Below are 56875 nucleotides of genomic sequence, written 5' to 3'. Positions count from 1 at the left end.
TCCCCCGCCTCCTCGCGTACCTGGACCCTGCGCACCAGTTCGGCGGCGTCCAACTGCTCGGTCTTCTCGGGGGCGCCCTCGACGACAACGGTGATCTCACCGCGTACGCCCTCGGCGGCCCAGGTGGCGAGCTCGCCCAGCGGGCCGCGCTTGACTTCCTCGTACGTCTTCGTCAGCTCGCGGCAGACGGCGGCCCGGCGCCCGGTGCCGAAGACCTCGGCCATCGCGGCGAGGGTGTCGTCCAGGCGGTGCGGTGCCTCGAAATAGACCAACGTCCGGCGCTCGTCGGCGACTTCGCGCAGCCGGGACAGCCGTTCGCCCGCCTTCCGCGGCAGGAAGCCCTCGAAGCAGAAGCGGTCGACGGGCAGCCCCGACAGCGCGAGCGCGGTGAGCACGGCGGACGGGCCCGGTACGGCGGTGACCTTGATGTCCTTCTCGACGGCGGCCGCGACCAGCCGGTAGCCGGGGTCCGACACGGACGGCATCCCGGCGTCGGTCACCAGCACCACCCGCGCCCCGCCGACCAGCGCCTCGACCAGCTCGGGCGTCCGGGCCGCTTCGTTGCCCTCGAAGTACGAGACCACGCGCCCGCCGACCTGTATGCCCAGCGCCTGGGTGAGCCGCCGCAGCCGCCGGGTGTCCTCGGCGGCGACGACATCGGCCCCGGCCAGCTCCTGGGCGAGCCGGGGCGGCGCGTCCGAGATGTCGCCGATGGGGGTGCCTGCCAACACGAGGATTCCTGTCACGGCCCCATCCTCGCAGGGCACCGGCGGGAGAACCTCATCCGGCCGGAAGGGCCCGGGCGCGGGACTCCCACAGAAGGGTTCCCTACGATGGCGCGGTGACCAGTACCGCGTCCTCCACGGACACCCGACAGGGCCAGGCCGCCGAAGACCAGCGGCCGTCGTGGCAGCAGCGGCTGCGCCGCTTCGGATACACGGCAGGGCCGACCATCGACGTACGCGACCGGCTGGTGCCGCCGTACGCCGAGCCCAGCCCCCGTATCTGGGCCACGATCGGGCTGCGCCACGAGCTCGCCGAGCGCCTCACGCGCTGGTCGGCGTGGGTGGGACCGCTCCTGGTGACGCTGGTCGCCGGGCTGATGCGGTTCTGGAACCTGGGCAGTCCCAGGGCGGTGATATTCGACGAGACGTACTACGCCAAGGACGCCTGGGCGCTGTTCAACCGCGGCTTCGAGGTCAACTGGGCCAAGGACGCCAACACCCTGATCCTCCAGGGCGACGGCAACGTCCGGATCCCGACCGACGCCGCCTATGTCGTGCACCCGCCGGTCGGCAAGTACGTCATCGGGCTCGGCGAATGGATGTTCGGGTTCAACCCCTTCGGCTGGCGCTTCATGACGGCGGTGCTCGGCACGCTGTCGGTGCTGCTGCTGTGCCGGATCGGGCGCCGCCTGTTCCGCTCGACCTTCCTCGGCTGTCTGGCCGGCACGCTGATGGCGGTCGACGGCCTGCACTTCGTGATGAGCCGCACCGCGCTGCTCGACGGCGTGCTCATGTTCTTCATCCTCGCCGCCTTCGGCTGCCTGGTCGTCGACCGCGACAGGTCCCGCGCCCGACTGGCGGCCGCGCTCCCGCCGGACGAGGACGGTTTCGTACGCCCCGACGCGTATGTCGCCGAGACCACCCGTCTCGGCTGGCGCCCCTGGCGCTGGGCGGCCGGCCTCATGCTGGGGCTGGCCCTCGGCACCAAGTGGAACGCCCTCTACTTCCTGGCCGCGTTCCTCGTGATGGCTCTCCTCTGGGACGTCGCCGCGCGCCGCGTCGCCGGTGCCCGCCACCCGTACATCGCGGTCCTGAAGCACGACACGGGCATCACGTTCCTGGCGACGGTCCCCGTCGTGATCGCCACGTACCTGGTCTCCTGGACCGGCTGGATCCTCTCCCCGGACAACGGCAAGGGCGGCTACTTCCGCAACTGGGCGGTGACCGACGGCAAGGGCGGCAACTTCACCTGGCTGCCCGACTGGCTGCGCAGCCTGTGGCACTACGAGAACCAGGTGTACGAGTTCCACGTCGGCCTCTCGTCCCCGCACCCCTACCAGTCGAACCCGTGGAGCTGGATCGTCCTGGGCCGCCCGGTCTCCTACTTCTACGAGTCCCCGGCCCCCGGCCAGGACGGCTGTCCCACGGACGCGGGCGAGAAGTGCGCCCGCGAGGTGCTGGCGCTGGGCACCCCGCTCCTGTGGTGGGCGGCCTGCTTCGCGATCCTCTACATCCTGTGGCGCTGGGCCTTCCGCCGTGACTGGCGCGCGGGAGCAGTCGCCTGCGCCATCGCGGCCGGCTACCTCCCCTGGTTCATGTACCAGGAGCGCACGATCTTCTTCTTCTACGCCGTCGTCTTCGTGCCCTTCCTCTGCCTGGCCGTCGCCATGATGATCGGCGCCATCATCGGCCCACCTGGCTCCACCGAACGCCGCCGCGTCATCGGCGCCACAGCCGCGGGCGTCCTGGTCCTGCTGATCGCCTGGAACTTCATCTACTTCTGGCCGATCTACACGGGCCAGGCCATCCCCATCGACCAGTGGCGGTCGCGGATGTGGCTGGATACCTGGGTCTAGCTGCACGAACGCACGACGGATGGCGCGGCGGACCGCCGCGCCATCCGTCGTTCAGGTTCAGGCGGACTGCAGGGTCTGGGACGGCACCTCGCCGAACCGGGCCCGGTAGCGCTGTGCGAACCGGCCCAGGTGTGCGAACCCCCACTGGTAGGCCACGTCCGTGACGGTCACCGTCCCGGGGACGGCGAGGAGCAGTTGCTCGTGTACTCGCTGAAGCCTGACCTCGTGGACGTAGTTCATCGGGGACATGCCAAGGTTTTTGCGGAACGCCTCCTGAAGGGTGCGCACACTGACCTGGGCGATGGCGGCGAGCCTGGCCGCGTCGTAGGGCTCGGCGGGCCGCTCGCGTACGGCGTCCATCACCCGCTTGACCGCCGCGGGCCGCATGGACGGCGGTGGTGCCTCCAGCGCTTCGCGGTACCGGTGGTCGCTCGACAGCAACAGGCCCTCCAGCAGGGCCTGTTCGATCCGGCCGGCGAACATCGGCTGGCGCAGCAGGCCCTGGGGCACGTCCCTTTCGAGCAGGCACCACGACACCAGGTTCAGCCAGCTGCGCCCAGGACCTTGGCTGACGTCGAAGGACGGCGCGAGGACCGGGCGGCGGTGCACCGGACGGCCCAGCAATGTCTCCAACTGCCTTACCAGCAGCGCCTTGTCGATCCTCACGTTGAACATCTCGCAGTCGGGCGACCAGTCGTCGACGAGGTTGTCGCCCGCCGGGTCGCGGACCACCGCGCTGCCGGGGTCGGCATAGGCGACCGGCGCCCGGCCCTGCCGCGTGGAGAAGAAGCCGGTGATCGGCACCGCCACGTTGTAGCAACCCACTTCACTGGTCCGCCCCTTGATCTGCGTGCCGTAGGTCACCCTGCCGACCGTCAGCGCGCCCAGATCGACGAACGAGAGCTTCGCGACAAAGTCACCGGCGTCTCCCCGTACGTCGAGCCACGCATCGGCGAACGACATGCCAAGCGCCGTCCGGAGCTCGTCGACGTCGCGCGTGACCAAGCTGCCGAGCACCACGGTCCGGGCCTGTTGCACCTCCATGTGAGCCCCCTCGTCCACACCAGGATGGCCCCGCCGAAGTGTCCCCCGCACGCGTTACGACGGTTGTCGCGTCCACCGATGCCCGAGCCGCCTGACGCGCCTCGCGTTCGGGTATGCGGCTCTGCACCCGGGGCTAACAATCGTGGAAACTTCACCCCCTCATGTCACTCCCCCCGCATAGAGTGCGAAGAGACGACCCTTTCTGAACGCGTTCAGAAGTTCGGGGAGGGGTCCACGGGGAGGGGATCGCGCGATGCGCAAGGGGGCAAAGGCCGCCATCGTCAGCAGTGTGTTCGCGGTGATGGTGGGGGGCGCCGGATACGGCGCGTACAACGTGGTGACCGCGATCAGCGGGGACGCGGGGACCAGCGGGTCGTCCGGGCCCGCGCCGGTGAAGACCGGGCCGCCGAGCGCCGACGAGGCCAAGGACGCGTCGGCCAAGTTCTTCGCGGCCTGGGAAAAGGGCGACGCGGTCACGGCGGCGGCGCTGACGAACAACGACGCGGACGCGGAGCCGGTGCTGGACAGCTACGGCGCCGCCGGACACATCACCGAGGTGCAGATCACGCCGGGCACACCGTCCGGTGCGTCCGTGCCGTTCTCGGTGAAGGCGACGGTGTCGTTCGACGGGAAGAGCAAGCCGCTCTCGTACGACTCGGAACTGACCGTCGTACGCGGGCTCACCACCGGGAAGGCGCTGGTCGACTGGCAGCCGTCGGTCATCCACCCCGAGCTGGAGAAGGGCGACACGTTCGTCACGGGCGAGGCGGCGGATCCGCCGATCGAGGCCGTGGACCGGAACAACGTTGTCCTGACCGCGGAGAAGTACCCGTCGCTGGGTCCGGTCCTGGACGAACTGCGCGGCAAGTACGGCGAGTCGGCGGGCGGCACGGCAGGCGTCGAGCTGGCGATCCGGCACGCGGACGAGAGCGCGGGCGACACGACGCTCCTGACCCTCGCCAAGGGCGAGCCGGGCAAGCTGCGGACGACGCTCAGCGCGAACGCGCAGGCGGCGGCCGAGAAGGCGGTCAAGGGGTACGACAACTCGTCCGTGGTCGCCGTGAAGCCGAGCACCGGTGAGGTGCTCGCGGTCGCCAACAACCGCGAGGACGGCTTCAACGCCGCGTTCCTCGGCAAGGTGGCGCCCGGCTCCACGATGAAGATCATCACCGCGGCGATGTTCATCGACAACGGCGTGACCTCGATGAACGGCCCGGCGCCCTGTACGTCGACCGCCGTCTGGCAGAGCCAGACCTTCAAGAACCTCACGGGCATGGCGCCCAACGAGAACGCCAGCCTCGCCAACAGCTTTATGCGGTCCTGCAACACCGCCTTCATCAATCTCATCGACGGCACCGACGCGAACCCGCTGACCGACGAGTCGCTGACGACCGAGGCGCAGACCCGGTTCGGTCTGGGCCAGGACAACTGGAAGACCGGCATCGCGTCCTTCGACGGCGGCGTCCCCGCCTCCGGCGGCCCGGACCGCGCGGCGAACGCGATCGGCCAGGGCGAGGTCCAGCTGAACCCGCTGAACCTCGCCTCGGTGACGGCGACCGCCATCACCGGCACCTTCCGGCAGCCGGTCGTGGTGTCCCCCGAGCTCGACGGCCGCCAACTGGCCACCGCCAAGGGACTGCCGTCGAACACGGTGTCGCAGCTCCGCTCTATGATGAACGCCACCGCGGTCAGCGGCACCGCCGCCAAGGCCATGGCGGGACTCGGCGGCAGCATCGGCGCCAAGACCGGCTCCGCCGAGATCGACGGCAAGGCCGTCTCCGACAGCTGGTTCACCGGCTACCGGAACGACGTCTCGGCCGCCGCGCTGGTCCAGGGAGGCGGCCACGGAGGCGACGCGGCCGGCCCGATCGTCGCAGCTGTGCTACGAAGCGGTGGCTGAAGTCACTCCTCACAGGGCGGGACCCTAGGGTGGTGCCTCTCGTTGAGGAGCATGTGGGCACGGGGGCACCAGGGGATCCAGCGGAGGACATTTAGCTGTGGGCAACAGAAGACGCGTCGCCGAGGGCACGAGCAAGAAGAAGACGAAGCCGGCCGTCCTCGGCGGGGTGATCGCCGTGGTCGTCGCGGGCGGGGCTTTCGGCGCCTACACCCTGTACGGCGGTGACGCGGCGGCCGAGGACAGGGCGTCGTCGACGACCACCGACGAGAAGGCGGTCAAGACCGGCCCGCTGTCCGCCACCGAGGTGACCACCGCGGCCACCAAGTTCCTCACCGCCTGGCAGAGCGGTGACGTCACGACGGCGTCCGCCGCCACCGACGACTCGGCGGCCGCGAAGACCCTGCTGACCGGCTACACCAAGGACGCGCACATCACGGGCGTGACACTGACGAGCGGCACCCGGTCGGGAGCCGTCGTCCCGTTCTCCGTCAAGGGCACCGTCACGTACGAGGACACGAGTAAGCCGCTCTCGTACGAGTCGAAGCTGACGGTCGTGCGACGGGCCAAGGACGGTGTTCCGCTGGTGAGTTGGCAGCCGTCCGTCGTGCACCCGGACCTCCAGGACGGCGACCGGCTGGTCACCGGCGAGTCCGGTACGCCCCCGATCAAGGCCCTCGACAAGCACGGCGGCGAGCTGACCACGGCCAAGTACCCGTCTCTGGGCACAGTGCTCGACGGGCTGCGCGAGAAGTATGGCAAGACGGCCGGCGGCAAGGCGGGCGTCGAGCTCCAGGTGATCCGCAAGGCGGCGGCGAAGGGCGAGGAGAAGACGCCCGACAAGTCGCTGCTGACGCTCAGCGAGGGCACGCCGGGGACCGTGAAGACGACCCTCAGCCCCACCCTCCAGGCGGCCGCCGAGGAGGAAGTGGCCAAGAAGGCCAAATCGTCGGTGGTCCTGCTGAGCGCCTCGACGGGCGAGATCCTCGCGGTCGCGAACCAGAGCCACGGCTTCAACACCGCCTTCCAGGGCTCCCTCGCCCCCGGCTCCACGATGAAGGTCATCACGGCGTCGCTGCTCATCGACGAGGGCCTCGCCTCGGCGGACGAACCACACCCGTGCCCCAAGACCTTCACGTACGGCAACTGGAAGTTCCACAACGACGACGACTTCGAGATCAAGAACGGCACGTTCAAGGCGAGCTTCGCGCGCTCCTGCAACACCGCCTTCATCAGCCAGGCCCCCGAGCTGGAGAACGACAGCCTCACCAAGCAGGCCCAGCAGGCGTTCGGCCTCGGCATGGACAACTGGGCCATCGGCGTCCCGTCCTTCGACGGCGCGGTGCCCGTGCAGTCGGAGGCGCAGATGGCGGCCTCGCTGATCGGCCAGGGCGGCGTCCGCATGAACCCGCTGAACATGGCGTCGGTCGCCGCCACGGTCAAGACGGGCACCTTCCACCAGCCGTACCTGGTGGCCCCGACCGTGGACAAGCGCAAGCTCGCCACTGCCTCCCGCACCCTGTCCGCGGACACCCTCTCCCAGCTCCGGGAACTCATGCAGTACACCGCCTCGTCCGGCACCGCCGCCGAGGCGATGTCCGGCCTCGGCCCCGACTACGGCGCGAAGACCGGCTCCGCCGAGGTCGACGGCCAGGACAAGCCGAACGGCTGGTTCACCGCGTACAAGGGCGACCTGGCGGCCGCGGGCGTCGTCCAGCAGGGCGGCCACGGGGGCGACACGGCGGGACCGATCGTGGCGGCGCTGCTGAAGGCGGGAAGCTAGCCACTCCCGCGCGGCGGGCGTGTGCAGCCCACCCGTCCACGCCTAGCTGCGGGCATGCGTGCCGCTAGGGGCGGCACGGGTGGGCGCAGCGGCACCCTGCAAGCGCCGGCAAGCGCACCCACCCCGACGCCGGCACCACCCGGGCCCACCCGCCCCCGACGTGAGCACCACCCCCGGGCCCACCCACCGGAACTCGTTCGCATGCCCCGTACACCCACCGCTACGGTGCCCGTCATGACCGCAGCAGAAGAAAACGCCGCCAACCCCCGTTTCGCCGAGGCCCTGCGCGAGCTGGGTCTCGGCGACCTGATCCCCCAGGTCCGGCGCTTCCCGGACGCGACCCGCACCGCCGCCGAGGCCGCCGCAGCGATCGGCTGTGAGCTGAGCCAGATCTGCAAGTCGCTGATCTTCGCGGCGGACGGGGTACCTGTACTCGTCCTCATGGACGGCGCGTCCCGGGTCGATGTCGAGCTCGTACGGCGGGAGTTGGGCGCCGAGAAGGTGACCCGGGCGAAGGCGGACCTCGTGCGGGAGACGACGGGGTACGCCATCGGCGGCGTACCGCCCTTCGGGCACCGCACCAAGACCCGTGTCCTGGCGGACCGTTCGCTGCTCGACCACGAGACGGTGTGGGCCGCCGCGGGCACCCCGTACGCCGTCTTCCCGATGGACCCCAAGGCCCTGATCGCCCACGCGGGCGGCACCCTGGTGGACGTGCGCGAGCAGACCCCGTGACCCCCCTGGTCACCGCGGCCGTCCTGCTCGCCGCGGTCACCCACGCCTGCTGGAACGCGATCGCCCACCGCATCACCGACAAGCTGGCCGGCTTCACGCTGATAGCGGGTGGCGGCATGCTGATCGGGCTGGCCATGGTGCCGTTCACACCGGTGCCCGCGTCCGGGGCGTGGCCGTATCTGATCGCGTCGGGCGTGATCCACATCGCGTACTACGTCCTGCTGATGCGCTCCTTCCGGCTCGGCGACTTCGGCCAGGCCTATCCCATCGCCCGGGGCACCGCTCCCCTCCTCGTCACCGCGCTCGCGGCGGTCTTCGCGCACGAGGTGCCCAACGGGTGGGCGGCGGCCGGGATCGCGCTGTCCTGCGCCGGGCTGACCGGCGTCGCGCTGTGGGGGCTGCGGGGGCGCCGCCCCAACTGGGCTGCGATCGGCGCGGCGTTGGCGACGGGGGTGACGATCGCCGCGTACACCGTCGTGGACGGCCTGGGCGTACGCGCCTCCGGCTCCTCGCTCGGGTACATCGCCTATCTGATGGCCATCGAGGGCTTCGTGATCCCGGTGTACGCGGCGTACCACTGGCGCGGCGAACTCATCACCGTCCTACGCCCGTTCGCCGCCCTCGGCCTGCTCGGCGCGGCCCTCTCCGTCACGGCGTACGGACTGGTCCTCTGGGCCCAGACCCGAGCCGAACTGGCGCCCATCGCCGCGCTGCGCGAGTCCTCGATCATCGTCGGCGCGGCCATCGGCGCGGTCTTCTTCAAGGAACAGTTCGGGGCGCCCCGGATCGCGGCGGCGGGGCTCCTGGTGGTGGGGATCGGGCTGATGCTGCACACGGGGTGAGCGGTTGGCCGGGGTTGAGGACCGGCACCCATGGCCTCTGCCACGCAGGTGATGCGCAGGGCGACAGACGGCGACAGGAGGACTGCGCGGGACCCGTCCCGACAGAGCAGACTGCGCGGAACCGGTCGCTACGAAGGTTCGGTCCTAGACTCGGGCCATGGACAGGACCGACCGCGCCAGCCGGGTGATCGCCGCATCACAGGCGACCGTCTACGGCGCCCTCCTCGACCGGGAGTCCCTGGAAACCTGGTTGCCGCCGGACGGCATGCGCGGGCGGATCGAGCGGTGGGATCCCCGGCCCGGCGGCGGGTTCCGGATGGTCCTCACCTACCTTGACCCGGCCGGGAGCCCCGGCAAGTCCTCGGACGCGACGGATGTCGTCGAGGTCGGGTTCGCCGAGCTGGTGGCGCCGGAGCGCGTGGTGCAGCGGGCGGTGTTCGAGGCCGACGACCCGGCGTACGCGGGCACCATGACGATGACCTGGCAGCTCGCCGCCGCCGGTGACGGGACCGAGGTGACCGTCACCGCGACGGATGTGCCACCCGGCATCGACCGGGCGGCCCACGAGGCCGGGATCGCCTCCTCGCTCGCCAACCTGGCGTCGTACGTCGAAGGGACCGGCTGACACCACCGGTCCCGTCGTACGTCGACGGGGCATGGCTGACCCAGGTCGGCTGTGACCCGGACCGGCACCGGTGAGCGCACCGACGAATCTCAGCTCCAACCGCGGGTACCGCCGGTCAGGCGTCCAGGCGCGCCACAGCCCCCCGCACCGCCCCCACCAACGCCTGCGCCCGCGCATCCGCCGTCACGCTCTTGCGGAAGCCATTCGTGACGTACCCGAAGGCGATCCCCGACTCGGGGTCGGCGAAGCCGAGTGCGCCGCCTCGGCCGGGGTGTCCGAAGGAACCGGGAGACAGCAGGGGGGACGCGGTGCCGTGGAGCATGTAGCCGAGCCCGAAGCGGGTGTTGACGACGAGGACGCGGTCCGGTCCGGCGGACTGTTCCGCGCGGGCCGCCGAGACGGTGGCCGGGGAGAACAGCCGCACGCCGTCCACCTCCCCGATCAGCGAGGCATAGAAGCGGGCGAGTCCCTCCGCCGTGGCGATCCCGTTGGAGGCGGGCAGGACGGCCGCCCGGTACGCGGCATCGTTCTCGTCCGCCGGCGGGGTGATCGCGGCAAACGCGCGGCGCGTCAGCGACGCGGAATCCGCGTACGCCTCGGAGACCGACCGCTTGGGCCGGGTGTGCAGACCGCCCGCCGCCGGCGGTCCCTCGACCTGCCCGACCCGGCCGACCCGCGCCGCCACCGCGTCCGGCAGCCCGACCCACAGGTCCAGTCCCAGCGGTCCGGCGATCTCGTCGGCGATCCAGTCACCGATCGAGCGCCCGGTCACCCGCCGTACCACTTCGCCGGTCAGCCAGCTGTACGTGTGTGCGTGGTATCCGTGGTCGGTGCCCGGCTCCCACAGGGGTGTCTGCGCGGCCACCGCCGCGGCCCCGAGATCGGGATCCGCCGCCTCGGCGGGTGTGAGGGGGCGGTCGAGGACGGGCACACCGGCCCGGTGCGCGAGGACATGCCGGACGAGCGTCCGTTCCTTGCCCCGCGCCTTGAACTCCGGCCAGTACGTGCCGACCGGAGCGTCGAGGTCCAGCTGCCCGCGTTCGGCCAGCATGAGCAGTACGGCGGCGGTGACGCCCTTCGTCGCGGAGCGCACGATCTGCGCGGTGCCGTGCGCCCAGGGCACGGCGGTGTCGTCGACGTCCCGCGTGCCGCCCCACAGGTCGACGACCTTGTGCCCGTCGCGGTACACAGCGACGGCGGCGCCCCGGTCCCCGAGCGCGTCGAAGTTCGCCGCGAACACCTCCCTGACCGGCTCGAAGCCCTCGGCCACTGTGCCGTTCACGTCCACGTCCGCACTCCCTGTCGCCACCCGACTGCCAACACTGCGTGCAACACACATGCAGAGCCCGCGATTCCTAGCCGAGCAGGATCGTGACCTCGATGTTGCCGCGGGTGGCGTTGGAGTACGGGCAGACGTCGTGGGCCTCGTCGACGAGCTTGGCCGCGAGGTCCTGGTCGACGACGGGGAGCGAGACGCTGAGGGCGACCGCGAGGCCGTACCCCCGCTGCTTGTTGGGGCCGATGCCGACCTTCGCGGCGACCGTGGAGCCGGAGAGGTCGAAGCCGGCGCGGCGGCCCACCATGACCAGCGCACTGTGGAAGCACGAGCAGTAGCCGGCCGCGAACAGTTGCTCCGGGTTCGTGCCGTTGCCGTCCCCGCCGAGCGCCGGCGGCATCGCGACCTTCAGTTCGAGCTGGCCGTCCTGGCTGGTCACATAGCCGTCCCGGCCGCCGTGCGCGGTGGCCTCCGCGACGTACATGATCTTCGTCGGGCGGGCGTTGACAGTGGTGCCGTCGATCATGGCGGGACCTCCCCCGGGGCGGGCGGCGCAGGAGCGGGCGATTGCATCGTGCACACGTTATCGAGGGGCACGGGCACCTTGTTACCGGGGGTAGCAAGGTGGAGGCAGCCACGGCTCAACGGGGTTTCGCGACCTTGTCCTCGGTCAGGCGCGGGTCGAAGCCGAAGGGCAGCTCCAGACGGTGGGTGCGCATCAGCTCGTCGTCGGCGAGCAGTTCGCCGGTCCGTCCATCGGCCGCGATCACGCCGTCGCTGAGGACGAGGGCACGCGGGCACAGTTCGAGGGCGTACGGCAGGTCGTGCGTGACCATGAGGACGGTGACGTCCAACGACCGCAGGATGTCGGCGAGTTCGCGCCGTGAGGCGGGGTCGAGGTTGGAGGACGGCTCGTCGAGGACGAGGATCTCCGGCTCCATCGCGAGGACAGTGGCGACGGCGACCCGGCGCCGCTGGCCGAAGGAGAGGTGGTGCGGCGGGCGCTCGGCGAAGTCCGCCATGCCGACCTGCTCCAGGGCCGTGCGGACACGCTGCTCCAGCTCGGCGCCCTTCATCCCGGCCGCGGCCGGCCCGAAGGCGACGTCCTCGCGCACGCTCGGCATGAACAACTGGTCGTCCGGGTCCTGGAAGACGATGCCGACCTTGCGCCGGATCTCGGCCATGTGCCGCTTGCCGACGGGGAGTCCGGCCACCGTCACGGTCCCGGCACCGCCGCTCAGGATGCCGTTGAGGTGCAGTACGAGGGTGGTCTTGCCGGCGCCGTTCGGCCCGAGCAGCGCGACGCGCTCACCGCGCGCGACGGTGAAGTCGACGCCGAAGAGGGCCTGGTGCCCGTCGGGGTAGGCGAAGGCCAGTCCGGCGACTTCAAGAGAAGGGGTCGTCACAGGGTCCATCCCAAAAGACATACGACGAGCGCGGCGAACGGGAGGGCGAAAGCGTACGACCACTGCGCCCGGGACGCGGTCACCTCGTCGATGACCGGCATCGAACCGGCGTACCCCCGGCTCACCATGGCGAGGTGCACGCGCTCCCCGCGCTCGTAGGAGCGGATGAACAGGGCGCCCGCGGACTTGGCGAGGACCCCCCAGTGCTTGACGCCGCTCGCCTCGAAGCCGCGCGACTCCCGCGCGATCCGCATCCGCCGCATCTCGTCCGCGATGACATCGCCGTACCGGATCATGAAGGACGCGATCTGCACGAGCAGCGGCGGGAGCTTCAGGCGTTGCAGGCCGAGGAGCAGTTCGCGCAGTTCGGTGGTGGAGGCGAGGAGTACGGAGGCGGCGACGCCCAGGGTTCCCTTGGCGAGGACGTTCCAGGCGCCCCACAGCCCGTTGACGCTCAGCGACATGCCGAGGACGTCGACCCGCTCGCCCTCCGCGACGAACGGCATGAGCACCGCGAAGGCGACGAACGGGACCTCGATGAGCAGCCGCTTCAGCAGGAAGGGGGCGGGCACCCGGGCCTGGTACGCGACCACCGCGAGGAGGACGGCGTACAACGCGAACGCCCACATCGCCTCGCGCGGGGTGGAGACGACCACGATCACGAAGGCGAAGGTGGCCGCGAGTTTGGTGTGCGGGGGTAGGCCGTGCACGGGCGAGTGGCCGCGCCGGTAGAGCTTGTGGGCGTGACCGGCGCCCATGTCAGGCGACCTGCGAGGGGGACACTTCGGTCGTACGGCGCCTGCGGACCGCCCAGAAGACGCCGGTGCCCGCGACGACGGTGACGCCGACGCCGATGACACCCGCGAGGCCGCCGGAGAGGCGGGCGTTCGAGACGTCCTTGACTCCGTAGTCGGCGAGCGGGGAGTCGGCGGCGTCGTGCTCCTCGACGTGTGTGTCGATGCCCTTGTCCGTGGCGACCTTCTCCAGGCCGTCGGGGCTGGCGGAGGCGTAGAAGCTGACGAACCCGGCGAGGACCAGGGAGGCGACGAGTCCGGTGATCCACACCTTGCGGTGGGAGGTGCGGGCGGCGACGGGGACCGGGGCGGCCTCGGGTGCGTCCACCAGCTCGCCGTTGACACGCAGCTTGAGCTGCTGGGTCAGGCCACGCGCTCCGTACACGAGATCCGGTCGTACGGCGATGACGGCGCCGACCGTGAGCGCGGTGATCGCGGCCTCGCCGATGCCGATGAGGATGTGGACGCCGACCATCGCGGTGGCGACCTTGTCGATCGAGACGTCGGTGGTGCCGCCGAGCGCGTAGATGAGGGTGAAGGCGACGGCGGCGGCCGGTACGGAAAGCAGCGCCGAGACGAAGGCGGCGGCCGTGATGGAACGCCGCCCGCGCGGGAGCACCTTCACCAGGCCGCGGAACACGGCGTACGCGACGACCGTGGTGACGATCGCCATGTCCGTGATGTTCACGCCGAGCGCGGTGAGGCCGCCGTCCGCGAAGAGGATGCCCTGCATCAGCAGGACCACGGAGACGCAGAGAACCCCTGTGTAGGGGCCGACGAGTATCGCCGCCAGCGCACCTCCCAGCAGGTGTCCGCTGGTCCCGGCGGCGACCGGGAAGTTCAGCATCTGCACGGCGAAGATGAAGGCGGCGACCAGGCCGGCGAGCGGCGCGGTCTTCTCGTCCAGCTCGCGACGCGCCCCTTTGAGGCTCACGGCGATGGCACCGGCGGCGACTACTCCGGTGACCGCGGAGACGGGGGCGTTGATGAATCCATCTGGCACATGCACCGTACGAGAATAGCGCCTTGTTGCGAAGACCTCGCAAGAGCGAGATGGCCACGAATAAGCGGGCGGACATCGGGCAGGAGCACTGGGACGGGTCCTGGAGAGGCCGGACGTGCGCCCGGGAGCGGAATCCGCCGAGTGTGCGACATTGGAGAGGTGACGGATTCATAGATTCCGCACAGGTTACACAGCGTAAGGAGTCGGCTCATGTCCGCTGTCGAACAGTACGCACGCGCTCATATCGTCACCGACACCGCAGACACCGCCGCCGACGAACACCGGGTCGTCCCCATCGCCCTTCGCTACGACCCCGAAGCCGACCCCCGCCAGGTCCACGTCACCCTGCCCGGCCCCCACGAGTGGGTCCTCGCCCGCGAGTTGCTCGAACAGGGCCTCCGGGTCCCGGTCAGCGACGGCGACGTACGCGTCTGGCCCCTCGGTCGCGTGCAGGCCGTCGTGGAGTTCCACTCCGCGGAGGGCGTAGCGGTTGTGCAGTTCGAGTCGAAGACGCTGCTGCGGTTCTTGCGTCGTACGTATATGGCGGCGGCGCCGGTGGCTCGCTGACGTGAGGTAAGTTTCACGGGGTTCACCCGGTGGCGGCCACCAGGAACCCGACGACCAGTGCCACGACCGTCGATACGAACACGTCGACAGGCAGAGCAGCCGCGAGGTTGACGAGCGGGGCTATTTCGTTTTGCGGCGCATCCCCCAGGCACGGAAGCGGCTGCTCGCAAAGATGCCCACACCGGCGGATACAGCGATCAGCAAGGCTGTGGCTCCAGCATCCAGTGTGACCGGGCGGGAGAGTGACGCCAAGCAAGCAACGAACGTCGCCGCCGAGGCGACGGCAAAGACCGACCATTCAGCCAGCCACATCTTCATCGTCGACCACGCAGCGTCGTTACGCCCTATTTTGTTATGCAGTGGCACTGCGTCGCCCTCCTTCACCGGGATAGGAATCTGGGCTGAGGCGTCTCCATCCAGGCGAGGGCGCTGGGGGCTACATCCCCGATGCGTACGCCACGAAGTGCGTCCACGTGGTGGGGTCCACGGCGAGGTGGGCGCCCTGGGTGTTCTTGGAGTCGCGGACGTGGATGGTGGCGGGGGCCACGGCTATCTCGACGCAGTCGCCGGCTTCGCTGCTGTCGCTGTAGCTGCTCTTGAACCAGTCCAGCGCCACCTCGACGCAGTCGCCGGCTTCGCCACTGTCGCTGTAGCTGCTCTTGAACCAGTGGAGTTCCCTGGTGCTCATAGTCTCCCCAGCAGTTGCTCGATGAAGGCTTGCGACTCCCTCGGCGTGAGAGCCTGCGCCCGGATCATGCCGTAGCGCAGTTCAAGGATACGAAGATCCCTGGGAGTTGAGACCGGGCGTCCGTTGAACGCCCCGTCGGAACGCCCGACCGCCGTGCCGTCCTGAAACTTCAGCACGTCGATCAGGCCGTCCATTCCGGCGTGGTCCTCCCGGTCGGTCGGCATGACCTGAAACGTGACGTTCCGCAGCTTCGCCACCTCCAGCAGGTGTTCGAGCTGTCGCCGCAACACCATCCTGCCTCCGATGGGGCGCTCCAGCGTCACCTGCTCCTGGACAAAGCCGAGCGTCGGGGCAGGATCCCGTTCGAAGATCACCTTTCGGGCCATCCGCGCATCAGCCTCCCGGGCCACCACGTCCGGAGAGTACGCAGGCTGACGCGTCTCGAAGAGCGCCTTCGCGTATTCCGGCGTCTGCAACAGTCCATGGATGTTGTGGTTGCGATACCACGCCGACTCAACCGCCCGCGCCTCCAGCTGAGCAAGCTCCCGCACCTTCTTCGGATAGCGGGCCTTCTCCGTGTGCACCCGCAGCGCGGCGATCGCGCCGCCCGCGTGCAGCACCTCGTCCGCCTGGTACAGGAACTCCAGCCGGGGAATCCGCGCCCCGCGCTCGATCTTTCGGATCATGTCCTCGCCGTATCCCATGGCCTCCCCGAAGTCGGCCGCGTTCATCCCCGCGGCCTCCCGGTGGAACTTGATGACACCGCCGACGACCTCGATCATCGGCGCCATCTCGTCGCCGGGTTCGATGCCCCAGCCCGCCTCGTCCACGCCCTCGCTCATCGCCCACCTCCCACGCGCACTCGTACCCGTACGGCACGGAGACAGCCGAGACAGCCCGAGACAAACGCCGGACAGTAACGGTACGTACACGCGCCGCGACTCCACACCGTACGCAGAGTCGGCCACGCTGAGTGATGTGAATCAAGAAACCGCCGTCTCCCACCCCCAACTCGGCGACCCCATCCGCAACTTCAGCGTCCTCCTGTCGCCCACGCCACGCGGCGCCCGACTGGCCCGGCTGCTGGCTGTCGAACAACTTCGCAGCTGGGAGCTGCCGTTGGAGGCGCCGAGCCAGATCGTCGCCGAGCTGGCGGCCAACGCCACGACTCACGGGCGGATCCCGGGCCGCGACTTCCGCCTGACGCTGTACGTGGTCGGCGACACGCTCCGTATCGAGGTCACGGACACCCGCGGTGACCGCCTCCCCCGGCTCAACCCGGCGGCGCCGCAAGCGGATTCGGGGCGCGGCCTGTTACTCGTGGAGGCACTGGCGGACCGCTGGGGCGTGACATTGGGACTGCCGCCACGCAAAACGGTCTGGGCTGAGATGGAGGTGGGCAGGGCCCGTCACCCACAAGGATGATCATCGCCCATTGGCTGAAGTTCCAGCGAGGCCGCCGCCGGCCGCACCATGACTACAGCCGCTGGACAACGGCATCAGGAAGCAGGGTCCACCTCGAGTACGGAGGCAGGCGAGCTCGGCTGCGGCCGGTCGGCCTGCGGGATGGAACGTTTGGCGGCCTCGAACAGCTGGGCCACGCGGATGCGTTCCGCTGCGGACTGGCTGGTGATCGCCGAGACGATGAGGAAGACGGCGAGGTTGACGGTGAAGCCGATGATCCCGCCGGTGATGCTGCCCAGGACGCGGATGTCGTCGGGGTAGATCAGGGTCAGGACCCCGGCGACGGTGAAGCCGGACACCATGCCGGAGATGGCCCCCCACTTGTTGCCCCAGCGCCAGAAGATGCCCAGGAACAGCGGCACGCCGAGCTGGACGATGCCCTGGTAGGAGATCTGAGCGAGTAGCTGGAGCCGGCTCATGTTGAAGGTGAGGTAGGCGACCACTGCGGCCAGGGCCATGAAGATGACCATGCTGGTCTTCGCGATCGTGGTCAGTTGGCTGTCGGTGAACTTCCGCTTTCCGCTGTTGATGATGTCGTTGGCGATTTGCAGGCCGCACACCTGCACGGCGCCGTCGATGTGGCCCATCGACGCCGCGAAGACGATGACCACCGCCAGGCCCAGCATCCAGGTGCCGCCGAACTGGTCGAGCAGGGTGAACCAGCCGTTCTGCGGGTCGTTGATCACTTCGGGGACCCGGGTCCCGGCAATGCCGACGAGCATGAGCAGTGTGTAGAAGACGCCGGAGATGAGGATCGTCCGGACGGTGCCGGCCTTCACCGCGCGGACGCTGGAGGCGGTGTAGATGCGCTGGAAACTGGTCGGCCAGCACAGCGAGCCGACGACACCGGTGAAGATGAGGCTGGCGATGTACCAGGGCCCGTACGCGCCGCCGTCACCGGGAAGGGTCAGGACCTTGTCACCGACCCGCCCGAGGTCGGCGAAGCTGATCGGGGAGTCGCCGACGCCGGTCAGCATCACCACACACACGACGGCGGAGACGACGTAGGCGACGACGCCCTGGAACATGTCGGTCATGATCAGGCCCCGCATGCCCATCTTCACGGTCCAGAACTGGCGGATGACGATGACCGCCAAGCCGATGACCAGACAGGCGGTCAGCGACCAGGCGCCGTCGCCGGCGATCTCGAAGAGGCTGCCCAGGGCCTGCATGCCGAGGACGACCCAGGGGAACAGCGAGACGACCCCGATCACGCTGGCGATGAACTTCACGGCCCCGGACCCGTAACGCATACCGAGCAGATCCGGCTGGGTGCGCAGGTTGAACTTGGCGCCCCACCGCCATGCCCGAGTCGCCATGAGGTACATGAAGGTGACACCGAGGATGGAGTAGGCCAGCCCGTACAGGCCGAAGACGCCGGCACCGGCGGCCAGGCCGAAGAACGCGATGAACGTCGCGCCCGGCCACCACGAGTTGACGTAGGACATGGCGACGTACCAGGGGCCGTAGCTGCGACCACCCACCGCGTACTCGTTGAACGTCGGCTTCGCGGTCTGCTGCGTGGAGTAGAGGATGCCGATGACGATGCCGTAGAACACCGTCAGCATGGCGAGCGTCGTGATCACGCGATGCTCCCCTCGGTACGGCCGACGGCGGCGGAGACCGCCGGGGTGATCTCCTCGTCGAGCTCACCCCGGATGTTCTCCACGGCGTACAGGGCCCACAGCGCCAGGCCGGCGATCGCCGCGTCGGCAATCCAGTAGAAGACGCTGAAGGGAATGCCCAGCACGCTGGTGCGCACGCCGCTGGCGGCCAGGTACAGCGGCGGGCACAAGGCCATCAGCAGGGTGATGGCGTAGACGAGGCCGAAGGCCGCCCGGATGGCTGCCGACGGCAGGCCTTTGATGAGGGTTTTCACGGTCCACCTCGCGGTTGATCTCACCTGGAGTGGCAGGACGCCTGCCAGGGAGTGGCTCGGGGGGCCGCCGTCAGCGCCGGTCGGTACTCCCTGGGGATGCCGTTCAGAGTGGGAGCAGACCATTACTGGTGTTGTGGTCGGTCTTTTACGTGCGCGTAAATGGTCCTGCGGTGGTCACATTCGTGAGCTCGGCGGCCTCGGAGCGCACCCGATGCGCCGGGTTGCTGGTATGCACGGTCAGCCGGGTCCGGTCGGAGCGGAACAGGTCGACGGAGTACTCCAGCGGGACTCCTTCGGAGTCATGGGCGCGCCGGGTCAGCTTCAGCAGAGGGTCACCGTCGGAACAGCCGAGCAGTTCGGCAACCTGGGACGGAGCGGGCGCGGCCTCGATCGTCTCCTCCACCCGCCCCACGGTCGCGCCGAATCGCGCCTCGAACAGTTCATACATCGATCCCTGAAGGTCACACTCGATGAGCGTGGGGAAGCGACGGGAGCTGACATACATACGCTCCAGCGACAGGCTGTCACCGTCGGCGAAGCGGAGCCGCAGGATGGATGCGGCCATGTCGCCAGGACGCAGCCCGAGAAACTCCGCGACCTCGGGCAGCGGTGGCTCGAGCGCAGCAGCGATGACCCGCGTGCCGGACCTGAAACCCTGGGACTTGAGCATCTCCGGGACGCCGCTGACCCGGTTGAGGTCGCGATGGACCTTGCGCCGGATGCCCTGGGTCTGGACCTGCTCCGGTCCCTTCAGACTGGTGTCCACGCCGGTGAGGAAGGCGCCGCCCGCGCGGCCCTGCACCCGTCGGACGATGCCGCGCTCTTCCAGGTCGGCCAGCACCTTGCGCACCGTGGTGCGCGACATCTGTAGCCGGGCCGCCAGCTCCCGTTCGGAGGGCAGTTTCGCCTGTGCTCGCGCGGTGAGGTCCTCGGCGAGCCGCATGACCGCCTCGTGGGCCTCTTCGTACGTCACGGGTTCCTCCTCTCGTCGGCCGCTCGCTGTGGGGGATCCTCCCCCGCCGACGGGCTACCGGCGATGGTGCGGGCAGACCTTTTACGTCGAAGAAACGCAGACCAATCGATACCAGTAATGGTCTGCAATGAACCTTTCGATGTCTCCCCCCTCTCCTTCGGGAAGGTCGATTCATGCACCGACTCCTCGCCCTGACCGCAGCTGAGCTTCGGAAAGGGTTCGCAAGCGGTGACATCACGCCACGGCAGGCCCTCGAAGCGGCACTTGACCAGATTGACGCCGTCAACGGCGAGATCAACGCCGTCGTGGCTGTCGACCGGGAGCGGGCAACGCGGGCGGCCGAGGAGGCGGGGCGCCGGTGGGAGACGGGCTCCCCACTGTCCGTACTGGACGGTGTCCCGGTGACGATCAAGGACAGCGTCCGGGCGGTCAGGATGCCGTGGCGACATGGAACCGCGCCCAATGACAAGCTGCCCGACTGCACGGTCGACTCGCCTCCGGCGGCGCGGCTTCGGGAAGCCGGGGCACTGATCGTGGGGAAGACCACGATGCCGGACTTCGGCATGCTGGCCTCCGGGGTCAGCTCCCTCTACGGCATCGTGCGCAACCCTTGGGACCTGGCGGTCAGCCCCGGCGGGTCGAGCGCGGGCGCGGGGGCGTCACTGGCTGCCGGCATCGGCTGGGCTGCCGTCGGCTCCGACATTGCCGGGTCCGTCCGGTTGCCGGCCGGTCACTGCGGCCTGGTGGCGCTCAAGCCGACACAGGGACGCATCCCGCATCTGCCCTCCAGCACCGTCCGCTCGGCCGGGCCGATGGCGCGGACGGCCGGTGATCTCGTGGCCCTGTACTCGGTCATTGCGCGCCCCGACACCCGCGACGAACTGTCCCTGCCTGGCGAGGAGTTCGACCCGGCCGCCGACCTGCTCGCCGCTGCGTACGTGCGCGGTGCACGGATCGGAGTCCTGCTGGACATGGGCTACGGGTACCGGGCGTCCGAAGACGTCGCGGCGGTGGTGCGGCGGGCCGCGGAAACCCTCGCGGCGGCGGGTGCGAGCGTGCACACGGTGCTGCCACCCTTCGACGAGGACCCTTATCCCGCCCTCGACACGCTGTTCCAGGTCCGCGCGCGTACCGAGTGGGAGGCCTTCGACGAAGGCGGCCGCGCACGGGTCCTGCCGAAGCTGGTCGCCTGGTCCGAGCGGGCCGACGAACTGTCAGCCACCGACCTGGAACGGGCCACCGCGGCGGTGGGCCGATCCCGTGACCGCATCGCCCAGCATCTGAGTGGCTACGACCTCGTCCTGGCCCCCGTCCTGCCGGTCGTGTCGTTCCCGGCCGAGAGCGTCGGCCTCGACCCCGAGCGGCCCCTGGCCCACTGCCTTTACACCTGCTGGTTCAACCAGACCGGCCAGCCCGCCGCGGCACTGTGTTTCGGCATGTCCCAGGGCCTGCCCGTCGGCGTTCAGGTCGTAGGGCCGCGGTTCGCCGACCAGCGCGTCCTGGCCGTGACGCGCTGGCTGGAGGCATACCGAGGCTTCACCCCCGACTGGCCTCTCGTCCCCCGGGGCGCCGGGCACGCCGCAGCCTCGGCCTGATGCCGCCCACCCGACGACAGACAGACGCGAGGAGAAGCCATGACCACGACCGCCGACCCGGAGCTGATCCGGCCCGCGCCCCCCACCATGGCCAGCCCCAGCTGGTGGGGTGCGGACTCCGACCGGCACCGCGTACTGCCGGGCCACGGCGCCACCCAGGGTGCGTTCGTGAAGGTCATGCGGCCGGCCACGACCGCCTACGTCCACCTGCCCACGGCGTTCGGGGCAGCCCTCGCCGCCGGCGAGGCCGGCATCGGACCCCGGGAGCTCCATGCCTCGATGGCGGAGCGCACCCTGGTGCTGGAGGACCTCACCGGCCGGGCCAAGACCGCCACGCTCCATGACTTCCTCGACCAGGACCTCGTGCACCGCTACCTGGCGCTGCGCCGCGCCGTGGGCAGCCTCGCCGTCCCGGACCCCCGGCGGGCATCGGTGTTCGACGACATCCGCAGCCTGTGCGCGCTCACCGCACAGCAGGCAACCGTGCTGCCCCGAGACCTTCCGTGGATGCTGAGGGTCCTTGATGACGCCGAGCAGCGGATCGCCGCGACCGGATACGACACCGAGTTCTGCCACGGCGACGGCAACGTCTCCAACGTCCTGATCGACGAGAGGCGACGCCCGTACCTCGTCGACTGGGACAGCGCCGCGGTGATGGACCCGTTGCAGGACATCGGGGCCTCCCTCGCCGAGCTGGCTCCCTCCGACGACGACGCACGCGAGCTGTTCGAGTCCGCCTGGGGGATATGGGACGCGAAGCTGTTCGACCGCGCCCGTGTCTACGGCGCCGCCGACCTCGTGCGCTGGGGGCTGACCGGCGCCTACGTCGACAGCGTCGACCCCGGGACCTTCGAGTACTCCAAGTTCTCCGACTGGCAGTTTCTGCGGGCCCGGTGGGCCCTGACCGCCTCGCAGTTCGACGACCGACTGCGCAACCTGTGAGGGGGATGGCATGACCATCGACCAGGAAACCTCCATCACCGGCACCCCGACGCCCGACGCCACCCCATCCAGCACGCCGGACGCGGACGCCGCCCAGGCCCTGCACGACGCGGTGCGCTCGGTGCCCGGGTGGGCCGACCGCCGGTTCACCACCAGCCCCGTCTTCGGAGGGCTACAGAACAGCAACTGGCGGGTGCGCTTCGACAACGAGGAACAGCAGTACTTCGTCAAGCTGCCCGGGGCCGGCACGGAGACGTACATCGACCGCGGCAACGCCCACACCGCCGGGATGCGCGCCGCGCAAGCAGGCATCAGCCCGCGGATCGTCGCCTTCTTTCCCGACAGCGGCATCGAGATCGTCGAATTCCTCGACGGGTACCGGGCCTGCACCAACGGCGACATGAAGAGGGAGCACATCACCCAGGGCGTCCTGAACCTCTTCCGCACCTTCCACACCACCGGTCCGCTTCCGGTCACCAAAACGCTGTTCGACATGATCGACGAGCATCTCCAGCAGGTCCACGAGCTCGGCGTCGTGTTGCCTCCGACAGCTCCCGCGCTGCTGCGCGAGACACAGGCCGCCCGCGCGGGCCTGGAGGCCTCGGGACTGGACCTCGTCCCCTGTCACAACGACCCCATGCCGGGCAACTTCCTGACCTCCCCGAACGGGCCGATGAAGCTCATCGACTTCGAGTTCGCCGCCAACAACGAACGGGCCTATGAACTGGCGCTGGTGCTGGCGGAGTTCTTCTACGACGAGCCACGCTCCATGGCCTGCATCGAGGAGTTCTACGGAGCCGCAACCTGGGACGTGGTCTCACGGGTCCGCGTCTGTGCCGCACTCGCCGATGTGAAGTGGGGCCTGTGGGGCTGCGTGAACCAGCAGCTCAACGACAGCTGGGACTTCGACTACTTCAAGTACGGCACCTGGAAGCTCGCCCGGGCCCGCGCCGCCATGGCCGACCCACGGTGGCCGCAATGGCTCGCCGCCCTGTAAGCACCATCGCCCCGCTCGACGAGGCCCGTCATCCCGGTGAGGCCGACCAACAGCAGATAGGAGCCCTACACAAGACAGGGCGCCCCACCTCAAGTGGGACGCCCTGCCAACCGCTACGCGAACCTCAGACCGATGCCAGCTCCCGGTCCTCGTCCTTGCCGCGTCGCTCCTCGTCCAGCTTGCGCAGCCCCTCGCCCTCGACGTCGACGTTGGGGAGGGCGCGGTCGAGCCACTTCGGCAGCCACCAGGCCTTCTTGCCGAGGAGGGACAGGACCGCCGGGACGATCGCCATGCGGACGATGAAGGCGTCGAAGAAGACGGCGATGGCGAGGCCGAAGCCGATCATCTTGATCATCGACTCGGTGGAGCCGATGAAGCCGCCGAAGACGGCCATCATGATGACGGCGGCCGCGGTGACGACGCGGGCCCCGTGGTTGAAGCCGGTCACGATCGCCTGGTTGGGCTTCTCGCCGTGGACGTACGCCTCGCGCATGCGGGTCACGAGGAACACCTCGTAGTCCATCGCGAGACCGAAGACGACGCCCACCATGAAGATCGGCATCATCGACATGATCGGGCCGGTCTCCTCGACGCCCAGCAGGCCGCCGAACCAGCCCCACTGGAAGACCGCGACGACGGCGCCGAGCGCGGCCAGCACCGAGAGCAGGAAGCCGAGGGCCGCCTTCAGCGGGACCAGGATCGAGCGGAAGACCACGATCAGCAGGAGGAAGGCGAGGCCGACGACCAGCGCCAGGTACGGGATCAGCGCGTCGTTGAGCTTCTGCGAGAAGTCGATGTTCATCGCCGTCGTGCCGGTGACCAGCACCTGCGCGCCGGTGTCCGCCTTGATGTCGCCGGCCTCGCCACGGATGGCGTGCACCAGGTCCTCGGTGGTGATCGAGGAGGGCTTGGAGTCCGGGACGACGTTGATCGTGGCGGTGTCCTTGGCCTCGTTCAGCGGCGACGCCGTCACCGACACCACATCGTCGAGGCCCTTGATCCGGTCGGTCACCGTGGTGACAGCGGCCTCCGGGTCGTCGCTGTCCTTCACGTCCGTGACGATCATCAGCGGACCGTTGAAGCCGGGTCCGAAACCGTCGGACAGCAGGTCGTACGCCCGGCGCTGGGTCGTGGACGTCGGCTGTGAACCGTCGTCGCCCAGGCCCAGTTCGAGCGAGGTCGCCGGAATCGCGGCGGCGCCGAGCGCGACGACACCGAAGAGGAGGACGGCAACCGGACGGCGTACGACGAAGCTCGCCCAGCGGGTGCCCATGTTGGGTTTGCCCTCCTTCTTGGCGGCGCGCCCTCCCCCGAGCAGCTTGCTCTTCTTGCCCGCGGGCTGGACCCTCTTGCCGGCGAAGCCGAGCAGCGCCGGGATCATCGTCAGAGCGATCAGTACGGCGATCACGACCGTGCCCGCCGCCGCGACACCCATCTTCGTCAGCATCGGAATGTTCACGACCGAGAGGCCGACCAGCGCGATGACCACGGTGAGACCGGCGAAGACGACCGCGGAGCCCGCCGTGCCGACGGCCCGCCCGGCCGCTTCCTCGCGTTCGCGGCCCTCGGCCAGCTCGGCTCGGTAGCGGGAGACGATGAAGAGCGCGTAGTCGATGCCGACCGCGAGGCCGATCATCATCGCGAGGGTGGAGGTGGTGCTGCCGAGGTCGAGCGTCTTCGCCAGGGCCGTGATGGTCGAGATGCCGATGCCCACGCCGATCAGCGCGGTCAGCAGCGGCAGTCCGGCCGAGATCAGCGAGCCGAAGGTGATGACGAGGACGACCGCGGCGACCGAGATACCGATGATCTCGGTGGACCCGGTCTCGGGCACCGCCTGGAGCGCGTCACCGCCGATCTCCACGGTCAGCCCACCGGCCCGCGCCTCCTGAGCCGCGTCCTCCAGGGCCTCCTTCGAGGAGTCCTGCAACTCCATGCCGGAGACCTTGTACGAGACCTGCGCGTACGCGATCGTCCCGTCCTTGGAGATCGACTTGCTCTCGTACGGGTCCGTGACGGAGGTGACTTCGGAGCCGTCGCCGAGTGCCTCGATGGCCTTCTCGACGGTCGCCTTGTTCTCCGCGTCCTTCATCTTCTCGCCACTGGGCGCCTTGAAGACGACCCGCGCGGTCGCACCGTCGGCGCTCATGCCGGGGTTGCGCTGTTCCAGCAGGTCGAAGGCCTTCTGCGCTTCCGTGCCGGGTATCGAGAAGGAACTGGTGCCCGCGGCGGGTGCGCTTGCCGCGCCGACACCCGCGAGGGTGAGCAGCGCCACCCAGATCAGGGCGACGAAGTGCCGTCGCCTGAAGGCGAGTCGGCCGAGTTTGTAGAGAAACGTAGCCACGAGGGCGTACTCCCGGTCAGGTCGTGGGATGGCAAGGGGCTGGTGCGATCACCCGCTGGGGAACGGGAGAGGGCAGAGGGGATCAGCCCGACGACGTGAGCGGTCGCGTCAGGTACAACTACAGGGATTCGTAAGGGGGTTGGGGGTCAGGCGCCGAGAGCGGGGAGGATCACGGCATCGACGTACGAGGTGAGGAAGGCCCGGGTCGGCGGCAGTTCGTCGATCAGCGTCCGGGCCGCGAAGCCACCGATCAGCATGTGCATCACGAAGCCGATCGCGGGGTTGTCCGGACGGACCTCGCCCCGGTCGATGGCACGTTGCAGCATGCGCCGAATCTCCGCCATCTCCGGCTCGATGAGCAATTCCCGGAAGGCGCGCAGGAGATCGGGGTTCGTGTGCGTCGCCATGGCCAGTCCCCGCATCAACGCCGAGTTCTGTTCCATGTGACAGTCGTCCTCACGCACCACCATCGCGTGGAAGTCGCCCCGCAGGGACCCGGTGTCGACGTTGCCGTGAAAACCCGGCTTCTGGTGCCGCATCGCCTTGGCGACGAGCTCCGCCTTGCCGCCCCACTGGCGGTAGAGGGTGGCCTTGCTGGACTTGGTGCGGGCGGCGACGGCGTCCATCGTCAGGGCGTCGTAACCGACCTCCCGAAGCAGGTCGAGCACAGCCGTGTACAGCTCGGCTTCACGCTCGGGCGTGATCCGACTGCGTCGCGCCGTTGCGGCTTCAGTCATCCCACTCACCTTCTCCTGCTCGGCGCACGGAGCGGGAGAGCTCCGGACGGCATGGTTCTTACGTCTCCGAACATACCCCGAGAGCGAGCGAAACGAAACCGTTTCGTACGTGTCGTGTGTCACGGGTTCGTGGCTCAACCCCGCAACCGACCCCCGCGCACAAGTTGCCGAGGCCCTCCGAGCGGAAAAGCATAGGGAGGTGAGCGACGCGCACGAGGACGAACCCAAGGACACGTACGAGAACGCGACCCCCGGGGAGAGCGCCCCCGGATACCTGCGCTTCCCGCACCTCAGTGGCGACCGGCTGTGCTTCGCGGCCGAGGACGACCTGTGGGTGGCCCCCCTCGAAGGACCGGGCCGCGCCTGGCGCCTCACCGTCGACCGAACCAAGATCGGCCACCCCCGCTTCTCCCCCGACGGCCGCCACATCGCCTACACGAGCTGGCGCAGCTTCGTCCCGGAGATCCATCTGGCGCCGGTGGACGGCGGTCCCGGCCGACAGCTCACCTACTGGGGCAGCGCCGACACCCAGGTCTGCGGCTGGTCACCCCCCGACAAGGACGGAAACAGCGACATCCTCGCCGTCGCCTCGCACGGCCAGCCCTTCTCCTATTTCACCTGGGCCTACAGCGTCCCCACCACCGGCGACCCCGGCGGCAAGCTCCCCTGGGGCCCGGTCTCCGACATCGCGGTCGCCGACATCGGCGGCGAGCGCCGGACGCTGCTTCTCACCGGCACCCCACCGCACGAGCCGGCCGCCTGGAAGCGCTACCGGGGCGGCGCCACGGGACGGCTCTGGCTGCACGGCAGGCGCCTCCTCGCCGACCTCGAAGGCCACCTCGACAGCCCCATGTTCGTCGGCGGCCGCATCGCCTTCCTCTCCGACCACGAGGGCGTCGGGAACCTGTACTCGTGCGCGTACGACGGCTCCGGCCTGCGCCGCCACACCGACCACGACGCGTACTACGCCCGGCACGCCTCCAGTGACGGCACCCGGGTCGTCTACCAGTGCGCGGGCGACCTGTGGATCGTCGACGACCTGTCCGTCGACTCGATCCCGCGCCGGCTCGACGTCCGGCTCGGCGGTCCGCGCGCGGGACGCCGTACGTACCAGGTGCCGGCCGCCCAGCACGTCGACAGCATCTCCGTGGACGAGACGGGCCGGGCGAGCGCCGTCGTCGTACGGGGCAGCCTCTACTGGCTCACCCACCGCGACGGCCCCGCGCGCACCATCGCGGACACCCCGGGCGTACGGGTCCGGCTCCCCGAGATGCTCGGCTCCGGCGGCCAGGTCGCCTACGTCACCGACGCGGACGGCGAGGACGCCGTCGAGATCGCCTACCTCCCGCGCGCGAGCGGCGAACGCGGACCGCGCCGCCTCGCCTCCGGCGAACTGGGCCGCGTACAGGAGCTGGTGTCGGATCCACAGGGCGAGCGCCTCGCGATCGCGTCGAACGACGGGCGGCTGCTGCTCCTGGACGCCTCGGAGGAGTCGAACGGCGAGGTCACCGAGGTCATCCGGTCCATCAACGGACCGGTGCGCGATCTCGCCTTCTCGCCGGACGGGGCCTGGCTGACCTGGGCGCACCCCGGGATCGGCCGCTCCCTGCGCCAGATCAAGATGGCGCGCATCTCCCCGAAGGGACAAGGGGGCCGTCTGATCGTCGACGTCACCAACGGCCGCTTCGAGGACGAGAATCCGGTGTTCACGCGGGACGGCCGCTATCTGGCCTTCCTGTCGTGGCGGGGCTTCGACCCGGTGTACGACGTCCACACCGGGGACCTCTCCTTCCCGCTCGGCTGCCGTCCCTACCTGGTACCTCTGTCGTCCGCGACCCCCTCCCCCTTCGCGCTCAACCCCGACGGGCGGCCGGTCGCGGGAGGCCTGGACCCGGTCGAGGACGACGCGGGCGACGGCTCCACGGTGACCGTCGAGATCGAGGGCCTGGAGAGCCGGGTGACGCCGTTCCCGGTCACCGCCTCCAAGTACTCGGCGCTCTACCCGGTCGCGGGCGGCGGCCTGGTCTGGCTGCGCTGGCCGATCTCGGGCGCACTCGGGGAGACCTTCGCCAACCCCGACGACACCTCCGGCCAGCCCACCCTCGAGTACTTCAACATCGCCAAGGCGAAGAAGTCCGAACTCGTCGACCATCTCGACTGGTTCGCGGTGAGCGGCGACGGCAGCCGCCTTGTCGTGGTCGACGAGGGCGACCTGCGCGCCGTCCCCTCCACCGAGTCCGGCGACGGCGACTCCACGGTCTGGATCGACCTGCGCCGCATCCTGCACGAGGCCGATCCACCCGCCGAGTGGCGCCAGGCGTACGAGGAAGCGGGCCGCATCATCCGCGCGTACTTCTGGGAGCCAGGGATGTGCGGCATCGACTGGGACGCGGTGCTCGCGCAGTACCGCCCGCTGGTCGAACGGGTCGCGTCCCCCGACGAGTTCGCGGATCTGCTCCGCGAGGTGCTCGGCGAACTGGGCACCTCGCACGCGTACGTCTCCGCCGCCCGCCGCAACGAGGGCCCCGCCCACTACCAGCGCCGACAGGGCCTCCTCGGTGCCAACCTCGTCCGACGGGACGGGAGTTGGATGCTCAAGCGGATCCTGCCCGGCGACTCCTCGGACTCCAAGGCCCGTTCACCGCTGGCCGGCACGGGGATCCGTGAGGGCGCGGTGCTCACCCACGTCGACGGGCGGCCGGTGGACCCGGTCACCGGCCCGTATCCGTTGCTGGCGGGGGCGGGCGGTACGACGGTGGAGCTGACGTTCACACCGGCGGGGTCCACGTCGGTGCGGTCCACGTCGGCGGAGTCCACGTCGGTGCGGTCCACGTCGGTGCGGTCCACGTCGGCGGGGTCCACGTCGGTGCGGGGCGAAGGACGCTCACGCCGGGTCGCGGTGGTCCCGCTCATCGACGAGCGGCCGCTGCGCTACCAGGACTGGGTGGCCAAACGCCGGGACGTCGTACGGGAGTTGAGCGGCGGGCGCTGCGGCTACCTGCACATCCCCGACATGGGTGGCTCGGGCTGGGCCCAGTTCAACCGCGACCTGCGCCTTGAGGTGTCCCGGCCCGCGCTCATCGTCGACGTACGCGGCAACGCGGGCGGCCACATCAGCGAACTGGTCGTCGAGAAGCTGACCCGCAAGATCCTGGGCTGGGACCTGACACGCAACGCCCAGCCGGTGTCGTACGCCTCCAGCGCCCCGCGCGGTCCGGTGGTGGCGCTGGCGGACGAAGCGACCTCGTCCGACGGTGACATGATCACCGCCGCCTTCAAGCTGCTGAAGCTGGGGCCGGTCGTCGGCCAGCGCACCTGGGGCGGAGTCGTCGGCATGACCGGCCGGCACCGCCTCGGCGACGGGACGGTGATCACGGTCCCGATGAACGCCGCCTGGTTCGACGCGTACGGCTGGTCCATCGAGAACAAGGGCGTCTACCCGGACCTGGAGATCCTCCGCACCCCGCTGGACTGGGCGGAGGGCCGCCACGCTCAACTCGACGACGCCGTCCAACTCGCCCTGGACCTGCTGAACACGCAACCGGCAGCCTCCCCGCCGGACTACTCGAACGTGCCGGACCGGACGAGGCCGAAGCTGCCGCCTCGCAACTGAACACAGAGGTGGGGCGCCCTCGTTCGCGAGAGCGCCCCACTCCGGTACGGCTCATACCGCTCAGACGTCGTAGTCCTGGTCGAAGCGGTCCTGAGCCTCCTGCTGCATGCGGTCCGTGTCCATCTGGTTACGGTCACGCTGTTCCCGGCCGGGCTCAGGCTGCTGCGCGGAACGCTCGCTCGCCTCGTCCTGGCTCTCGCCCATCTTCTTCTTGGCCCGCTGCTTCATCTCTTCGGCCTTGTCCTGGAACTGGTCCTTCATACCCATGAGTTTTCACTCCCGTTTGTGGGTGAGGGGGTCAAGCCTCGACCAGACTTACACGGGGGAACAAAGCATGCATTTCGATCAATAACTCACGGTGAGTGCGGCCAGGAACCCCAGGTCAGACGCCCTGTCGTTCCTCCTCGTCCGCCACCCCGCCCGCGCCCACAAGTCCCCTGCCCACGCCCTTGAGCCGTGGCTCGAACCGCCGCATCTCCCGCTCCCCGACCGCCGCGATGATCCCGGGAAGGTAACCGCGAATGCCCTGCGTCCCCCGCAGCCACCACTGCGCGTACACATGACTCGACCGCCGTTCGATCCCGGCGACGATCCGGTCGACGGCAGGACCCAGCGGATACGTCTTGTTGGCCGGCCACGGAAGCCGCTGCCGCAGTTCGCGCATCACGTCGTCCTGGTCGGCCCCGCGCACCATGTCGGTGTCCGTCCACGACAGGTAACCGACCCCGACCCGCACGCCCTTGTACCCGACCTCGGACCGCAGACTGTGCGCGTACGCCTCCACACCCGACTTGGACGCGCAGTACGCGGTCATCATCGGCGCCGGAGTGATCGCGGCGAGCGAGGCGATCTGGAGCAGATATCCGCGGCTCTCCATCAGTACCGGCAGGAAGGCGCGAGCCGTCACCGCCGAACCGATGAGGTTGACCTCGATCACGCGCCGCCAGGCGACCGGGTCGGACTCCAGGAAGGGCCCGCCGTTGGCCACCCCCGCGTTCGCGACGACGATGTCCACCTTCCCGAAGCGTTCCTTCACCTCCCCGGCGACCCGCGCCATCGCCTCGTGGTCGGTGACATCGGCGTACCAGTGACCGCTCTCGCCGTGCAGCCGCTCCGAGACCCGCTTCAGCTCGTCCGCCTCCAGACCGACGAGCGCGACCTTCGCCCCGCGCGCGGAGAGCTTGCGGGCGAGGAGTTCGCCAACTCCCCGCGCGGCCCCCGTGACGACCGCGACCTGCCCTTCGAGGCTCACCCTGCTCATGCGCCCTCCTTGATCTGTGCGTACGTGGTCACGAGTTCGCGGATGCGGGAGGAGACCACCTCGGGCGCCTCCACCGGCGTCATGTGCCCGAGCCCGGCCAACTCGGTGATCCCGACGCAGTTCGGCAGCGCGGCGACCAGGGCGCGCGCGTGCACGGCCGGCGTCATCCGGTCCGCCGTACCCGCCAGCACGGCGGTCGGCGCCACCAACTCCCTTACGCCGCCGTCGAGATCGAGCCTGTCGAGCACGACCGACCAGGCGTACCGCACCCGCCGCGGACACGCGTGCACGATCCGCGCGCAGGCCTCGACCATGCCCGGCGACGAACCGGCGCCCATGGTCGCGTACTTGAGCATCCGCCCGGCGAGCGGCGTGACCGGACCGAGCGGCGCCCGCGAACCGAGGAGCGAGCGGGTGATACGGGTTCGCAGCCGCCCGGCGCGCAACGGCACCACCCGAGACTCGGCGACCAGCTTCGAACTGCCAGTGCTGCACAGCAGCACAGCCGCCGCGTGCTCCCGCAGACGCGGCCGCGCCGAGGCCGCCATCAGCGTCATCCCACCCATGGAGTGCCCCACCAGTACGGCCTTCTCGCCCGGCGCGAGCGTGGCCGCGAGCACCGCCTCCAGGTCGTCGGCGAGCGTGTCCGTACCGCACGCGTCGCTCGCGGGACTGCGCCCGTGCCCGCGCTGGTCGTACGCGATGACCCGGTGGTCGACGGCGAGATCGCGAATCTGCGCCGCCCAGAAGGCGGTTGAGCAGGTCCAGCCGTGTACGAGGACGACGGCGGGCGCGCCCTCCACCCCGTGCACCTCGACGTGCAGCCGCGACCCGTCGGCGGAGACGGCGGTCAGCTCGCGCGCGGGAACGGGCGGGGCGTAGGGCCCGTGCGCCACATGCATGAGCCGGCTCACGCTCCGGCCTCCACGGTCTTCTTGCTCGTGGTTTCCGTGCGCGGCCCGGTCGCCCGCAGCACCTCGTACTCCGCCAGATCGATACGCCGCGTCGCCCTGCGGAACTCGGTCGTGGTCCCCGGCCAGATGGTCGTGTTGACCCCGTTGGCGTCGAGGTACCAGCTGTCGCAGCCGCCGCGGTTCCAGACCGTGCGCTTCATACGCCCCTGGACCTCGCGGTTCCAGGCGTCCACGGCGTGGGGGCGCGCTTCGAGGGCCACCCTCCCGCCGAGAACGTCCAACTGCCGTACGAAGTCGGCCATGTAGTTCAGCTGGGACTCGATCATCAGGATCATGCTGGAGTTCCCGAGCCCGGTGTTGGGCCCGACGATCGTCAGCCAGTTGGGGAAGCCTGCGGCGGCGCTGCCGCGCAGCGACTTCATGCCGTCCTTCCAGGACTCGGCGAGCGTCCGGCCGTCCGCGCCGACGACCCGGTCGGCGATCGGCATGTCGGTGACGTGGAATCCGGTACCGAAGACGATCGCGTCGACCTCGGCCTCGCTGCCGTCGGCCGCGACGAGGGTGGAGCCCCTGATCTCGCTGAGGCCGCCCACCAGGTCCACGTTGGGCTGGGCGAGCGCCGGATAGTAGGTGTTGGAGAGCAGGATCCGCTTGCAGCCGATGCGGTAGTCCGGGGTCAGCCGGGCTCGCAGGCCGGCATCCTTGATGGCGCGGGCGATGTTGCGCTTGGCCAACCGCTCCACCATCCCCAGCTCGTCGGGCCGTTTGGTGAACGCCTGGACCTGCAACTCCCGGATCCCCCACAGCAGTCCGCGCCTGGCCCGCGCCGTGAACGGCAACTGCCGGTGCAGCCACCGCTCGACGCCGCTGATGGCCCGGTCGACGCGCGGCATCACCCACGGCGGGGTGCGCTGGAAGAGCGTGAGGTGCGCGACCTCCGGCTGGATGGCCGGCACGATCTGAATGGCCGAGGCGCCCGTGCCGATCATGGCGACGCGCTTGCCGCGCAGGTCGTAGTCGTGGTCCCAGCGGGCGGAGTGGAAGACCTTGCCGGGGAAGGTGTCGATCCCCGCGATGTCCGGGACCTTGGGGTCGGACAGCGCCCCGGTGGCGGACACGACGACGTCGGCGGTGAGGAATCCACTACTGGTCTCGATCCTCCACCACAGCTTCTCCGCGTCCCAGGTCAGCGTCTTCACCTCGGAGTTGAGGCGAAGATGCGACCGCAGCCGGAAGGCGTCCGCCACATGCTCCAGATAGGCCCGGATGTGCTCCTGCTCGGAGAAGGTGCGCGGCCAGTCGGGATGGGGCGCGAACGAGAACGAGTACAGATGGGACGGTACGTCGCAGGCGCACCCGGGATAGCTGTTGTCCCGCCAGGTGCCGCCCACGCTGTCGGCCCGCTCCAGGACGACGAAATCGGTGACCCCTTCACGGCGAAGCCGCACGGCCGCCCCCAGCCCGCCGAACCCCGACCCGATCACCGCCACCCGCACATGCTCGTGCTCGGTCATCCCGAAGCCTCCCTGGCCGTACGACTCTGCCAGTGAACACTGGCACAATGGGGAGGGTAGGGCAGGCTCGTACTCATGGGTAGGGGTCGCGGCAGGGAAAGTTACCGACGGTACGACGTAGGGTGCGCTCGTGACGGAGAAGCGCGAGTACCGGATGGCGGAGCTGGCCAAGGAGGCCGGCATCACCGTGCGCACCCTGCGCTTCTACCGCGAACGCAAACTGATTCCACCGCCCCGCCGCGAGGGGCGTATCGCCTGGTACGACACCACCCACCTGGCCCGCCTCCGCACGATCACGGCACTCCTGGAACGCGGCCACACCCTGAACGGCATCGCGGAACTGGCGGAAGCCTTCGACCACGGCCGCGACGTGGGTGCGCTGCTGGGCCTCGGCGAGCCCAGCGAGGAAACCCCGGTCCGCCTCTCCCCCGAGGAACTGGCCGACGTCTTCGCCGGCCAGGCCACCCCGGAGAACCTCGCCGCCTCCCTCGACCTCGGCTATCTCGGCACCGACGGCGGCGCGATCGTCCACATCAGCCGCCGCCTGCTCGACGCCTCGGCGGCCCTCGTCCGCGAGGGCATCCCCCTGGCGGACGTCCTCTCGACAGCCCGCCAGGTCCGCGACCACGCAGACGCCCTCGCCGACCTCTTCATCAACCTGGTCCTCACCGCCCACCACACCCCGGCCGACCTCCAACGCCTACGCCCACTGGCGAAGACGGTGGTCGAGGCGGAACTGTCGATGGCGATGGACAGACGGCTACGCGACCGCAAGGCGTAGTTCGAGGGCCGGAGTTCGAGGGCCGGAGTTCGAAGATCGTCGATCCAAGGCCGCAGGCCACAGGCCACAGATCGAAGACCTACACCGTCACAGCTGGTAGACCACCGTCACCGGCGCATGGTCCGACCACCGCTCCGCGTGCGTCGCCGCCCGCTCCACGAACCCCTTGACTGCCTTGTCCGCGAGCCCCGGCGTCGAGATCTGGTAGTCGATCCGCCAACCTGCGTCGCTATCGAACGCCCGCCCCCGGTAGGACCACCACGAGTACGGCCCCTCGACGTCCGGATGCAGCGCGCGCACGACATCGACGTACCCACCGTCGGCCGCGTCGAAGACCCGCCCCAGCCACTCCCGCTCCTCGGGCAGGAACCCGGAGTTCTTCTTGTTGGCCCGCCAGTTCTTGAGGTCGGCCTCACGATGGGCGATGTTCCAGTCGCCGCACACGACGACCTCACGCCCGTCGGCGGCGGCCCGCTCCCTGAGCCCCTTCAGGTAGGCGAGGAACTCCCCCATGAACCGGAGCTTCTCGTCCTGCCGGTCGGTCCCGACCTCCCCCGAGGGCAGGTAGAGGCTGGCGACGGTGACACCGGGCAGGTCGGCCTCGACGTACCGCCCGCTGGAGTCGAACTCCTCGGACCCGAACCCGATCCGCACCCGGTCGGGCTCGCGCCGCGTGTACAGGGAGACACCCGCGCGGCCCTTGGCGGCGGCGGGCGCGTGCACGACGTGCCAGCCGTCGGGCGCGCGGACCTCGTCCGGCAGCTGCTGCGGCTCGGCCCGCACCTCCTGAAGGCACAGCACATCCGCGGAGGTCTCCGCGAGCCACTCCACGAAACCCTTCTTCGCGGCGGCCCGGAGTCCGTTCACGTTCACAGAGGTAATGGTCAGCACGCGAGCACGATACTTAATCCGTACCGCCCACCCTACGCATAGAAGTACGGTAGTTCGCATGAATATCCGCCGGGTTCCCTTCGACCACCCCGACGCCGTCAAGCTCAACGACCAGGTGCAGGCCGAATACGCCGAGCGCTACGGCGACGAGGGTGATGTCACACCGCTCGACGCGACGATGTTCGAGCCACCGCTCGGCCGGTATCTCCTCGCGTACGACGACCAGGACCGACCGGTGGCCACGGGAGGCTGGCGCACCCAGGACGAGAACGACGAGGGATACGCGGACGGCGACGCCGAGCTCAAGCGCATGTACGTGATCCCCCAGGCCCGCGGCCTCGGCCTCGCCCGCCGCATCCTGGCCGCCCTGGAGACCGACGCCCGCACGGCCGGACGTACCCGCATGGTCCTGGAAACGGGCACCGAACAGCCCGAGGCGATTGCCCTCTACGAGTCGAGCGGCTACGAACCATGCACCAAGTTCGGCCACTACCGCGACTCCCCCATGAGCTGCTGCTTCGCGAAGGCGTTGCGCGCGAAGTAGGCGTCGGCGCGGCACACGACCGGTCCTGCTTCGAGGGGGCCCGTCCGTGTGCGTCGGCCAGAGGCGATCTGCACCAGGAAAAGCGGCGTGACCTCGATACTTACGATTGGTATGTAGAGCCACGATAGGCGGGAGACAACGATGGACCCGGAGACAACAGCCGAGTCGGACGCGAAAAGGTACGGGTTCTCCCTGCGGCGATTCACCCTCATGCTCTTCGCCATCGCGATCGCCCACTTCGCGACCGCCGTCGCCTTCGGCCACTCCGTCACGAACGCGCTGGGAACCCTGGCCGAGGACACGGCCCTGCTCATCGCCGTGGTCTCGGTGGGCGCCTACGTCAGGTCCAGGATGCGGCGGAAAGCGCAGAGCTGAGCGGCTCCGGCCGTATCTCCACCAACCACCATGCGGGGGCGAGCTGACGTACGACGCCCCGAACACGTAAGGGTTCGCGAAGGGTTGCCCGGACGGCCGGGCTGCGGGGGGCCTGAGCCCCCCGGCCCCCGGCCCCCCGCCCTCCGGGCGGCGGATCAGCCCGCCGCCACCGCGCCTTCCGGCACCCCGAACCACTCCCCCAGCGCCTCCGCCAGCCCGTCCGTCGAGGCCGACGGCTGCGCCCCCGCGTCGGCCGCCCAGGCCGTGAAGCCGTCCGGCCGGACCAGGACCGCCCCCAGTTCCGGGCGGGACGGGCAGCCGACCGTCACGAGGTCGACGCGCCCGGCGTACCCCGCGGCGCGGGCCCTCACCTCCGGGTCGTCGGCGAGGTCCAGCAGGAGCGCCCGGCCGCCGTGGAGGTGGTCCGCGAGCCGGCTGCCGTCGGCGAGTTCGAGGTCCGGGGCGCTGCGGCCGATCAGCGGGTGGTCGCCCGGCAGCTCGTACCGCACCCCGGCACCGGAGAGCCGCGCGACGAAGTACGTGGTGCCCGCGACCGTCTCCGTCAGATCGCTCACGATCTTCCGCAGGGCCCGCGACTGCGGGTCCGGGCGCATGGCCGCGATCTGGGAGCGGGTCCAGTCCAGGACCCACGCCCCGACCGGGTGCCGCTCGGCGGTGTACGTGTCCAGCAGCCCCTCCGGCGCCCGGCCGCCGGTCACGGCGGCGAGCTTCCAGCCGAGGTTCATCGCGTCCCCGATGCCCAGGCTCAGCCCCTGGCTGCCGAACGCGGAGTGCACGTGCGCCGCGTCGCCCGCCAGCAGCACCCGGCCCTTGCGGTACTCGGTGACCTGGCGGGCGTGGTCGGTGAAGCGGGTCGCGGTCCGCACCTCGGTGATCGTGACGTCCACGCCGGAGACGTGGCGCAGCCGCGCCTGGAGGTCCTCGGCGGTGACCGGCGCCTCCCGGTCGGCCGGCGGCCCGCCGAACTCCACGGTGACGACGCGGCCCGGCATCGGCCCGTAGGCGTACACCCCGGTGTCCGTCGTGGTCCAGCCGACGTTCAGGTCCTCGGTCCCGGTCATCTCCACGACCGCCTGGTGACAGGTGATCTCCGGATCCGTACCGGGGAAGTCGAACCCCGCGAGCTTGCGGACCATGCTGCGGCCGCCGTCGCAGCCCACGAGCCAGCCGGCGCGTATCGTCTCGCCGCTCGTCCGCACGGTGACGCCTCTGTCGTCCGCGTCGAAGCCCGTCAGCTCCGCTCCCCGGCGTACGTGGACGCCGAGCTCGTCCGCCCGTACGGCGAGCAGCCGCTCGACGTCCTGCTGCGCCACGTAGCTGATCCCGGCGGCGGGTCCGGCGTCACCGAGGCCCGGCCCCGTACGGTCGACCAGGTCGGCGCGCAGCATGATCCCGGCGAAGTGCCCGACGAACCTGAGCCCCTGGCCGGGGGCTCCGTCCCCGTCCTCGTCGTTCCGTTCGCGCAGGAACGCCCGGAAGCGGTCCATCGTCTGCCGCTGCACCTCTGCCAGCGCGGGCAGCATGCCCCGGCGGTAGAGCGCCTCGGCGCTGGGCGTGGTGATCGCCGCGCCCTTGATCGTCGTGTCCGCTTCGGTGAGGCGTTCCAGGACGGCCACCCGCGCGCCCCCGAGCCGGAGCTCACAGGCCAGCATCAGTCCGACCGGGCCGCCTCCGGCCACCACTACGTCATAGTCCATGGCGCTCACTATGAACGACCGGGCGACGGCCCCCTTCACCGCCCTGACCAGCCACAACAGGCCCCCCGACGTCAAGGGGTGCAGCCTCGCACGGACAGGTCGGCGGGCGGTCCGGCGCCCCGGTGCGGGCCTGGATCGACAGAGGACCGCAGGACGCGATGTCCCGGCCGCACCAACATCGCCTGGGAACAGACCCCCTCGCAGCCATCCGTCGGCAACGGCTCCGACACGGCCCCCGCACCCGAACCACCCCACCCCTGGCCTCAAGGCACACACCACAGAGCAACCGCTCGCGGCCTCCCACGCGTTCGGACATCACCTCGAACAAACCCCGGAAACACAAAGATCCCGCCCGATCGGAACGATCGGACGGGATCTCGTCAACTACCCCTGAGCGAACTCAAGAACAGTCGGAAATGCTGCGGTGGACCTGTGGGGATTTGAACCCCAGACCCCGTCGATGCGAACTACGGGCACGGCGGGCGCTGAGGTCTGCTGGGCTGGTCAGACGGGCCATGAGAGACATGGACGGTCGGTGCTTGTCGGCGGAGTTGCTGTACTCCGTTGCTGTACAGCAACGGCTCCGAAGGTCCTGGACTCAATCCCGCCCGGCTACATGCTTGTTGGCGAGTGCCTGAGCAGCAATGGCAGCGTCGAGGATCTCGCGGTGCTGGAGAGCATCACGCTTCCGGTTGCGGTCGCCTCGCCGGATGAGTCGGTAGGGGACCAGGAAGATCCCCCACAAGAGGTACCAAGCCGCGATGAAGGTCCATGCCAGGAGCATCAAGACGCCCAAGGCCAAGACGAGGAGGCTATCGAGCAAGACCCGCAGGGTGCCTTTCCACCACGGGCCGACGACGGTCTTCAAGGCCAAGGACCGGCTTGGCTCGGTGAGGCGCAAGATTCGCTTGGTTGAACCGGTGAATGACAGCGGAGCTTGGACGATCACGCGCTCACTTTGAAGCTCCATCGGGGCGGTGCTCATGCTGCCCGCCTCCTTCTGGGAGTGCTTGTGCGGTTTGATACGTATTCATATGATGCGCCCCAGTATGGGCTTGCACAAGAGTCGTCGACCCACTGCCCTGCGACTAATGGTCCTGCTCTGTAGGCCGCGACCATGGCAGTCCCGCTGAAGATCGTGATGTGTTGGGAGCCTGCACTGCCCCACACGGCCGGGGGAGAGAGTTTGAGGTCTGGTGATCTGTGGGGCGAGAGCATGAAAGGGGGCAATTACACTCGACCCAATGGAGAGGGTCATTGATCCTCACCTATCCCAGTGCTGCATTTAGGCCGCTGCTGGTGGCGACGGGCGGACGGCGCGGCCCAGCCGGTGGCGAAAGACATAGAGGCAGGGCGGCGCCGGCCGACCGGCGCCGCCGCGCGTGCGCGGCCCTCGATCAATGATCGACCTGACCTGTCAGGCAGTGCGGGTGCTGGTGAGGCTTCAGGGGTCGGCCTGCACATGCGAGGCAACAGGTACTGAAGTGTTCTCCCTACAGAGGTCGGATCGTGGCGGCGGTGCGCTGCGTGCTCTCCCGCGTGACCGTGGACTGCTGCCCCGCGGATGGAGTGGTCGACGCTCGCGGCTGAAGCATCAGCCGCGAGCGCAGCGAGCCTTGATGATGTAGGGAAAGTCTGGCCGCACGGATCTACTTGGCGCTTATCCGGTCTCGGTAGATGCTTGACAGTCCAGTCCCAGTTGATGGTTGGCGGTGAATGCGACACTCACGACGTGATGACACCCAGAGAGTTGCGTGAGAAATGCCCGGCGGGCGGAGGTCCTTACGCCTGCCCCTGCTGCAAGCTCCCGACCCTGGAAGCACGCGTTATGTGGGAGATCTGCCGCGAATGCAGCTGGGAAGACGACGGCCAGGACGACTTGAACGCCGACGAAGTATGGGGCGGCCCCAACGGAGCGGATAGCCTCACCGATGCACGCCTTCGTTACGCGAAGTATGTCGCGACTGTCAGAGCAATAGACTCAAGATCAGTGGCAAACGGTGGTCGAGGCCGCTGGTTCGAGGCCCGCCTCAGCTACCGCCGCTCTCGGGACCTGCCTGAACGCTTCGAGCAGAGCGCCTGCTCATCCAGCGACGATCTCGCCCCTTGATCGATCGGGGCCACCGTCAGCTGGGACTGGACTGTCAAGCATCTACCGAGACAAGACAGATCTACTTGGCGCGGCTCAGCGTGTTCAGGTGGTCAAGGTAGCCCCGCCCCGCGCTCTCGCTGGAGAAGTCGCGATTCACGACTGCGGCCAGTTCGCGGCTGACCAAGAGCATTGACGGCAACGATCGGCGGTCGCCCTTAAGGGCCCACTCGCCGTAGTCAACTGGCAAGCGAGGAAACGGTGAAGACTCGATCTACCCGTACAAGAACGGCTTCGCCGCATACGCCTGGGTGACCACGCCCGACGGAAACCGCAAGCGGAAGTACGTCTACGGCAAGACGCGCGACGACGTCCACACAGCAAGTGGATCAAGTTGCACGCTGAAGCCCAGAAGGGGCCTGTGGCGACGTCGACGCCGACCGTGGCGCAGTACCTCACACGCTGGTTGAGGGAGGTCGTAGGGCCTGACCTGAAGCCCAAGACTGCTGAGGCCTTCGCGATGCACGTCCGGCTCTACATCGCTCCGGGGCTCGCTCGAAGCACCTGGACAAGCTCTCCGTGCGGGACGTCCGGAACTGGGTCAACACCCTGTTGGAGCAGTGCCAGTGCTGCGCTCAGGGCCTGGACGCGAAGCGGGATACGCCGCGTTGCTGCTCCGCGGGCGACTGCTGCGAGCGCATCCCGCCGCGCCGTACTGTGCAGGACGCGCGCGCCGTACTGCGGTCGGCGTTGACCAACGCGATGACGGAAGAGCTGATCTCGAAGAACGTCGCCGGCCTCGTCAAGGTGCGGTCGGCCCGCAAGGTGAAGCGTTATCCGTGGTCCGCGGAAGAGGCTCGGCAGTTCCCGGAAGCGGCCAGTACTGCCCATGATTCGCTGTACGCGGCCTACGTGCTCATCCTGGTTCTGGGCTTCCGGCGGGGCGAAGTGCTGGGCCTCACCTGGAAGAGCGTGGACCTGGACGCGGGCGAGGTCACGGTGGAGATGCAGCTACAGCGGATCAACCGGCGGCTCGTTCACGACGAGACCAAGACCGAGACGTCCACGGCCACGTTGCCACTACCGCAGATCTGCATCACGGCACTCCGACTTCGTGTTCACCACGCGCTACGGCACGCCGTTCGAGCCGCGCAACTTCAACCGCCGGTTCACCGATCGCTCGTCCAGGGCAGGCGTCCGCCGTATCCGGCTGCACGACACCCGGCACACGTGCGGCTCACTCCTGGCGGCCCTCGACGTACACCCTCGCGTCGCGATGCAGATCCTCCGGCACAGCAAGATCGCGGTGACGATGGAGGTCTACACGCACGTACCGTCGGAGTCGACACGTCGGGCACTGCGCAAGCTCGGCAAGCACCTTGAGAAGCAAGATCGAAAGTAGTTGCTGTACTTCGCTGCTGTACGGCATGCAAAAGCCCCTACTGGTGATCACCAGTAGGGGCTTTGAGCTGCGGTGGACCTGTGGGGATTTGAACCCCAGACCCCCTCGATGCGAACGAGGTGCGCTACCAGACTGCGCCACAGGCCCTTGCAACGAGAGAAACTCTAGCATCCCCATAAGGGTGCCCGGAAATCCGTTCCTGGCTGGTCAGCCGGTGGCGCCGAGGGGCCGTCACGGCAGCCTCACTCGTTGGCTGCGCGCGGCCGATCCCCGTCCTCGTACTGGTCGAACAGCGGGGTGCGACCGCGCTCGCGGGCGCGCCGTGCGGACGCGGCGCGACGGGCGTCGCTGCGACTACCGTCGGTACCGTCCGCGCCGTCGACACCCCCGTCGTCCTCGCAGTCCTCCTCGGCGACCCGCTCCGCGTCGGACGCGCTCGGCTCGACGGCGCTGGACCGCGCCGAGCTCCACGCGTCCGGTCCCCCGAGGTCGACACTGGACGTGGCCCGGGGCGCGACCGGTGCGGTCACATACGTCGGAAGCGGAACCGGCACCGGATCCCAGCTGTCGCCCCTGCCGGGGCCGCGCTGGCGCTCGCGCTGCTGATCCACCCACTCCGCGTGGTCGGTCTGCTCGACCAGCGCGCGGCGGTCGGCGGCGAGCGCGGAGAGACCGGGGTCGGTCTCCGGCTCGGGTCCGTCGTCCGGCTCGTCGGCCCCGGGGTCGACGGTCGGCCGACGTCGCGGCTGCCGTTCCCGCAGCCGCTGCGCGGCGGCCTCGGCCCGGCGCCGGTCCATCGTGTAGGTGAAGCGGCGCTTCTCCTGGGCACGCAGATACACGATGTACCCGCTCAACATCACCGCCGGTACGCCGGGTGCCCACAGGAAGGCGAGCCCCCCGACGGCCGCCACGATCGCGCCGAGCGTGAAGGCGAGGAAGAGCATCACCGTCGTACGCCGTCGGCGCGCGAGCACCTTCGAGCGCCGGGCGCGCGCCGCGGCCTCCGCCGAAGCAGCACGCCGCGCGGCAGGGGTCTGCCGGGACATGGGCTTGGGCTCGGCGGTGGGCCGTGCCGACTGCTTCGGCGCGGGTCTGGTCGACTGCTGCGGTACGGGCCTGGAGGCGGCCGGCGCGGAGTGCGCGCCGCGCGCCGGTTCCTGCGCCGCGTGCGCCGGTGTCCCGTGCTGGGTTCCGGGCCTGCCCGCGCTCTGATGATGCGTCGACTCCGACTCCGGCTGGACGGGAGGCTGCGTCTGAACCCGCTCCCGTACCTGCGGCCGGGACTGTGCCTGCGCGTGCGCCTGCGGCCGGTGCTGAGCCGGCGGCGGGGTCGGAGGCATGGCGAAGGCCCGGACGTCCACCGAGTTGGTGACGCCGGACGTATCGGCGCTGGGCTCCCCCTCTTCGGTGGAGCGCGCCCGCAGGTCCTTGGCGTATCGGCGCTCCATGCCCGCCCGTCCGGACAGCAGCCGGATGGCGGTGCTGAAGCGTTCCGTCGGACGGGCTTCGTTCAGCTCGTCCTGCCTACGGAGCCACATCGGCACCAAGTAGGCGGCCCAGGCCCCGACGATGACTGCGTAGATGAGGCCGCTGCTGCTCACGCCTCACACGGTAGAGGGGTTTGCGTGAGGCCATCTGCCAATTGAGTCGGTGTGTCGCACGATCTGGCTGATATTTCGAGCTTTTTTTGTGACCGATGCGATCAGCTGGCCGCCGGGACCGCGAATTTAATGCCCCGAGACGATCGCCGGGCGATCATTTTCGAACACCTATTTCATTTACTGGCGTTGCCGGGCTTGCTCGGATTCTGCGCGCCCGTCTGCCCGGGTCGCACCTGCTCGTGCCCTGCCTGACCCGGCCTGGTCTGGTCCAATCGCGCCTGTTCGGAACGTGCCCGCTCCGCGCGCGCCCGCTGCCAGCGCCCGAGCAAGCCCTCCGGGACCTCTTCGGCGGTGAGCGCGAAGACAAGATGGTCGCGCCAGGCTCCGTCGATGTGAAGATAACGTGGACGAAGGCCTTCCTCGCGAAATCCGAGTTTCTCCACGACTCTGCGGCTGGGCCCGTTCTCGGGGCGAATACAGACTTCGATGCGGTGTAGTCCGACGGTGCGGAAGCAGTGGTCGGTCACGAGCGCCACCGCTGTCGGCATCACTCCGCGTCCCGCCACCGACTGGTCGACCCAGTAGCCGATGTGCCCGGAGCACATCGAGCCCCAGGTGATCCCGGCGACGGTCAACTGCCCGACGAGCCGCCCCTGGTACTCGATCACGAAGGGCAGCATCCGGCCCGCGTTGGCCTCGGCGCGCAGGTGCCGGACCATCTGCCGGTAGGTCGGCCGGTGCGCGATCGGACCGCTGGGCGTGGGCGGCGGAATGGTCGCCTCCCAGCGCCGCAGCCAGTCCCGGTTGCGCCGGTTGACCTCACGCCAGGTCCGCTGGTCGCGCACCTTTATCGGCCGGAGGACGACATCGCCTTCCACCAGCTCGACGGGCCAGGATGGGGTGTTCAGCGCACACCCCCACTGTCGCTGGGTCTGGGGTGGTCGCCGCCGCGGATCTGGTCCACGGCGTGGGTCAACAGGGGTTCCAGGACGGCCAGTCCGTCCTTCACCCCACCGGAGGAACCCGGCAGGTTGACGATCAGCGTCCCTCCCGCGACTCCGGCGAGCCCCCGGGACAGCGCCGCCGTCGGCACCTTCTCCCTGCCGAACGCCCTGATGGCCTCGGGAATCCCCGGGATCTCGTGGTCGAGAACGCGGCGCGTGGCCTCCGGGGTCCGGTCGGTGGGCGAGATGCCGGTGCCGCCAGTGGTGACGATGACGTCGTACCCGGCGTCCACACCGGCGCGCAGCGCGGCCTCGACGGGGTCCCCGTCCGCGACGACCCGAGGGCCGTCCACCTCGAAGCCGTACGAGGCCAGCCCCGCGGCGATCAGCGGTCCGCCCCTGTCCTCATAGACCCCTGCGGCGGCCCGGTTGGACGCGGTGACCACCAGGGCTCGGTACGACGGTGGGGCCGTCATTCCCGGCTCCAGTCACCCGACTTGCCGCCCGTCTTCTCCTCCACGCGTACGTCCGTGATGACCGCCCTCTTGTCGACCGCTTTGACCATGTCGATCACGGTGAGGGCCGCCACACTGACCGCGGTGAGGGCCTCCATCTCGACGCCCGTACGGTCCGTGGTCTTCACGGTGGCGAGGATCTCGACGGCGTCGTCCGTGACCGACAGATCAAGTTTGACACCCGACACCGACAACGGGTGGCACAGCGGGATCAGGTCCGGCGTGCGCTTGGCGCCCATGATGCCGGCGATGCGTGCGGTCGCGAGGGCGTCGCCCTTGGGGACGCCCTCACCGCGCAGCAGCTCGATGACACGGGGTGAGACCAGGACGCGGCCGCTGGCACGGGCGGTGCGCGCGGTCACGTCCTTGCCGGACACGTCGACCATGCGGGCGGCGCCCACCTCGTCGATGTGCGTGAGCCGGTCCTGTACAGGGGGTCCGGGGGTCTCCCCCCGGAATGGAACTGTCATGTGCTGCGGCGCTCCCGGTCGGGCCTGTGGTGCGCGACACGGTACCGCCAACCCGGGGCGCTCAGCCGAGCAGGACCACGTCGACCTCGGCGCCGGGTTCGACCGAGGTGTCGTTCTCGGGGACGACGATCAGGGCATCGGCCTGTGCGAGGGCCGCGACCAGGTGCGATCCGGCACCTCCGACGGGCGTCACCCGGCCGTCCGCATACGTCCCCCGCAGGAACTGTCTGCGTCCCGCGGGCGAGGTCAGTGCCTTGTCGGTCGCGACGACTGCCCGCACCGTCGGGCGGTGGATGTCCTTCAGGCCCATCAGGGTGCGGATCGCGGGGCGCACGAAGAGTTCGAAGGAGACGTACGAGGACACGGGGTTGCCCGGGAGCGCGAGCAGCGGGGTGTGGTCGGGGCCGATGGTGCCGAAGCCCTGGGGTTTGCCGGGCTGCATGGCGAGCTTGCGGAACTCGATGCCGCTGCCCTCCTCGTCCTCGTCGCCGACGGAGGAGAGGGCTTCCTTGACGACGTCGTACGCGCCGACGCTCACCCCGCCCGTGGTGACCAGCAGGTCCGCTCGGATGAGCTGATCCTCGATGGTGGCGCGGAGTGTCTCGGCGTCGTCGGCGACCGCGCCGACCCGGTAGGCGATGGCTCCGGCGTCGCGGGCGGCGGCGCAGAGGGCGAAGCTGTTGGAGTCGTAGATCTGGCCGGCGCCCAACTCCTCGTCGGGCTGGATGAGTTCACTGCCGGTGGACATGACGACCACGCGGGCGCGGGGGCGTACGCGTACGGTGCCGCGGCCGATCGCGGCGAGCAGGCCGATCTGCGGCGGGCCGAGGACCGTACCGGCGTCGAGGGCGCGGTCGCCGGCCTTCACGTCGCTGCCCTTGGCGCGCACGTGCGCGCGTGCATGGGCCGGGCGGTGGACCTGCACCTGCCCGAAGGCGCCCTCGGGGGCCGCGCTGTGGGCCCGCATCCCGGAGACCGGGCCCTCGCCCAGGCCGCCGTCGGTCCACTCCACGGGGACGACGGCCTCGGCGCCGGGCGGCAGCGGGGCGCCGGTCATGATGCGGGCGGCCTGGCCGGGGCCCACGTGGAGCAGCTCGGCCTGGCCCGCCGCGACATCGCCGACGACCGTCAGAACGGCCGGGAACTCCTCGCTCGCGCCCGCGACATCCGCGACCCGCACCGCGTACCCGTCCATCGAGCTGTTGTCGAACGGCGGCAGGGAGACCGGCACCGTGACGTCCTCGACCAGGACGCAGCCCTGGGCGTCGAGGAGTTGCAGCTCGATGGGTTCGAGGGGGCGCACGGTCGCGAGGATGTCCTCCAGGTGTTCGGTCACCGACCAGATGTGGTCCTGGCCGGTGACACGGGTCGCGGCGGTGCTCAAATCGCTACATCTCCTCGGCTACGTAACTGCGAAGCCAGGTCCGGAAGTCCGGGCCCAGGTCTTCACGTTCGCATGCGAGTCTGACAATGGCACGCAGGTAGTCGCCGCGGTCACCGGTGTCATAGCGGCGGCCACGGAAGACGACGCCGTGCACGGGGCCGCCGACCTTCTCGTCGTCGGCCAATTGCTGGAGGGCGTCGGTGAGCTGGATCTCGCCGCCGCGGCCCGGCTCGGTCCTGCGGAGTATGTCGAAGACATGCGGGTCGAGGACGTAACGTCCGATGATCGCGTAGTTGCTCGGCGCGTCGGCCGGGTCCGGCTTCTCGACCAGGCCCGTCACCTTCACGAGGTCGTCCTCGTCGGTGGTCTCGACGGCGGCGCATCCGTAGAGGTGGATCTGCTCGGGGGCGACCTCCATGAGCGCGATGACGCTGCCGCCGTGCTGCTCCTGGACCTTGACCATGCGCGCGAGCAGGGGGTCGCGCGGGTCGATCAGGTCGTCGCCGAGGAGCACCGCGAAGGGCTCATGGCCGACGTGCGGGGCCGCGCACAGGACGGCGTGGCCAAGTCCCTTGGGGTCTCCCTGACGCACGTAGTGCATGGTGGCGAGGTCGCTGGACTCCTGGACCCTGGCGAGCCGGTCGGCGTCGCCCTTCTTCTGGAGGGCCGATTCGAGCTCGTAGTTGCGGTCGAAGTGGTCCTCAAGAGGGCGCTTGTTGCGACCTGTGATCATCAGAACGTCGTCAAGACCCGCTGCCGCGGCCTCTTCGACCACGTACTGGATCGCCGGCTTGTCGACGACCGGCAGCATCTCCTTGGGGGTGGCCTTGGTGGCCGGCAGGAACCGGGTACCGAGGCCTGCTGCGGGGATGACAGCCTTGGTGATCCTGGGGTGTGACTCAGTCATGCCCGAACCATATCCGGTGGCTATGTTGAGAATCTGTGGCTCCGGTTAATTTGTTCTCATATGAGCCCATTGCGAAGCTGCGGGAGCCACCTGTGAGTCACGTCGGATCCAATGAAGATCATGACAAGCGAATGTTGCGGCAGGAATTCCTCGCGGTGAGAACCGGGTTGACGGCCGACGATGTGCGGGAATCCACCGCGGCTCTCGCAGCCCACGCCCTGGAACTGCCCGAGTTGGCGCACGCGCGCACGGTGGCGGCGTACGTCTCGGTGGGGGGCGAACCCGGAACGCTCGCGCTCCTGGACGCGCTCCACGCGCGCGGGGTGCGTGTGCTGCTTCCCGTCCTGCTGGCGGACAACGACCTGGACTGGGGGGCGTACGCGGGAGCGGGCGCTCTCGTTCGTGTCCAACACGGCGGAAAGATGGCCCTCTTGGAGCCCGCGGGCGAGCGACTGGGGCCCGAGGCCGTCCAGGAGGCGGACGCCGTCCTGCTGCCCGGTCTCGCCGTCGACGCACGCGGGATGCGCCTGGGACGCGGCGGGGGCTCGTACGACCGCGTACTGGCCCGTCTGGAGCGCGCGGGGGCCGGTCCCGCACTGGTGGTGCTGCTGTACGACTCGGAGGTCGTCGAGCGGGTGCCCGGGGAACCCCACGACCGGCCCGTCCAGGCAGTGGTGACCCCGACGGGTGTACGGCGCTTCCGCTGACCTCCCCGGCCATACGGAAAGGGGCCCTCCACGCGCGTGGAGGGCCCCTTTCGACGTCACCGCGTCACGACGGTTTCAGGACCAGCGTGTCACTCGTCGAGTTGTCGACCGCCTTCTCCGAGAAGGACCAGTCCAGCAGTTGACCCTCGGCCCAGATGTCCGTCTGGTCGGTGTAGTGGGCACTGTAGGCGTGCCCCGAGGCACCCGTGAGGTTGATCCACTTGGACTTGTCGAGGTCTCCGAGGTTGACCACCATCCGCATGGACGGCACCCAGACCACGCCATAGCCACCCGCCGCGTTCCAACCGGTCGCGTTGACCGTCGCCTCGCCGCCGCTGAGCTTCCAGGGGCCGCGGTTGAGCATGTACTGCACGACGTCGGGGCCGTCGACGCCCAGGGTCTGGTTCTTCAGGAACAGGCGGTGCAGCCGGCCCCAGTTCCAGGTGTCGATGTCCTTGCCGAGCTTGGCGGTCAACTCCCAGCGAGCGTCCGTCATGGCCCGGCGGAACAGCTCGTCACGGGTGTCGGTGGCCTCGTCGGTGCGCGTCGCCGGCGACTTCCACCAGTCGTTGTCCTCGTCGTCGATGATGTTGCGGACCACCTCGAACCAGCGGTCGCCGCCGTCCGGCTGCGCCTGGTCCGCGGCGCGCTCGCCGCACTCGAGCACCGTCTGGTCCTCGTCCGCGGGACCGGTGGTGTCGACCGGGGCGACGTTCAGGCACTGGCCCTCGACCCGCAGCTCCTTGGGCAGCTTGTTGCCGAAGGCGAGCTTGAGGATGTTGCGCCAGACCGAGTTGAAGTAGGCGGCCGCCGCGGAATCGGCGTCCTGGGTGTAGTCCCAGCCCTCCAGGAGCTTCTGCGCCTCGCGGACGTCCGGGTCGTCGACGTCGATCTTGAGCAGTTTGGGCACCAGCAGCTTGGCGATCTCGCTGCTGTTGTCCAGCTGCATCTGGCGCATGTCCTCGGTCGAGATCTTGCCGCCGTCCTTGATCTTCGACTCGATCAGGTCGGTGATCCGCTGACTGCGCGTGCCGTAGCCCCAGTCCGTGGTGATCGTGTAGGGGTACTTGTCCTTGTCGATGACAGCCTGGTTGGCGGTCACGATGTAGCCGCGTTCCGGGTTGTAGTCGTAGGGCAGCTCGGCCTGCTTGATGTAGCCGGTCCAGTCGTACTTGGAGTCCCAGCCCGGTGCCGGCAGCGAGCCGTCGCCCTTGCCGCGCGTGGGGATCTTGCCGGGCAGCTGGTAGCCGATGTTGCCCTGGGTGTCGGCGTAGACCAGGTTCTCCGAGGGCACGTCGAAGGACGCCGCCGCGTCACGGAACTCGGTCCAGTCGGAGGCCTTGTCCAACTCGAAGACGGCGTCCATGGAATTGCCGGCTTCCAGCCCGGTCCAGCGCAGCGAGATGCCGTAGCCGTCGCCGCGGTCGGGTGCCGCGGAGTTGACGGTGGCCTTCTGGCCGACCTTGACGAGTTCGTCGTCGCGGTCGGACAGCAGGGGTCCGTTGTCGGTCTCCCGGACGATGATCGTCTTGGACGCGCCGCCGGCGACCTTGATGGTCTCCTCGCGGGTCGTGAACGGCTTCACCTTGTCGTCGACCTGGTAGCCGTCGCCGGTGAGCTTCTCCAGGTAGAGGTCGGTGACATCGGCGCCGGAGTTGGTCATGCCCCAGGCGATGTCCTGGTTGTGACCGATGATCACGCCGGGCATGCCCGCGAAGGTGTAGCCGGAGACGTCGTACTGGCAGGTGGCCGAGAGGGTGGTGCAGTGCAGGCCCATCTGGTACCAGACCGAGGGCAGCGAGGGCGACAGGTGCGGGTCGTTGGCCAGCAGTGGCTTGCCCGTGATGGTGTGGGCGCCCGAGACGACCCAGGCGTTGGAGCCGATGCCGTTGCCGTTCACTCCGACGGCCGTGGGCAGGTCATCGAGAACGTTGTAGAGCCCCGACAGCTGGCTCTCCAGGTCGGAGGGCGCGGCGGTGTCGCCCGCGAGCCCGGTGCCCGCCGTGGAGCCCGTCGTGGTGGTGCCGTCGCCCTGGACGTACGTCCCGGTGGCGCTGTCGTACTCGCCGTCCTGGACGATCGTCTCGTTCCGGCTGTACGGGTACTCCGGGTACAGGTCCTTGATCTGCTGCGGGCCCAGGCGGCTGGTCATCAGGGAGCGGTCGATCTCGTCCTGCATGTTGCCGCGCAGGTCCCAGGCCATCGCCTTGAGCCAGGCCACCGAGTCGACCGGGGTCCACTCCTGGGGCTTGTAGTCGTTGCGGAAGCCGAGGGCCGCGTACTCCAGCGAGATGTCCTTGCCGTCCTTGCCCTTCAGGTAGGCATTGACTCCCTTGGCGTATGCCTGGAGGTACTTCTTCGTGGAGTCCGACAACTTGGTGTCGTACTCCTCCTGCGCGACCCGGTCCCAGCCCATGGTGCGCAGGAACTCGTCGTCCTTGACCTGCGAGGAGCCGAACATCTCGGACAGCCGGCCCGAGGTCATGTGACGGCGCACGTCCATCTCGTAGAACCGGTCCTGCGCCTGGACGAAGCCCTGCGCCATGAAGAGGTCCTCGTCGGAGGAGGCGTAGATCTGCGGGATTCCGTAGCTGTCCCGCTTGACGTCCACGGGTCCTGACAGGCCGTCGAGGGTGATCTCGCCCGTGGTTTGCGGGAAGGAAGCGCGCACTGTGCTGACGGTCCAGAACCCGCCGAAGGCAATGCCGCCGATGACGGCCAAAACCAGGACGATCAAGAACAGTCGGGCTCTGCGCCCCTTCTTCCTGCCGGACTTGCCGGGCTTTTGGCCGGAAGAGGCGGTGGTGGTGGGGGGCATCGCTGTCCTTGCTGTCCTAACGCGAGCGGCAGGCGGGGCTGTGCATTTGACTGAGCGCTGGAGCAACCATAGGCGCAGGGCCCACCGCACCTTGACGCGGTGTCGGGTACCCGAACGGACGGGCGTTCGATCTTGCGTCGGCGAGCGTCAAGAAAGCGTCAAGAGTTAGGTAAGGTAACGAAGTACTTGCACCGAAGTGCTCGGCTTCCGGTGTTCTGATCCGAGGGTTCCGATCCGCGTGTGCCGATCCGAGCTTTCCGATCCGCGTGTCCGGATTGACGAGAAGGGAACGGCCGCTGACTGTCCACCACCTCAACCAACTCCTGCTCGTGTGCTCGCTCGTTCTGCTCGTCGCGGTGGCAGCGGTTCGGATCTCTTCGCGCAGCGGGCTCCCGACGCTGCTCGTATACCTGGGCATCGGCATCGCGATGGGCCAGGACGGAATCGGCAACGTCCACTTCAACAACGCCGAGCTGACCCAGGTCATCGGATACGCGGCCCTGGTCGTGATCCTGGCCGAGGGTGGCCTCAGCACGAAGTGGAAGGAAATCAAGCCGGCCCTCCCCGCCGCCACCTCGCTGGCGCTGGTCGGAGTCGCGGTGAGCGTGGCGGTCACGGCCACGGCGGCCCACTATCTGATCGGCCTGGACTGGCGTCAGGCGCTCATCGTCGGGGCGGTGGTGTCCTCGACGGACGCGGCGGCCGTCTTCTCGGTACTGCGGAAAGTCCCCCTCCCCACGCGCGTGACGGGCGTCCTGGAAGCCGAATCCGGCTTCAACGACGCCCCCGTGGTCATCCTCGTCGTCGCGTTCTGCACAGCGGGCCCGGTGGAGCACTGGTACGTGCTGCTGGGCGAGATAACGCTGGAACTGGCCATCGGCGCGGCCATCGGCATCACGGTGGGCTTCCTGGGCTCCTACGGGCTGCGGCATGTGGCACTGCCCGCCTCCGGCCTCTACCCGATCGCCGTGATGGCCATCGCGGTCGTGGCGTACGCCGCCGGGGCGCTCGCCCACGGCAGCGGCTTCCTCGCCGTGTACCTCGCGGCGATGGTGCTGGGCAACGCGAAACTGCCGCACTGGCCCGCCACGCGCGGTTTCGCCGAAGGACTCGGCTGGATCGCCCAGATCGGCATGTTCGTGCTGCTCGGCCTGCTGGTCACACCGCATGAGATGGGCGACGACATCTGGCCCGCGCTCGTCATAGGCCTGGTGCTGACCATGGTGGCGCGGCCGCTCAGCATCGTGCTGAGCCTGCTGCCGTTCCGCCTGCCCTGGCAGGAACAGACCCTGCTGTCCTGGGCCGGGCTGCGCGGCGCCGTGCCGATCATCCTGGCGACCATCCCGATGGTGAGCGGCATCGAGCAAAGCCGTCGCATCTTCAACATCGTCTTCGTACTGGTCGTCGTCTACACCCTCATCCAGGGCCCCACGCTGCCCTGGCTGGCCCGCAAGCTGCGGCTCGGCGAGTCCGAGGGGCCCGCCGACCTGGGCATCGAATCAGCGCCCCTGGAGCGGCTGCGCGGCCATCTGCTGTCCGTCGCGATCCCGGGCGGATCGCGCATGCACGGCGTCGAGGTGGGCGAGCTGCGGCTGCCCGCGGGCGCCGCCGTCACACTCGTCGTACGCGACGGGAAGTCCTTCGTGCCGCTGCCCACGACCGTGCTGCGGCGCGGTGACGAGCTTCTCGTGGTGGCCACCGATCCCGTCCGGGACGCCGCCGAGGGGCGGCTGCGCGCGGTGGGCCAGGGCGGCAAGCTGGCCGGCTGGCTGGGACCGGCGGGCGCCCGAACCGAGCGCTGACCGGTCAGTGGCGCAGGACATCAAGGCGAACTGCACCCTAAGGGTCCATATGTATTCGCAGGCGAACAGTGCCGCGGTGCTGGGTTTCACAGGACCGGACGCCTTCATCCCTGTATGATGAAGGCAGACTTCGATCGAACGAAAATCGAACTAAATCGAACCAACTCTGCCTGACGCAGAGCTGGCGCGACCGTATGGCGGCCGCGGTGCCCTTGCAGCGGGCAGCCGGTATCTACCGCAGTTCCGCGCAAGAGGACAGCTCTCGGCGCCCCCCGCACGGGCGCGCTACCAGGTGGCAGAAAGGCACGGGCCGTGGCATCCACGGTCACCTCCCGCCCCGGGTACGGACAGCTGCTGCGCACGCGCGGCGTCTGGACGTTCCTGCTCCCCGGCTTCGCCGCACGCCAGCCGTTCGCGATGCTGACCATCTCCATCGTGCTGCTCGTACAGCACACCACCGGTTCGTACGGAGCCGCCGGCGCCGTCGCCGCCGTAACCGGTGTCTCCATGGCTCTTTTCGCGCCCTTCACGGGGCGTCTCGCCGACCGGTTCGGGCAGCGGGCGGTGCTGATCCCGGGCGTCCTGGTGCACACCCTGTCGGGCCTCTCCCTGACCGCGCTCGCGCTGACGGGCGCCCCCTTGTGGGCCCTTTTCGCCGCAGCCGTGCCGACCGGCGCCTCGGTGCCGCAGGTCGGCCCCATGGTGCGCGCCCGCTGGGGAGTGAAGCTCCAGGGCTCGCCCCTGATGACCACCGCGGCGGCCTTCGAGTCCGTCACCGACGAGCTGACCTTCGTGTTCGGGCCGCTGGTGGCGACCGCGCTGTGCACCACCGTGGACCCGGCCGCCGGCCTGCTCACCGAGGCCGCGCTGACCCTGATCGGTGGCCTGCTGTTCGCCGCGCAGAAGAGCACACAGCCCACTGTCGCCCGTGACGGGCACGCGCGCGTGGAGCACGTTTCGGCGCTGCGCGTCCCCGGTGTGCGGGTTCTGATCGTGGCCTTCCTGGGCATCGGTTCCGTCTTCGGCGGCATGCAGGTCTCGCTCGCCGCGTTCAGTGAGTCCATCGGCGAACCCGGCCTGAACGGGGTCCTGTACGGCGTCTTCGCCGCGGGCAACATGATCTCCGGCATCGTCTGCGGCGCCGTCGCCTGGAAGGTGGCCCCACAGCGGCGGCTCGTCCTTGGGTACGCGGCCCTCGCCCTGACCGCCTCCGGGCTCTGGGCCGCCCACTCCGTGATCGCGCTCGCCGGGATCGGCCTCCTAACCGGCATGTGCGTCGCTCCGGCCCTGATCACCGGCTACACACTGGTCGAGGGTCTGGTGCCCGCCGGCACCCGCACCGAGGCCTTCACCTGGCTGACCGGCGCCGTCGCGCTCGGCCAGGCGGCGGCCGTCACAGCCTCCGGACAGTTGGAGGACCGCTTCTGGGACGGCGCCGGTTTCCTGGTGCCGATGGCCGGCACCGCACTGGCTCTGATAACCCTTGTGGCCCTGCGATCACGACTGGCGACGCGGCCCACGAGCCGCACCGTCGCACGTGGCGTGGGTCACCGAGTGCCAGTGGCGGTGGACTGATCTCTCGGAATACGTCAGTATGGACCGTCGTTAGCACTCATTGAGTGAGAGTGCCAGGAGGAAGACCAGTGCCGACCTACCAGTACCAGTGCACCGAGTGTGGCGAGGGCCTCGAGGCGGTGCAGAAGTTCACCGACGATGCCCTGACCCAGTGCCCCAACTGCAGTGGCCGCCTGAAGAAGGTGTTCTCGGCCGTCGGCATTGTCTTCAAGGGCTCCGGCTTCTACCGCAATGACAGCCGCGGTTCGTCGACGAGCACCTCGCCGGCGCCGGCGTCGGCTTCCAAGCCGTCGTCGACACCTTCGACCTCTTCGTCGTCCTCTTCGGACTCGAAGTCGTCGGGTTCTTCGAGTTCGTCGGGTTCGTCAGGTTCGTCGAACTCGAAGTCGTCGGGAACGGGCTCGTCCAGCAGTAGCAGTTCCGCCGCGTAGAACCTTGTTCTTACGGGAACCTGTCGTCGTTCTTACGGGACCCTGTCGTCGTACGACGACAGGGTCTTCGGCGTTTTCCGACCCGGGCTAGGGTGCCGTTCATGGCGAACATGGAGAACGCGCAGAGCCCTGCCGGAGAGCGGGCGGCGAGCAGGGCCGAGATCGGGGTCATCGGCGGCTCGGGGTTCTACTCCTTCCTCGACGACGTGACCGAGATACAGGTGGACACCCCCTACGGGCCGCCCAGCGACTCCCTGTTCCTGGGGGAGATCGCCGGGCGCCGGGTCGCCTTCCTCCCCCGGCACGGCCGCGGCCACCATCTGCCGCCGCACCGCATCAACTACCGGGCCAACCTGTGGGCGTTGCGCTCCGTCGGCGCCCGTCAGATCCTCGGCCCCTGCGCGGTGGGCGGACTGCGACCCGAGTACGGACCGGGGACCCTGCTCGTACCGGACCAGCTGGTGGACCGCACGAAGTCCCGCGCCCAGTCGTACTTCGACGGGCTTCCGCTGCCTGACGGCACGGTGCCGAACGTGGTCCACGTGTCGCTTGCCGACCCGTACTGCCCGGTCGGGCGCAAGGCCGCCCTGGAAGCGGCGCGCGGGCGGGAGTGGGAGCCGGTGGACGGTGGCACCCTCGTCGTCATTGAGGGGCCCCGGTTCTCGACCCGTGCCGAGTCCCTGTGGCACCAGGCGCAGGGCTGGTCCGTGGTGGGTATGACCGGCCACCCCGAGGCGGCGCTCGCGCGCGAACTGGAGCTCTGCTACACGTCCTTGACCCTCGTCACCGACCTCGACGCGGGGGCCGAGACCGGCGAGGGCGTCTCGCACGACGACGTCCTGAAGGTGTTCGCGGCGAATGTGGACCGGCTGCGGGGTGTGCTCTTCGACGCGGTCGCGGGACTGCCGGCGAACGGGACGCGGGACTGTCCGTGCACGACGGCATTGGGCGGGATGGATCCGGGGTTCGCGCTTCCGTAGCGGGGGCGGGCGCGAGGGGGTGGGTGTCGGCGCGGGCGGTTCGGGGCGGTGTGGAAACTGGCCGGGGCGGTTTGGGACGGGGGTGGAACTTCCCGTTCGGGTGAGGGAGTTGTCCACAACCCGTCGGTGGTCCACGGGCTCCGGCGGGCTCGGCCACGAGGCGTCATCGTGGGATCGCAAGCCGATCTCTCGTCACAGGTGGTGGTCTCAATGGCACAGCTCGCTCCCCTCACTTCCCTCACTTCCCTCGCTTCCCTCGCGCCTCCCGCGCCTCCCGCTCCGGTAGTACGGCCGACCGACACGGATCCTGTACGTCCGCCGGGTGCGGACGCGCCTCCGACCTGCGAGGTGCCTCACTTCGCTCCCGTACGCGTGCGCGGCGGGCGGTATCAACTGCGGCGCCTGGCCCGGCACAGGCGGCGGGCCGTGGCCGCGGGGCTGGCGGTCACAGCGGCCGCGCTCATCGCGGCGAGCCCTGGCGGCGCAGAGCGGGCACGGGGGCATCCGGCGAGTGCCGCCGCTTCCTCTTCCGCATCCGCGTCCGCATCGGCTCACGTACGCGAGCGCCGTGCGGTCGAGATGGTGACGGCGCCGGTGCGGATCGCCGACGCGGCCACGGTGCGGCTGCTGCGGCGGGGCGACCGGGTCGATGTGGTCGCGGCGGACACTGGCGGCGAAGCGGAGGTGGTCGCGGCCGGGGTCCGGGTCACCGAGGTCCCGCGGGTCGACGCCGACGAGACCGGGGCGCTGGTCGTCCTGTCCGTCCCGCGGACCACGGCGACGCGACTGGCGGGCGCGAGCGCGACCTCACGGCTGGCGGTGACGCTGTGCTGAGTAATGCGGCCGGTGGGGACACCGTGAGTGAAGAATCGGTGTCAAGTCCCTCGTTAGAGCTACCGAATTGGACAGGCACGGCACGCCCTGACGTAGGTTGCGGAGCTGTTTGTTCCACAACTTGTGCAGAGGGGCCCCTCGGTGAGCGAGAAGAAGAAACCCAGTGTCCTGGACGGCTTCAAGGCCTTTCTGACGCGGGGAAACGTCGTCGATCTGGCAGTCGCGGTCGTCATCGGCGCGGCCTTCACCAACATCGTCAACTCGGTGGTGAAGGGAGTCATCAACCCGCTGGTGGGTGCGTTCGGCACGAAGAATCTGGACAGCTACAACTCCTGCCTCAAGTCCCCCTGCAAAGGCACGGGCGACACCGCGACGGGCATCCGGATCATGTGGGGCTCGGTGCTGGGCGCCACGCTCAGCTTCGTGATCACCGCGGCCGTCGTCTACTTCCTGATGGTCCTGCCCATGTCCAAGTACCTGGCCCGGCAGGCGGCCCGCCAGAAGGCGAAGGAGGGCACGCAGGAAATGATGGAGGTGACCGAGCTGGAGGTGCTGAAGGAGATCCGCGACGCCTTGGTGGCGCAGCGCGGTTCGGGGCACAGCGAGGACTAGCGGGGAGGATCTGGGCCGGGGTCC

Annotated in this window: 53 protein-coding genes and 1 tRNA gene (1 of these 54 running past the window's edge); 24 read left to right on the top strand and 30 right to left on the bottom strand. The window is 69.4% G+C overall.

What is annotated here, in order from left to right; translation table 11 throughout:
• Positions 1–746: the 5' portion of a 16S rRNA (cytidine(1402)-2'-O)-methyltransferase gene (rsmI, locus tag ACIPC1_RS28945; RefSeq protein ID WP_402522085.1), read on the bottom strand. 112 nt of this gene lie to the left of the window's left edge; only the first 746 of its 858 coding nucleotides appear in the window; the start codon lies at positions 744–746; its stop codon lies beyond the left edge, outside the window.
• A 95-nt stretch (positions 747–841) separates the two neighbouring features.
• On the opposite strand from rsmI, the gene ACIPC1_RS28940 reads away from it, so the two are divergent.
• Positions 842–2581, top strand: a complete 1740-nt coding sequence (locus ACIPC1_RS28940; protein WP_402522083.1) for a dolichyl-phosphate-mannose--protein mannosyltransferase — start codon at positions 842–844, stop codon at positions 2579–2581.
• 57 nt (positions 2582–2638) lie between these two features.
• Here ACIPC1_RS28940 and ACIPC1_RS28935 read toward each other — a convergent pair whose 3' ends face one another.
• The gene (locus tag ACIPC1_RS28935; protein ID WP_402522081.1) at positions 2639–3625 is read right to left on the bottom strand and encodes an AraC family transcriptional regulator; all 987 of its coding nucleotides are present in this window, start codon (positions 3623–3625) and stop codon (positions 2639–2641) included.
• 253 nt (positions 3626–3878) lie between these two features.
• On the opposite strand from ACIPC1_RS28935, the gene ACIPC1_RS28930 reads away from it, so the two are divergent.
• The 5 genes from ACIPC1_RS28930 (at position 3879) to ACIPC1_RS28910 (ending at position 9507) form a co-directional block, all read left to right on the top strand.
• Positions 3879–5525 (top strand): penicillin-binding transpeptidase domain-containing protein, encoded by a 1647-nt coding sequence (locus tag ACIPC1_RS28930; protein WP_402522078.1) that lies wholly within the window; start codon positions 3879–3881, stop codon positions 5523–5525.
• A gap of 97 nt (positions 5526–5622) precedes the next feature.
• Positions 5623–7305, top strand: a complete 1683-nt coding sequence (locus tag ACIPC1_RS28925; RefSeq protein WP_402522075.1) for a penicillin-binding transpeptidase domain-containing protein — start codon at positions 5623–5625, stop codon at positions 7303–7305.
• Between the two features lie 234 nt (positions 7306–7539).
• Positions 7540–8040: a YbaK/EbsC family protein gene (locus ACIPC1_RS28920; protein ID WP_402522073.1), complete on the top strand. Its 501-nt coding sequence runs from the start codon at positions 7540–7542 to the stop codon at positions 8038–8040.
• Positions 8037–8882 (top strand): EamA family transporter, encoded by an 846-nt coding sequence (locus tag ACIPC1_RS28915; RefSeq protein WP_402522070.1) that lies wholly within the window; start codon positions 8037–8039, stop codon positions 8880–8882. Before ACIPC1_RS28920 ends, ACIPC1_RS28915 begins: the two co-directional genes overlap by 4 nt.
• Positions 8883–9039: 157 nt before the next feature.
• Positions 9040–9507 (top strand): SRPBCC family protein, encoded by a 468-nt coding sequence (locus ACIPC1_RS28910; protein WP_402522068.1) that lies wholly within the window; start codon positions 9040–9042, stop codon positions 9505–9507.
• Between the two features lie 115 nt (positions 9508–9622).
• Here the strand turns inward: ACIPC1_RS28910 and ACIPC1_RS28905 are convergent, their stop codons facing one another.
• From ACIPC1_RS28905 to ACIPC1_RS28885, 5 genes are all read right to left on the bottom strand, one after another.
• Positions 9623–10795, bottom strand: a complete 1173-nt coding sequence (locus ACIPC1_RS28905) for a serine hydrolase domain-containing protein (protein WP_402522066.1) — start codon at positions 10793–10795, stop codon at positions 9623–9625.
• 67 nt (positions 10796–10862) lie between these two features.
• Positions 10863–11309: an organic hydroperoxide resistance protein gene (locus ACIPC1_RS28900; protein WP_402522062.1), complete on the bottom strand. Its 447-nt coding sequence runs from the start codon at positions 11307–11309 to the stop codon at positions 10863–10865.
• Positions 11310–11424: 115 nt separating this feature from the next.
• Positions 11425–12198, bottom strand: coding sequence for an energy-coupling factor ABC transporter ATP-binding protein (locus ACIPC1_RS28895; protein WP_402522059.1), 774 nt, complete (start codon positions 12196–12198; stop codon positions 11425–11427).
• Positions 12186–12947 (bottom strand): cobalt ECF transporter T component CbiQ, encoded by a 762-nt coding sequence (gene cbiQ / locus ACIPC1_RS28890; RefSeq protein ID WP_402522057.1) that lies wholly within the window; start codon positions 12945–12947, stop codon positions 12186–12188. The genes ACIPC1_RS28895 and cbiQ overlap by 13 nt, the downstream gene beginning before the upstream one ends.
• Before the next feature lies 1 nt (position 12948).
• Positions 12949–13992 (bottom strand): energy-coupling factor ABC transporter permease, encoded by a 1044-nt coding sequence (locus ACIPC1_RS28885; protein ID WP_402522054.1) that lies wholly within the window; start codon positions 13990–13992, stop codon positions 12949–12951.
• A gap of 204 nt (positions 13993–14196) precedes the next feature.
• Between ACIPC1_RS28885 and ACIPC1_RS28880 the strand changes: the two genes are divergently transcribed.
• Complete coding sequence (locus ACIPC1_RS28880) at positions 14197–14553, top strand: SsgA family sporulation/cell division regulator (RefSeq protein ID WP_384385854.1); 357 nt, start codon at positions 14197–14199, stop codon at positions 14551–14553.
• A gap of 120 nt (positions 14554–14673) precedes the next feature.
• On the opposite strand, the gene ACIPC1_RS28875 is transcribed toward ACIPC1_RS28880, so the two are convergent.
• From ACIPC1_RS28875 to ACIPC1_RS28865, 3 genes are all read right to left on the bottom strand, one after another.
• A complete protein-coding gene (locus ACIPC1_RS28875; protein ID WP_402522052.1) occupies positions 14674–14919 on the bottom strand; it encodes a hypothetical protein in 246 nt (81 codons plus the stop codon).
• A 70-nt stretch (positions 14920–14989) separates the two neighbouring features.
• Positions 14990–15241 (bottom strand): DUF397 domain-containing protein, encoded by a 252-nt coding sequence (locus ACIPC1_RS28870; protein ID WP_402522048.1) that lies wholly within the window; start codon positions 15239–15241, stop codon positions 14990–14992.
• Positions 15238–16083, bottom strand: a complete 846-nt coding sequence (locus ACIPC1_RS28865) for a helix-turn-helix domain-containing protein (protein WP_402522046.1) — start codon at positions 16081–16083, stop codon at positions 15238–15240. The genes ACIPC1_RS28870 and ACIPC1_RS28865 overlap by 4 nt, the downstream gene beginning before the upstream one ends.
• A gap of 136 nt (positions 16084–16219) precedes the next feature.
• On the opposite strand from ACIPC1_RS28865, the gene ACIPC1_RS28860 reads away from it, so the two are divergent.
• Entirely contained in the window at positions 16220–16666 is a 447-nt protein-coding gene (locus tag ACIPC1_RS28860; RefSeq protein WP_402522044.1) for an ATP-binding protein, read from the top strand.
• Positions 16667–16740: 74 nt separating this feature from the next.
• Here ACIPC1_RS28860 and ACIPC1_RS28855 read toward each other — a convergent pair whose 3' ends face one another.
• The 3 genes from ACIPC1_RS28855 to ACIPC1_RS28845 form a co-directional block, all read right to left on the bottom strand.
• Positions 16741–18291 carry a sodium:solute symporter gene (locus ACIPC1_RS28855; protein ID WP_402522041.1) on the bottom strand — a complete coding sequence of 517 codons (1551 nt, stop codon included), beginning with the start codon at positions 18289–18291 and terminating at the stop codon, positions 16741–16743.
• Positions 18288–18584, bottom strand: coding sequence for a hypothetical protein (locus tag ACIPC1_RS28850; RefSeq protein WP_402522039.1), 297 nt, complete (start codon positions 18582–18584; stop codon positions 18288–18290). The genes ACIPC1_RS28855 and ACIPC1_RS28850 overlap by 4 nt, the downstream gene beginning before the upstream one ends.
• 145 nt (positions 18585–18729) lie before the next feature.
• Positions 18730–19557 (bottom strand): GntR family transcriptional regulator, encoded by an 828-nt coding sequence (locus ACIPC1_RS28845; protein WP_402522036.1) that lies wholly within the window; start codon positions 19555–19557, stop codon positions 18730–18732.
• Between the two features lie 173 nt (positions 19558–19730).
• On the opposite strand from ACIPC1_RS28845, the gene ACIPC1_RS28840 reads away from it, so the two are divergent.
• Genes ACIPC1_RS28840 through ACIPC1_RS28830 form a run of 3 tightly spaced genes read left to right on the top strand, consistent with a single transcriptional unit; the run spans position 19731 to position 23091 of the window.
• Entirely contained in the window at positions 19731–21152 is a 1422-nt protein-coding gene (locus tag ACIPC1_RS28840) for an amidase (protein ID WP_402522034.1), read from the top strand.
• A gap of 39 nt (positions 21153–21191) precedes the next feature.
• Positions 21192–22094 carry a phosphotransferase family protein gene (locus ACIPC1_RS28835; protein ID WP_402522032.1) on the top strand — a complete coding sequence of 301 codons (903 nt, stop codon included), beginning with the start codon at positions 21192–21194 and terminating at the stop codon, positions 22092–22094.
• Between the two features lie 10 nt (positions 22095–22104).
• The gene (locus ACIPC1_RS28830; protein ID WP_402522030.1) at positions 22105–23091 is read left to right on the top strand and encodes a phosphotransferase; all 987 of its coding nucleotides are present in this window, start codon (positions 22105–22107) and stop codon (positions 23089–23091) included.
• Positions 23092–23215: 124 nt separating this feature from the next.
• Here the strand turns inward: ACIPC1_RS28830 and ACIPC1_RS28825 are convergent, their stop codons facing one another.
• Positions 23216–25432, bottom strand: a complete 2217-nt coding sequence (locus ACIPC1_RS28825) for an MMPL family transporter (protein WP_402522028.1) — start codon at positions 25430–25432, stop codon at positions 23216–23218.
• A gap of 146 nt (positions 25433–25578) precedes the next feature.
• Complete coding sequence (locus ACIPC1_RS28820; RefSeq protein ID WP_402522024.1) at positions 25579–26169, bottom strand: TetR/AcrR family transcriptional regulator; 591 nt, start codon at positions 26167–26169, stop codon at positions 25579–25581.
• A gap of 274 nt (positions 26170–26443) precedes the next feature.
• On the opposite strand from ACIPC1_RS28820, the gene ACIPC1_RS28815 reads away from it, so the two are divergent.
• Positions 26444–29782 (top strand): S41 family peptidase, encoded by a 3339-nt coding sequence (locus tag ACIPC1_RS28815; RefSeq protein WP_402522384.1) that lies wholly within the window; start codon positions 26444–26446, stop codon positions 29780–29782.
• 60 nt (positions 29783–29842) lie between these two features.
• Here ACIPC1_RS28815 and ACIPC1_RS28810 read toward each other — a convergent pair whose 3' ends face one another.
• From ACIPC1_RS28810 to ACIPC1_RS28795, 4 genes are all read right to left on the bottom strand, one after another.
• Entirely contained in the window at positions 29843–30043 is a 201-nt protein-coding gene (locus ACIPC1_RS28810) for a hypothetical protein (RefSeq protein WP_402522022.1), read from the bottom strand.
• A gap of 121 nt (positions 30044–30164) precedes the next feature.
• Positions 30165–31043 (bottom strand): SDR family oxidoreductase, encoded by an 879-nt coding sequence (locus ACIPC1_RS28805; RefSeq protein WP_402522019.1) that lies wholly within the window; start codon positions 31041–31043, stop codon positions 30165–30167.
• Complete coding sequence (locus ACIPC1_RS28800) at positions 31040–31957, bottom strand: alpha/beta fold hydrolase (protein ID WP_402522016.1); 918 nt, start codon at positions 31955–31957, stop codon at positions 31040–31042. The genes ACIPC1_RS28805 and ACIPC1_RS28800 overlap by 4 nt, the downstream gene beginning before the upstream one ends.
• Positions 31954–33471, bottom strand: coding sequence for a flavin-containing monooxygenase (locus tag ACIPC1_RS28795; RefSeq protein WP_402522012.1), 1518 nt, complete (start codon positions 33469–33471; stop codon positions 31954–31956). The genes ACIPC1_RS28800 and ACIPC1_RS28795 overlap by 4 nt, the downstream gene beginning before the upstream one ends.
• A gap of 154 nt (positions 33472–33625) precedes the next feature.
• Between ACIPC1_RS28795 and ACIPC1_RS28790 the strand changes: the two genes are divergently transcribed.
• A complete protein-coding gene (locus ACIPC1_RS28790; protein ID WP_402522381.1) occupies positions 33626–34252 on the top strand; it encodes a MerR family transcriptional regulator in 627 nt (208 codons plus the stop codon).
• Positions 34253–34339: 87 nt separating this feature from the next.
• On the opposite strand, the gene ACIPC1_RS28785 is transcribed toward ACIPC1_RS28790, so the two are convergent.
• The gene (locus ACIPC1_RS28785; RefSeq protein ID WP_402522010.1) at positions 34340–35143 is read right to left on the bottom strand and encodes an exodeoxyribonuclease III; all 804 of its coding nucleotides are present in this window, start codon (positions 35141–35143) and stop codon (positions 34340–34342) included.
• A 58-nt stretch (positions 35144–35201) separates the two neighbouring features.
• On the opposite strand from ACIPC1_RS28785, the gene ACIPC1_RS28780 reads away from it, so the two are divergent.
• Both ACIPC1_RS28780 and ACIPC1_RS28775 read left to right on the top strand, forming a co-directional pair.
• Positions 35202–35687: a GNAT family N-acetyltransferase gene (locus ACIPC1_RS28780; protein WP_402522008.1), complete on the top strand. Its 486-nt coding sequence runs from the start codon at positions 35202–35204 to the stop codon at positions 35685–35687.
• A 141-nt stretch (positions 35688–35828) separates the two neighbouring features.
• Positions 35829–36062, top strand: coding sequence for a hypothetical protein (locus ACIPC1_RS28775; protein ID WP_402522006.1), 234 nt, complete (start codon positions 35829–35831; stop codon positions 36060–36062).
• A gap of 155 nt (positions 36063–36217) precedes the next feature.
• Here ACIPC1_RS28775 and ACIPC1_RS28770 read toward each other — a convergent pair whose 3' ends face one another.
• Complete coding sequence (locus ACIPC1_RS28770; RefSeq protein WP_402522003.1) at positions 36218–37780, bottom strand: FAD-dependent oxidoreductase; 1563 nt, start codon at positions 37778–37780, stop codon at positions 36218–36220.
• 598 nt (positions 37781–38378) lie between these two features.
• Positions 38379–38765: a hypothetical protein gene (locus tag ACIPC1_RS28765; protein WP_402522000.1), complete on the bottom strand. Its 387-nt coding sequence runs from the start codon at positions 38763–38765 to the stop codon at positions 38379–38381.
• Between the two features lie 579 nt (positions 38766–39344).
• On the opposite strand from ACIPC1_RS28765, the gene ACIPC1_RS28760 reads away from it, so the two are divergent.
• Positions 39345–39890, top strand: coding sequence for a CPCC family cysteine-rich protein (locus tag ACIPC1_RS28760; protein ID WP_402521998.1), 546 nt, complete (start codon positions 39345–39347; stop codon positions 39888–39890).
• A 1093-nt stretch (positions 39891–40983) separates the two neighbouring features.
• Entirely contained in the window at positions 40984–41271 is a 288-nt protein-coding gene (locus ACIPC1_RS28755; RefSeq protein ID WP_402521996.1) for a tyrosine-type recombinase/integrase, read from the top strand.
• A 73-nt stretch (positions 41272–41344) separates the two neighbouring features.
• Here the strand turns inward: ACIPC1_RS28755 and ACIPC1_RS28750 are convergent.
• From ACIPC1_RS28750 to galU, 7 genes are all read right to left on the bottom strand, one after another.
• Positions 41345–41418 (bottom strand) — tRNA-Ala (locus tag ACIPC1_RS28750).
• Positions 41419–41513: 95 nt separating this feature from the next.
• Complete coding sequence (glpR, locus tag ACIPC1_RS28745; RefSeq protein ID WP_402521993.1) at positions 41514–42872, bottom strand: gephyrin-like molybdotransferase receptor GlpR; 1359 nt, start codon at positions 42870–42872, stop codon at positions 41514–41516.
• A gap of 173 nt (positions 42873–43045) precedes the next feature.
• Positions 43046–43780: a GNAT family N-acetyltransferase gene (locus ACIPC1_RS28740; protein WP_402522378.1), complete on the bottom strand. Its 735-nt coding sequence runs from the start codon at positions 43778–43780 to the stop codon at positions 43046–43048.
• A complete protein-coding gene (locus ACIPC1_RS28735) occupies positions 43777–44292 on the bottom strand; it encodes a molybdenum cofactor biosynthesis protein B (protein ID WP_384385810.1) in 516 nt (171 codons plus the stop codon). Before ACIPC1_RS28735 ends, ACIPC1_RS28740 begins: the two co-directional genes overlap by 4 nt.
• Complete coding sequence (gene moaC / locus ACIPC1_RS28730) at positions 44289–44801, bottom strand: cyclic pyranopterin monophosphate synthase MoaC (protein WP_384385808.1); 513 nt, start codon at positions 44799–44801, stop codon at positions 44289–44291. The genes ACIPC1_RS28735 and moaC overlap by 4 nt, the downstream gene beginning before the upstream one ends.
• A 61-nt stretch (positions 44802–44862) precedes the next feature.
• Positions 44863–46185, bottom strand: a complete 1323-nt coding sequence (gene glp, locus ACIPC1_RS28725; RefSeq protein ID WP_402521989.1) for a gephyrin-like molybdotransferase Glp — start codon at positions 46183–46185, stop codon at positions 44863–44865.
• Between the two features lie 4 nt (positions 46186–46189).
• Entirely contained in the window at positions 46190–47092 is a 903-nt protein-coding gene (galU, locus tag ACIPC1_RS28720) for a UTP--glucose-1-phosphate uridylyltransferase GalU (protein ID WP_402521987.1), read from the bottom strand.
• 131 nt (positions 47093–47223) lie between these two features.
• On the opposite strand from galU, the gene ACIPC1_RS28715 reads away from it, so the two are divergent.
• The gene (locus tag ACIPC1_RS28715; RefSeq protein WP_402521985.1) at positions 47224–47799 is read left to right on the top strand and encodes a 5-formyltetrahydrofolate cyclo-ligase; all 576 of its coding nucleotides are present in this window, start codon (positions 47224–47226) and stop codon (positions 47797–47799) included.
• A gap of 64 nt (positions 47800–47863) precedes the next feature.
• Here ACIPC1_RS28715 and ACIPC1_RS28710 read toward each other — a convergent pair whose 3' ends face one another.
• Positions 47864–50617 (bottom strand): penicillin acylase family protein, encoded by a 2754-nt coding sequence (locus ACIPC1_RS28710; protein WP_402521982.1) that lies wholly within the window; start codon positions 50615–50617, stop codon positions 47864–47866.
• Between the two features lie 260 nt (positions 50618–50877).
• Here ACIPC1_RS28710 and ACIPC1_RS28705 point away from each other — a divergent pair, with 260 nt between their 5' ends.
• The 6 genes from ACIPC1_RS28705 (at position 50878) to ACIPC1_RS28680 (ending at position 56851) form a co-directional block, all read left to right on the top strand.
• Entirely contained in the window at positions 50878–52419 is a 1542-nt protein-coding gene (locus ACIPC1_RS28705; RefSeq protein ID WP_402522375.1) for a potassium/proton antiporter, read from the top strand.
• A gap of 312 nt (positions 52420–52731) precedes the next feature.
• A complete protein-coding gene (locus ACIPC1_RS28700; RefSeq protein ID WP_402521980.1) occupies positions 52732–53994 on the top strand; it encodes an MFS transporter in 1263 nt (420 codons plus the stop codon).
• A 68-nt stretch (positions 53995–54062) separates the two neighbouring features.
• On the top strand, positions 54063–54425 hold the full coding sequence (locus ACIPC1_RS28695; RefSeq protein WP_402521978.1) for an FmdB family zinc ribbon protein: 363 nt from the start codon (positions 54063–54065) through the stop codon (positions 54423–54425).
• A gap of 110 nt (positions 54426–54535) precedes the next feature.
• The gene (locus ACIPC1_RS28690) at positions 54536–55405 is read left to right on the top strand and encodes an S-methyl-5'-thioadenosine phosphorylase (RefSeq protein ID WP_402522372.1); all 870 of its coding nucleotides are present in this window, start codon (positions 54536–54538) and stop codon (positions 55403–55405) included.
• Positions 55406–55753: 348 nt separating this feature from the next.
• A complete protein-coding gene (locus ACIPC1_RS28685; protein ID WP_402521975.1) occupies positions 55754–56239 on the top strand; it encodes a hypothetical protein in 486 nt (161 codons plus the stop codon).
• Between the two features lie 141 nt (positions 56240–56380).
• A complete protein-coding gene (locus tag ACIPC1_RS28680) occupies positions 56381–56851 on the top strand; it encodes an MscL family protein (RefSeq protein ID WP_402521972.1) in 471 nt (156 codons plus the stop codon).
• Positions 56852–56875 lie beyond the last annotated feature (24 nt).

Source organism: Streptomyces sp. NPDC087263 (assembly GCF_044744645.1).
Lineage (GTDB): Bacteria > Actinomycetota > Actinomycetes > Streptomycetales > Streptomycetaceae > Streptomyces.
Note: the sequence above shows the minus strand (reverse complement) of the source record. Positions and strands in the feature narration are given on the sequence as shown.

Excerpts from the sequence above, each read along its gene's own strand:
- ACIPC1_RS28935 (WP_402522081.1), bottom strand. The coding sequence starts at position 3,625 with ATGGAGGTGCAACAGGCCCGGACCGTGGTGCTCGGCAGCTTGGTCACG.
- ACIPC1_RS28930 (WP_402522078.1), top strand. The coding sequence starts at position 3,879 with ATGCGCAAGGGGGCAAAGGCCGCCATCGTCAGCAGTGTGTTCGCGGTG.
- ACIPC1_RS28920 (WP_402522073.1), top strand. The coding sequence starts at position 7,540 with ATGACCGCAGCAGAAGAAAACGCCGCCAACCCCCGTTTCGCCGAGGCC.
- ACIPC1_RS28910 (WP_402522068.1), top strand. The coding sequence starts at position 9,040 with ATGGACAGGACCGACCGCGCCAGCCGGGTGATCGCCGCATCACAGGCG.
- ACIPC1_RS28900 (WP_402522062.1), bottom strand. The coding sequence starts at position 11,309 with ATGATCGACGGCACCACTGTCAACGCCCGCCCGACGAAGATCATGTAC.
- ACIPC1_RS28895 (WP_402522059.1), bottom strand. The coding sequence starts at position 12,198 with ATGGACCCTGTGACGACCCCTTCTCTTGAAGTCGCCGGACTGGCCTTC.
- cbiQ (WP_402522057.1), bottom strand. The coding sequence starts at position 12,947 with ATGGGCGCCGGTCACGCCCACAAGCTCTACCGGCGCGGCCACTCGCCC.
- ACIPC1_RS28880 (WP_384385854.1), top strand. The coding sequence starts at position 14,197 with ATGTCCGCTGTCGAACAGTACGCACGCGCTCATATCGTCACCGACACC.
- ACIPC1_RS28870 (WP_402522048.1), bottom strand. The coding sequence starts at position 15,241 with ATGAGCACCAGGGAACTCCACTGGTTCAAGAGCAGCTACAGCGACAGT.
- ACIPC1_RS28865 (WP_402522046.1), bottom strand. The coding sequence starts at position 16,083 with ATGAGCGAGGGCGTGGACGAGGCGGGCTGGGGCATCGAACCCGGCGAC.
- ACIPC1_RS28840 (WP_402522034.1), top strand. The coding sequence starts at position 19,731 with ATGCACCGACTCCTCGCCCTGACCGCAGCTGAGCTTCGGAAAGGGTTC.
- ACIPC1_RS28835 (WP_402522032.1), top strand. The coding sequence starts at position 21,192 with ATGACCACGACCGCCGACCCGGAGCTGATCCGGCCCGCGCCCCCCACC.
- ACIPC1_RS28830 (WP_402522030.1), top strand. The coding sequence starts at position 22,105 with ATGACCATCGACCAGGAAACCTCCATCACCGGCACCCCGACGCCCGAC.
- ACIPC1_RS28820 (WP_402522024.1), bottom strand. The coding sequence starts at position 26,169 with ATGACTGAAGCCGCAACGGCGCGACGCAGTCGGATCACGCCCGAGCGT.
- ACIPC1_RS28810 (WP_402522022.1), bottom strand. The coding sequence starts at position 30,043 with ATGAAGGACCAGTTCCAGGACAAGGCCGAAGAGATGAAGCAGCGGGCC.
- ACIPC1_RS28805 (WP_402522019.1), bottom strand. The coding sequence starts at position 31,043 with ATGAGCAGGGTGAGCCTCGAAGGGCAGGTCGCGGTCGTCACGGGGGCC.
- ACIPC1_RS28795 (WP_402522012.1), bottom strand. The coding sequence starts at position 33,471 with ATGACCGAGCACGAGCATGTGCGGGTGGCGGTGATCGGGTCGGGGTTC.
- ACIPC1_RS28790 (WP_402522381.1), top strand. The coding sequence starts at position 33,626 with ATGGCGGAGCTGGCCAAGGAGGCCGGCATCACCGTGCGCACCCTGCGC.
- ACIPC1_RS28780 (WP_402522008.1), top strand. The coding sequence starts at position 35,202 with ATGAATATCCGCCGGGTTCCCTTCGACCACCCCGACGCCGTCAAGCTC.
- ACIPC1_RS28775 (WP_402522006.1), top strand. The coding sequence starts at position 35,829 with ATGGACCCGGAGACAACAGCCGAGTCGGACGCGAAAAGGTACGGGTTC.
- ACIPC1_RS28770 (WP_402522003.1), bottom strand. The coding sequence starts at position 37,780 with ATGGACTATGACGTAGTGGTGGCCGGAGGCGGCCCGGTCGGACTGATG.
- ACIPC1_RS28765 (WP_402522000.1), bottom strand. The coding sequence starts at position 38,765 with ATGAGCACCGCCCCGATGGAGCTTCAAAGTGAGCGCGTGATCGTCCAA.
- ACIPC1_RS28760 (WP_402521998.1), top strand. The coding sequence starts at position 39,345 with ATGGAGTGGTCGACGCTCGCGGCTGAAGCATCAGCCGCGAGCGCAGCG.
- ACIPC1_RS28735 (WP_384385810.1), bottom strand. The coding sequence starts at position 44,292 with ATGACGGCCCCACCGTCGTACCGAGCCCTGGTGGTCACCGCGTCCAAC.
- moaC (WP_384385808.1), bottom strand. The coding sequence starts at position 44,801 with ATGACAGTTCCATTCCGGGGGGAGACCCCCGGACCCCCTGTACAGGAC.
- galU (WP_402521987.1), bottom strand. The coding sequence starts at position 47,092 with ATGACTGAGTCACACCCCAGGATCACCAAGGCTGTCATCCCCGCAGCA.
- ACIPC1_RS28715 (WP_402521985.1), top strand. The coding sequence starts at position 47,224 with ATGTTGCGGCAGGAATTCCTCGCGGTGAGAACCGGGTTGACGGCCGAC.
- ACIPC1_RS28710 (WP_402521982.1), bottom strand. The coding sequence starts at position 50,617 with ATGCCCCCCACCACCACCGCCTCTTCCGGCCAAAAGCCCGGCAAGTCC.
- ACIPC1_RS28690 (WP_402522372.1), top strand. The coding sequence starts at position 54,536 with ATGGAGAACGCGCAGAGCCCTGCCGGAGAGCGGGCGGCGAGCAGGGCC.